Source organism: Sphingopyxis sp., from assembly GCF_036675685.1.
Lineage (GTDB): Bacteria > Pseudomonadota > Alphaproteobacteria > Sphingomonadales > Sphingomonadaceae > Sphingopyxis.
Window position 1 is genome coordinate 1 of sequence record NZ_JAKFEM010000008.1, and the last position, 57671, is coordinate 57671.

A 57671-nucleotide genomic window follows, 5' to 3' on the forward strand; every position below is an offset into this window, starting at 1 on the left:
CAGATGCCCGTCGCCATGATCTCGACCAGCACCTCGCCCGCCTTCGGCCCCTCAAGGTCGAGCTCGACAATCTCGAGCGGCTTCTTCGCTTCGAACGCAACGGCGGCGCGGGTCTTCATGGCAATCCTCCCTTTCATGCGTGGGCGATAATCAGCCATGTTCGCAAAGGCCTTTTTGCGAACATGGGAAATATATGTCGCTCGGGTAAGGCCGCGACGGGCGGCTTAATAGCGGGCCATCGCGCCGCATATCACGGCAGTTCGCCTCTCCAGCCGATCGACGCTTGCCCTCTCTCCTCGCCCTCAGAAAATTATAGGCAACGCATACCAAAATTTGTATGCAACACAAACAATGTTTTTGGGAGAATGGACACGCCATGTCGTCAAATCGCCATATTCTGACCCTTTCCTGCGATGACCGCCCCGGCCTGGTCGCGGGCGTCACCCGCATTCTGGCCGACAATGGCGGGAACATCGACGAATCGCAGCAGTTCAACGACGCCGAATCGCGCCGGTTCTTCATGCGCGTCGTCTTTTCGCTGGCCGAGGGCGCCGGTGCCGGACGCCTGCGCGCCGCCTTTGCCTATTTTGCCGAGGCCAATGCGCTGACCTGGACGCTCCGCGGCGCTGCCGACCGCCGCAAGGTGATGCTGATGGTGTCGAAGTTCGACCATTGCCTGGGCGACCTTCTCTATCGGCAGCGGATCGGCGAGTTGCCGATGGATGTCGTCGGCATCATCTGCAACCACCCGCGCGAGGCCCTGAAAATCTCGCTGATCGGCGACGCGCCGTTTCACCATCTGCCTGTCACCAAGGATACAAAAGCGCAGCAGGAGGCTGAGATCAAGGCGCTGGTCACCGAGACCGGAGCCGAACTGGTCGTCCTCGCGCGCTATATGCAGATCCTGTCGGACGATCTCGCCGCCTTCCTGTCGGGGCGCTGCATCAATATCCACCACAGCTTCCTGCCGGGCTTCAAGGGCGCCAAGCCCTATCATCAGGCGTTCGAGCGCGGGGTGAAGATGATCGGCGCGACCGGGCATTATGTCACCGCCGACCTCGACGAAGGGCCGATCATCCATCAGGACGTCGAGGCGATCAGCCATGCCGATTCGCCCGATGACCTGGTGCGCAAGGGCCGCGACATCGAACGCCGCGTCCTTGCCCGCGCCGTACATTATCACCTGGAGGACCGGGTGCTCCTCAACGGCGGCAAGACGGTCGTGTTCAGGGACTGACGCGCCCGGCGGCGGCGATCAGCGCCGCCGCCAGCTCGGCCGGCCGCGACAGATAGGGCGAATGGTCGGCGTCCAGCGTGACGATGTCCGCGCCCGGCACCAGTGCCTGCATCCGGCGCTGGCTGGCGATCGGGATCGTCCGGTCCGCGGTGCACTCGACATAGGTGCGCGGCAGCGACCCGAAGCGTTGCGCCGTCAGGCGCAGCGGCGCCGCGCGCGGGCCATGCGGTTCGGCGACCAGCCGCGCCATCGCCGCTGTGACGAGGTCGGGCGGCGAAAGTTGCGCGAACACTTCGCGCGCGCCGTCGGGATCGACAGCGGTCCCCGCCCCGCCATGCACCGGCGCGATAATCGCGTCGAAGGACGGGTTCGGCCCCTCCATCGCCTTGAACATTGCGCGCGATGTGCCATCAGGCAGCATCATCGCGCAGATATAGACGAGCGCATCGATCGCGTCGGGCGCCGTTTCGGCCGCTTGGCTGACAACCAGCCCGCCGCGGCTATGCCCCGCCAGTACGACCGGGCGTTGCATCGCGCCGCGGCACAGATCTGCCACGAAATCGGCCCATCCCTGCAGCGTCACCGCGCGCAGGGCGGCTTCGTCGCCGCCCATGCCGGGCAGGTCGGGCGCGATCACATCATGGCCCGCGCCTTCGAGGATTGCGCGCACCGGATCGAAGCACCAGCCACCGTGCCACGAGCCGTGGATCAGGACGAAGGTCGCCACGTTCAGGCGCCGGGATTGGCGATGACGACCTTGCCGAACAGCTCCGGCGACGCCTGCCAGGCATAGGCGGCGTGGGCGTCGGAAAAGTCGAACTGGCGGTCGATCACCGGCTTTACCCGGTGCCGGTCGATAAAGGCGTTGAGGTCGCGCGCCATTTGCGCCGATCCGACAAAGATGCCGCGCACGCTGGCGCCCTTGACCATCAGCGGCATCGGATTGGTATCGCCGTCCAGCGACAACACCCCGATCAACGCAATCTCGCCGCCAAAGCCCACCGCCTGCATCGATTGCGCCAGCGTCCCCGGCCCGCCGACCTCGACGACATGATCGACGCCGCCGCCGGCAAGCTCGGCGGCCTTTGCGCCCCAGTTCGCTTCGGTGCGGTAGTTGATGACCTCATCGGCGCCCAGCGCTCGCAGCCGGTCCAGCTTTGCATCGTTCGACGAGGTCGCGATGACCCGCGCGCCGGCCGCCTTGGCAAGGCGCAGCGCGAGCAACGACACCCCGCCGCTGCCGATCAACAAGACGCTATCGCCGGGGTTGAGTGGCCGAAGCCCGCAGAACAGCGCATTCCAGGCGGTGACGCCTGCGCAGGGCAAAGTCGCCGCTTCCTCGAACGACAGGCTGGTGGCCAGCGGCACCACGCCGCGCGCGGGCAGAACGACATAATCGGCCAGCATGCCCTTGGCGGGCGGCGCACCCAGAGCATCGCCCGTCGCGGGGGTCGGCCGCCCGTCGAGCCAGTCCTGGAAGAAGGTGCCGGCAACGCGGTCGCCGACCGCCAGCCCATCGACCCCGGTGCCCAGCGCCTCGATCGTCCCCACGCCATCGGACAGCGGCGTGCCCGCCCTCGCGACCGGTCCGCCGAAGTAGCGGCCCCTGGGAATCAGCTGGTCACGGAAGTTCAGCGAGCAGGCCCTGACCCGAATCAACACTTCGCCCGCCCCGGGTACGGGCTTGTCGGCCGCGATCATCCCGATCTGGTCCGGTTCGGTGCAACCAGCCGGAATCTGCCAGGCGCGCATGATCGATTCTCCCTGTTAGCGGGCGTGGCCGGTGAAGGTCCGCAGCGCCGGATTGGTGTGATCGGGCATCGCCAGCGCCGCAGCCACGCCATCGCGCGCGCTCATCCGATCGCGCCATTCGACCAGCCGCGGCGCGCGCTGCGCGATGTCGAGGTCGGGGAACATGCGTTCGACCATCATGCCGCAATGCGAATAGAAATTGATGTCGGCGAGCGTGAAATCATCCCCGGCGATCCACCGTGTTTCGCCAAGCTGCTTTTCGACCTTTTCGACCGCATAGACGATCTTGTCGGTGGCGTTCGCCAGATCGGCTTCGCTGAACCCCGAACGGGCGGTCAGCCATTTCTTGCGCTGATCGGGCAAAGGGATATTTTCCAGCAGCTTTTCGAACTCGCCGCTTTCGATGTTGCGGGCAATCACGCCGACCATGCGATGCCAGCCGTGCATCGAGACATGGTTCATCACATGTTCGTCGATGAACTTGTTCCAATATCGCATCCGCGCCGCACCGACCGGATCGCGCGGTCTGAGCGGGATGTCGGGAAACACGTCCTCCAGATATTCGTTGATGACCGTGGTGTGGGTGATGATCTGCCCATCGTGGTCGAGCACCGGAACCTGGCCTTCGGGATTGATTTTCACGAACCAGTCCGAATGCTGTTCGAACTTGTGGAGATCGACATAGACGCTTTCGAATTCCAGCCCTTTTTCCTTGAGCGGGATCATCGATTTCAGCGAATTGGCAACCGGTTCGGCGTGATAATAGCGAAGGGCCATGATGTTCCTGTCCTAGGGCAAAAGGGTGCCCAGCATACCGCCGTCGACGGCGATGGACTGGGCGGTGATGTGACTGGCGGCGTCCGACAGCAGGAAGCACGCCAGCTCGGCGACCTCCTCCGGCGAACCGATGCGTCCCTGGGGCACCGACGGTCCCAGCCTGTCGCGCAGCTCTTCCGCCGTCGCGTTGCTATCGAGCGATGCCAGCATCGGCGTTTCGATGAGGCCAGGGATCACGCAGTTGACCCGAACGCCATGCGGCGCGGCCTCGGCGGCGACGGCGCGGGCCAGGCCGAGCAGGCCGTGCTTCGAGGCGACATAGGCGGCGTTGCCCGGCATGCCGCGCTCGCTGGCGAGGCTGCCGGTGACGACGATCGCGCCGGAGCGCTGCTCGACCATCGCGGGGAGCACGCGTTTCATCGCCCAGAAGACGCTGGTCAGGTTGACGCGGATCACGTCGTCGAACAGTGTATCGGGGCACGCGGCGACGGGGCCGAACGCCCCTCCGGTCCCGGCATTGGCGAACAGTCCGTGGACCGGACCAAAGATGGCCTCTGCCGCATCGAAGGCGGCAGCGAGCGCCGCCGGATCGCCGACATCGGCCGCGAAATGCACCGCCTCCCCGCCCTTCGCCCGGATGCCGGCGGTAACGTCGGCCAGCTTGTCGGCGCCGCGCGCGACGAGCGACAGCCGCGCCCCCCGGCTCGCCAGCAGCAGCGCCGTAGCGCGCCCGATGCCCGTCGACGCCCCCGTCACGGCAATATGGCGGCCGCCAAAATCCATCAGGCGAGGCCCAGCAGCCGCGCCGCATTATCCTTCATGATGCCGGGCAGAACCTCTTCCTTGAAGCCGACCTGCAGCGCGGCGTCGATCCACTTTTGCGGGTGGATCAGTGGAAAATCGCTGCCGAACAGCATTTTCTTGCGGAGCTGCGTGTTGGCATATTGGATGATCTGCGGCGCGAAATATTTCGGCGACCAGCCCGACAGGTCGATGAACACATTATCCTTGTGCAGCGCCATCGACAGGCTTTCGTCGACCCACGGCCAGCTCGGATGCGCGAGGATGATCTTCATGTCGGGAAAATCGACCGCGACATCGTCGATCAGGATCGGTTGCCCCCATTTCAGCCGTACGCCGCCGCCGCCGCGCATCCCCGTCCCCATACCCGAATGGCCGGTGTGGAAGATCGCCGGCAGACCATATTCGGCGATCACCTCATAGATCGGATAGGCCATGCGATCGGCAGGATGCGCGTCCTGCATGATGCCGTGGAACTTGAATCCCTTGACGCCGGAATTCTCGATCAGATCGCGCGCCTCGCGCGCGCCCATTTTGCCCTTGTGCGGATCGATCGACGCAAAGGCCATGCAGATGTCGCTGTTTTTCGCGGCATAGTCGGCAATCTCGTAATTGGAGACGCGCTTTGCCCCGATGCCGCTCTCGCAATCGACCGTGAACAGACAGAAGGCAATCTGCTGTTCGCGGTAGATGTCGATGATTTCGGGGATCTTCGGGCGCTCGCGCGGCGCCTTGAAATAGGCCGATGCCGCGTCGAAATATTTGCCCATCACCGGGTCTTCGGGATCGTGACAGGACACTTCGGCGTGCACATGCACGTCGATCGCCCTGATTTTGCTGAGGTCGATCATGCTGCACTCTCGATTGCCATGCCCGGCGTGCGGGCGAGTTTATGGACCAGACCATTATACAGCGTGACACCCTTGTCGGCGCTGGTCGGCATGATCCGCGGGTTCGGCGTCGCGTCGATGACGCGCTGCTGCGCCTCGATCATCAGCCGGTCTTCGGTAAAAGCCTGGTCGGCCATACCCATCAACATGTCGCGTAGCGCGGCGTCGCCCTGATCGCGCCGCGGACCCCAGCTGTAGAAATAGCGCGCCGTCCGGTCGGTCAGCGGGGTGACCGCCTGGCTGGTGAAAGTGACACCCTCGCCGGTCAGCGCCCGGTCGGGCGCGGGGGCGTTCATCCCGCACGCTGCCGCGGTGCCTTCGGGATAGACCGCGCTCGACATCAGCAGGATGCCGGGGACCATGAAATCATACCATTGCCAGACATCGGCGTTGCCCTCGCCGCGACCCGACATACGCGGCTCGCCGACGATCCAGCGTTCAAAGCGCACCCCGCGGTCGAGCGGAACGACGCGCGGACGACTGCGCGCCCAGGTCTCGCTGGCGCCGAAGCTGTTGGCATGGACAAAACTGAGATGCGAGAAATCGCACAGATTGTCACAGATCAACCGCGCTTCCGCGGCATAGTCCATTTGTCCATGACCCAAGATCCAATCGGGATCTGACAATCCCACCGCCGACGGGATCAGCGCTTCGTCGGCTGCCGCGACATCGCCCATCCACACCCAGATCCAGTCGTGGCGATCGACCACCGGATAGGATCGGACCCGTGCCTGCGCCGGAACCAGATCCTGCCCCGGTATCTCGGCGACACGGCCGTCGGGATCGAACAGCAGGCCATGGTACATGCAGCGCAGACGCTCGCCCTCGCAGCGGCCCAGCGAGAGCGGCGCCAGCCGGTGGACACAGCGATCCTCCAGCGCGACCAGCCGGCCGCTTTCGCTGCGATAAAGGACGATCGGATCGCCCAGGATCGACAGGGCAAAGGGCTGCGCCGGACCGAGGTCGCGGCTCCACCCCGCCACATACCAGGCGTCCCGGACATAAGCCATCGGCGCTCTCCTGACCCGCCCCGCCTACAACTGGATGATGACCGACTTGGTTTCCAGATAAGCCTCGACACCCTGGCGACCCTGTTCGCGGCCGATGCCCGATTCCTTGTATCCGCCGAAGGGCAGCGCAGCGTCGATCACCGCGTGGCAATTGCCCCACACGGTGCCCGATTTGATCTTCGCCGCGAGCTTGTGCATCGTCGCCACATCCCTGGTCCACACGCCGGCGCCGAGGCCGAAACAGGTATCGTTCGCGGCCTTGGCGACTTCATCGAGATCGTCGAAGCGCTGCGCGACGACGACGGGGCCGAAAATTTCCTCGCGCACCACGCTCATTTGCGGGTTCACGTCGACCAGCACCGTCGGATTGACATAATAGCCGTCCGCGCTCGGCGCATCGCCGCCCATCGCGACGCTGGCGCCGTCGCGCTTGCCCGCCTCGATATAGCCCATCACGCGGTCGAACTGTTCCTTCGACACCAACGGCCCGGCATGCGCCTGCGGATCGAGCGACGGGCGCGGGGCCCAAAAGGGCGCAGTCGCGGCGACGCCCTCGATCACCTGATCGAAGATCGAACGGTGGGCGAACAGCCGCGACCCTGCAACGCAGACCTGGCCCGAGTTGAAGAAAATCGCCCCCGCGGCACCGGGCGCGACCTGCGCGACATCGACGTCGGGCATGATGACGACGGGCGACTTGCCGCCCAGTTCGAGCGTTACATGCTTCAGCGTGTCGGTGGCGTTGCGATTGATGAGCTTGCCGATCTCGGTCGATCCGGTGAAGGCGACCTTGTCGACGTCGGGATTCTTGACCATCCGGTCGCCCGCGGTGTGGCCATTGCCGGTGATGATGTTGACGACGCCGGCGGGGAAGCCCGCCTCCGCGACCAGATCGGCCAGCCGCAGCGCGGTGAGCGGCGTCTGTTCGGCGGGCTTGAGTACCAGCGTGCAACCGGCGGCGAGCGCGGGCGCGATCTTGAGGCACGCCATCAACAGCGGGAAGTTCCACGGCACGATCTGCGCGGCGACGCCGACCGGCTCGCGCAGCGTATAGCCGAACACCGCGCCCGTCGGCATCGTGTAGGGCTGGATGACCTCGCCATTCAGTTTCGACGCCCAGCCGGCCATGAAGCGCAGCTGGCTGATCGCGCCGGGCACGTCGACCGCCGCCGCCATCCCCTTGGGCTTGCCATTGTCGATCGCCTCGATCTCGGCGAATTCGTCGGCATGGGCTTCGAGCAGGTCGGCGAGGCGGTTGATGATCCGTTCGCGCTGCATCGGCGGCAGGCCGGTCCAGCGACCGTCGTCGAACGCGGTGCGCGCCGCCGCCACCGCGCGGTCGACATCCTTGTCGGAGGCATCGACGATGCGGCAGATTTCCTTGCCTGAAGAGGGATCCTCGACCGCGATGGTCGCGTCGTGCGACGAGGTAACCCATTCGTTGTTGATGAACAGTTTCGGCGAGCGCGACAGGAAGCTTTTCGCCGCCATCGAATAGGCCGCCTGCTGATAGTTGATGGGGGTCAGGTCGTTCACTTGTCTATCCTCTCTCATGGCGTCCGGCCGATCGGCAAGGGTTCCGAATCGATGGCGATTTAGTTTGTGTCACATACAAACATATCCGTGGCCCGGACGCAAGAATTGCGAGCTCGGCGCGGCCTAGGCCAGCATCTGCGGACCGGTGTTCTTCGCCTGCTCGATCTCTGCCGCGCGGTCGCGCTTGATCGGAATGTCGCGCCCCGCCTGCACGGCGGGGCGGTCGCCGACCAGCGTCAGCCAGCGCTGCAGATGATCGAAGCCGTCGATCGTCACGCCCGACCAGTCATAGCCCGAAACCCACGGCCACAGCGCCATGTCGGCGATCGAATAGTCGCCCGCGATATATTCATGGGCCGCAAGCTGCTTGTCCATGACGCCGAACAGCCGCGTCACTTCGCGCTGGTAACGGTCGATCGCCGGCTGGATCTTTTCGGGGAAGTAGCGAAGGAAGACATTGGCCTGGCCCATCATCGGGCCCACCGCCGACATCTGGAACATCAGCCACTGGACGACGCGGCTGCGCCCCTGGACGTCGGCGGGCAGGAACTGGCCCGTTTTTTCCGCCAGATACATCAGGATCGCGCCCGATTCGAACAGGGTAAAGCCGTCGTCGTCGAGCGCCGGAATCCGCCCGTTGGGGTTGATCGCGGTGTACCAGTCGGCCTTTTGCTCGTTGGTCGCAAAGTCGATCAGCTTCCAATCATAGGGCAGCCCCATTTCCTCGAGCGCGATCGAAACCTTCCAGCCATTGGGGGTTGCGGCAGTATAGAGAGTGATACCCATATTCGGTTCCGATCCTATTTAAGGCCCAATTTCTTGTCTTCATTGGCGCGATGGATGACATAGTGGCGGATCGCCTCGATCTGCTCGCGCGACAGGACATTGGCAAAGGACACCATGCCATTGTCCTTCAGCGCGCCGTCGTGGACGACGACCGCCCAGCCCTTGGCATCGCCGAGCAGGCCGCTGCGCCGAAGGTCCGGCAACACGCCGCCGCCATAGGCGGCATCGCCGTGGCAGACGCCGCAGAAGCGGCCGTAGCCGGCACTCCCCACCGCAATCTGTGCCGGCGTGCCGGTCACCGGCGGCGGATCGAGCGGCAACTGGCTGAGCGGCGGTTCGGGCGGCAGCTTGGCCTGCCCGCCCAGCTTGTAGACCAGCAGGCGCGAAATGTTGCGCACCGGCCCCGCGACTTCCGAAAGAATGCCAGGCGACAGCGCCCACGATCCGCCCCAACCCGCGAGCACCGCGACATATTGGTCGCTGCCGATACGATAGGTAACGGGCGCCGCCATGATCCCGGTCTGGACATCGGCGGACCACAGCCGCTTGCCGGTCGCGGCATCATAGGCCGCAAACTCCTTCGCGGCATTGCCCTGGAACACAAGCCCACCAGCGGTCGCCAGCACGCCGCCGTTCCACGGCCCCTTGAACGGGACGCGCCAGCGCTCCTTCTGCGCCACCGGATCCCAAGCGACCAGCGCCCCGGTCGTCGCGGCAAGCGCGGCGGCGCGGATCTTGGGGTCAGCGGGCATCGCCCCGGCCGCGAAGTCCATTCCGGTATTGAAGCCCTGCTTCGCGCTCTTCCACCCCGCCTCGGGGATATAAGGAAAGGCGCCCTGCTGGACCGGGATATAGACGAGACCCGTTTTGGGATCGAAGGCCATCGGTTGCCAATTGTGGGCGCCGCCCGGACCGGGCATCACGACGAAGGGCTTGCCCGTCCGGTCGATCCGCGCGTCGGGATTTTCGATCGGCCGCCCCGTCTTGAGGTCGATCCCGCTCGCCCAGTTGACCGGCGCATAGTTTTTCGCCGAGATCAGCTTGCCGGTCGCACGGTCGAGCACATAGAAAAAGCCATTCTTGGGCGCTTGCATCAGCACCTTTCGCGGTTTGCCCGCGATCGTCAGGTCGGCGAGCATGATATGCTGGGTCGCGGTGAAGTCCCAGGTCTCGCCCGGCGTCGTCTGGTAATGCCAGACATATTCGCCCGTTCCGGGACGCAGCGCGACGATCGACGAGAGATAGAGATTGTCGCCGCCGCCCGGCGAGCGATAGGCCTGGTTCCACGGGCTGCCGTTGCCGACGCCGATATAAAGCAGGTCGAGTTCGGGGTCATAGGCCATGGCGTCCCAGACGGTGCCGCCGCCGCCCAGGGCCCACCATTCGCCCTTCCACGTCGCCTCGGCCGCCTTCAAATGCGGCTCGCTGTTCTTGCCCGGCGCGTCGGGCACCGTGTAGAATCGCCAAAGCTCGTCGCCGTCGTCGACATCATAGGCGGCGACATAGCCGCGCACACCCATTTCGGCGCCGCCGTTGCCGATGATGACCTTGCCGTCGATAACGCGCGGTGCGCCGGTGATCGTATAGGGCTTCGACTGGTCGACGGTGACCTTCGACCAGACCTTCTTGCCGCTGTCGCGGTCGAGCGCGACGAGGCGCCCATCGAGCGTACCGAGATAGAGACGGTTGCCCCAGGCGGCGAGCCCGCGGTTGACGACGTCGCAGCACGCCTTGACCGCCGTTTCGCCCGGCACCTTGGGATCATATTCCCAAAGCAGCTTACCGGTCTGGCCGTCATAGGCCTTCACCCGCGACCAGGCCGTGGTGATATAGATCTTGCCGTCGATGACGATCGGCGTCGCTTCCTGCCCGCGCGCGCTGTCCATGTCGGCATACCAGGCGAGCCCGAGGTCAGCCACATTGGCGGTGCCGATCTGGTCGAGCGGCGAAAAGCGCTGCTCGTCATAGGTGCGCCCATAGGACAGCCAGTTGGCGCTGTCGGCGTCCGCTTCGACCAGGCGCGCCGCATCGATGCCCCCGGCTTCACCGGCATCGCCGCCGCCCGAACAGCCGGCAAGCGCCAGCAGGCACAGAAAGGCGCCCTTGCGAAACCCGATCCTGCCCATCCGCCGTCTCTCCCCGCCCATCCCGCTAGTTCACCATCCGCGCAACGTCGCCCCAATGGGCGCGGCGCAGCAGCTTCTTGTCCATTTTCCCCGCCGCGGTGCGCGGGATGGCATCGACGAATTCGACCGATTTGGGCGCCTTGACCCCGCCGAGCCGCGCCTTGGCATGCGCGATGATGGCATCGGCGGTGACGTCCCCGGCGACGACGACGGCATGAACCTGTTCGCCCCATTTTTCGTGCGGAATGCCGAACACCGCGCACTCGCGGATCTCGGGCAATTCGGTGATCGCCGCCTCGACCTCGGCGGTGAAGACGTTGAAGCCGCCCGACACCACCATGTCCTTCTTGCGGTCGACGATATAGAGGAAACCGTCATCATCGAACTTGCCGATGTCGCCGGTGTGGTGCCAGCCGAACTGGCGGATTTCCGCTGTCGCTTCGGGCATTTCGAAATAGCTGTCGGACACCAGCACGCCGCGCACGACGATTTCGTCCGCCGCACCCGTCGGCAGCAGGCGGCCGTCGTCGTCCATGATCGCGACCTTGATCGAGCGCGTTGGCCGCCCGCAACTCGCCAGCCGCTCGGGATGGTCGCCCGCCGCAGCTGCCGCGACGATTTCGGGCGGCAGCCAGGCGACGATCATCGGACATTCGACCTGGCCATAGGACTGGCACATGCACGGCCCGAATTTCTCGACCGCGATGCGCAGCTTTTCGGGCGAACAGGGCGAGCCGACAAGGATGAAGATGCGCAGCGACGCATAATCATGGGCGTCGACCTCGGGCGAGGCCAGGCATTGGTAAAGCGCGGTCGGCGGCAGATACATATGACTGACCCGGCGCTCTTCGATCGTGCGCAATACGCGGTCGGCGTCGAAGCCCGGCAGGATCACTTGCGTCGCCCCCAGACTGAGCGTCGCGAGCGCGATCGGACCCGCGGCATGGGTGATCGGCGCCGACACCAAAGCCACAGGATCATCGGTGCGTCCGCCCATCGCATCGGCGGCGGTCTCGATCATCGTCCCCCAACCGAGATTGGTGACATTCGCACCCTTCGACGGGCCGGTGGTGCCGCCGGTCGGGAAGATACCGACGCGTTCGAACATGTTGCCGAAGGCATCGGTCGCGGGCTCGACAAAATCGTCGGCGGCGGTGTCTCCGATGAATTCGGCGAGCGACGGATCATCGCCGAAGGCCTGGTCGATGCAAACCACGCGGGTCAACGCGGGGCAGAGCGCGCGCAGCTCCGTCACTTCGCCCGCGAGGCTCGAATGATAGAAGAGCCATTCGCAGCGGACATAGTTGAGATAGGCAGCGTTGGCGTCGATGGCGTTCCGCGTGTTGACAGGCACCCAGACGCCGTTGGCGCGCCAGATTGCCAGCAAAGCGATCATTAACTGAGCACTGTTCGGCGCATAGAGCGCAACGGGCTGCTGGCTGGCAAAGCCGTTCGCCTGCAACGCCGCGGCGATCTGTTCGGTCCGCCGTTTCGTTTCGGCAAAGCTGTACGCCTCGCCACTATCCGCGTCGATCAGCGCCGCGCGTGCCGGATCGCGGTCATGCCCGCGATCGAAATAGTCTATCGCGCGCATCGCCTATCCCCAGCGGTTGATTTCGGGACCGGGCGCCCAGCTTTTCCCGGGCTCGACGACCGATGCCAGCGCCAGCGTCCGCGAGACCGAGCGGCGGGTCCGGACCCGCCACAGCCAGCCCTGCGTCCGCGGCGCCCCGCCGAATGCTTCGGGCATCAGTTCCGTCATCCCCGCCAGCCAGGCATAGGTTTCAAGATCGGCGATCGAGAAATCGTCGATCAGCCATTCGCGGTCCGCCAGCCTGGCCTCGCAGCGTTCGACCGCCTGGACCACCTTGGCGCGACTGTCGGCGAGTTTGTCGCCGGCGAAATTTCCGTGCCGCACATCGTCCCAGCGCTCGCGCAGGTCCACGCTCCCGATCGATGCCGCACGCGCGGCATAGTCCGCGTCCGGCATCGCGCCCAATGCGTCGTGAAGATAGGCCTTGCAGCCCAGATAGGCAGCGGCGGGCGCCAGCCGCTCGATGATCTGGCGGCACCACATCATCATTTCCCAGCGCGCATAGGGATCGGCGGGCCGCAGCGCGGGACCGTCGCCCACATCGTCGAGGTAGCAGGCGATGAACAGGCTGTCCGACATCGCCTCGCCATCGACAACCAGCACCGGCCCCTCGCCTTCGACGCTCATATCGACCATGATGTTGCGCGGACATTCCGTCCCATGACGCCCCAGCCGCGCGAGGTCGATACGGACCAGATCGGCAACCAACCCCTTTTCTTCGAGCATGGCGAGCACCGTCAGCGACGGGCCATTGGGTTCGCCGTGATAAAGCGTCATCGTCATGCGGCCTGCTCCTGCTCGAGGATCGCAACGCGCTTGGCGAGATCGGTCTTGCCCATCGCCCAGCAAGCCTTGGTTGCGGGACGCGCATAAATCGCCCGCAGCCAGCGCATGATATGGGGGGTCAGCGTGTCGTTGGCATGGTCGGGCTGCGACAGCGGCAGCGCGAAGGCGAGGTTGAAGCCATTGATGTCGGCCAGGCTATAGTGATCGCTCGCGAGCCATTCGCGTTCGGACAGCGCCTGTTCCAGCATTCCGATCCCCAGCGCGATGCGGCGCTGCGATTCGGCCATTTCCTCTTCGCTGAACAGGCCATAGATCGCCTTGCGCCACGCGACGCGGCGTTCGGGAAGCGGGATGCGCTCGATCGCCGCTTCGAGCACCGCGGGATCTTTCTGCCGCGCCGCCGGCCCGACGAAGATGCTCCAGCCGAACATGCTGAAACTGGGCGCCAGCCACTGGTCCATGAACTTCATCCACCAGCGGATCCGCCACTGGTCGCGCGCATCGCCCGGCATCAGCGGCGGGCCGTCGAACGCCTCGTCGACATATTCCATGATCGCGGTCGATTCGGTCAGCACGCGCCCGTCGTGGATCATCGCCGGGATCGTGCCTTGCGGATTGATCGCCAGATAATCGGGCTGGTGCTGATCGAAATTGAGCAGGTCGAGATAGTGGCTGGCAAAGGGCACGCCCTTTTCCATGAGTGCCAGCATCGGTTTGCCCGAATTGGCGTTCGGCTCCCAGTGGTAGAGCGTGACGTCGGCCATATTACGACCTCTCCCATATCCTTGTTTTGTATGTCATACATACATTTTAGAAAAAGGAACGGTCAAGCGAAAAGCCAACGGATGTTAGCGAAGCGCACGCATCGCCCGCCATCCTGCGAAGGCGGGCGATGCAAAATTCGTCCGTTTACGCCAGGACCGGGGCCCCATCGAGCAGGATGGTCTTGGTCTCGACATAGCCGAGCAGCCCCTCGGGGCCGCCTTCGCGGCCGAGACCCGACTGTTTGAAGCCGCCGAACGGTAAACCGAAGTCCATGCGCAGCCCGTTCTGCCCGACGCCGCCGGTGCGGATGCGGCGCGCGATGCGATAGGCGGCGTCGGCGTCGTGGGTCAGCACCGACCCGTTGAGGCCGTAATGGCTGTCGTTGGCGATGCGGATCGCATCCTCTTCGTCGACACAAGGAATCAGGCTGAGCACGGGTCCGAAAATTTCCTCCTGCGCGATCCGGCTGTCGTTGCCGACATTGGCGAACAGCGTCGGTTCGATGAAATAGCCGCGATTGAGGTGGCTCGGACGCCCGCCGCCGGTAACGAGGTCGGCGGAGCGCTTGCCCTCCTCGATGTACATTTCGACGCGTTCGAGCTGGCGCTTCATCGCGAGCGGGCCGAGCTGCGTTGCGGGGTCGTCGGAATAGCCGATTACCACCTGGCGCATTTCGGCGGCGATGGCGTCGGCGAGTTCGTCGTGGCGCGATTGCGGCACGATCACCCGGCTCAGCATCGCGCACACCTGTCCGCTCATCAGCGTGATCGTGCCGGTCAGCATCTTCGCCGCCGCCTCGACCGGAAAATCGTCGCGCAGGATCGCCGCCGACTTGCCGCCCAGTTCGAGCGTGCAGCGTGCAATGCGTTCGCCGCACACGCTGGCGATGCGCTTGCCCGCCACGGTCGACCCGGTAAAGCTGACCTTGTCGACGCCGGGGTTGCAGACCAGATGGTCGCTCGCCTCGCGGTGTCCGCACACGAGGTTGACCACCCCGGCGGGAACGCCCGCCGCCTCGGCCGCCTCGGCGATGATACAGGCCTCGAGCGGGGTTTCGGGCGACGGCTTCATGATGACCGTGCAACCGGTGGCGAGCGCATAAGCGACCTTGTTGAGCATGATCCCATAGGGACCGTTCCACGGCGCGATCGCCGCGACCACACCCACCGGCTCATAAGCGATAAGCGCCGTATGCACCGCGTGCGAGGGCCGTTGTTCGACGAAGGCAAAATTTTCCGCCATCGCGATGATTCCATCGAGGGTCATCGTCGATCCCGCCGACATCGGCCCCGCAAAGCTCGCCAGCCCGCCCATCTGCAAGGTCCAGGCGCGCGCAATCTCGCCGTTGCGGGCGTGCAGGTGCGACGACATCGCCTGGAGGATAGCGACGCGTTCGGCGGGTGCCATGCGGCCCCAGGGACCATGGTCGAACGCATCGCGCGCCGCCGCCACCGCGGCATCCATATCGCTCTCGTCGGCCTCGGCGACGCTGCCGATCACCTGCTCGCTGTTGGGCGAGACGAGGTCGATCATGCGCCCCGAATGGGCCGCCACCCATTCGCCACCGATCCACAGCCGGTCGGTGTGGCGAATATTGATGCCTTCGGGGCTCATGCCTGATTCTCCTTGGTCCACACCCGGCCGGTGACCGGGTTGGGATAATGATAAGGGGGAATGAAAACGTCGGGGAAGGATCCATAGGCGACCGTCTGCGGTGCGTCGGGGATCATGCCGGGCAGCGGCGTCCCCATCGGCACCCCGCCGTGGCTCCATCCTTCGTTCCAGCGGACATAATAGGTCACGAAGCAGTGCAGCCTCGCGATCTTCCAGACGCCGTCCTCGACGACATAGGCGTTTTCATAGACCGCCTCGCCGCACAATTCCTCGCGCCCGACAAAGCCGACCTCCATGATCGCGCGCCACCGCCCACGCGCCGAGGCGCCGTCGGGCGCGACGGTGACCAGCGGCTGCAACTGCATATGGTTGAACACCGTGCCCTGTTCGAGCGGCGGCAGCGCGTGCAGATAGGCACGGATGCGGTCCTGACCGCGAAACTGCCCGCGCGCCGCGATCTCGAGCGTCGCGTCGCGCGCGAACAGGTCGGCCGCCTCGTCCCACTGCGCCTTGTCGACATAGTAGCCATAGGCGGTTTGCAGCCGCTGGATGTCGCGCTCGGCCTTGAGCAGCGCCAGTTCGGCGCGCAGGTCCGCGAGTTCCGCCACGCTCATGTCAAATCGCCCAGTTCGACGATCCGCCCCTCGGCCGCCGCGCGGTTCGCCGCACGGCGCAGCCGTTCGATGTGCAACCGGCCCTCGGGCGCCGCCTCGTCGGGCAGCGCCGCCAGCGAATCGCGATAGATGGCTTCGAAATCCTCGGCGAATTCGGGATGGGTCAGCACCAGTCCGCGATTGGCGACGACCCCCGCAAGCGTTTTGCGACCAACCTCGATCGGCTCCATCCCGAGGTCGAACGCCGTGCCAAACTGCGCGAGCGCCTCGCGATCAGGGGGCGCAAAACCCGATTCGGCAAAAGCGGCGGGACGCTTCAGCGCGGAGTCCCACGCATTGGTGCGCGTCAGCCCCGGGCACATCAATGTCACGCCGATATGATGGGGCGCCAGATTGTAACGCAGCGATTCGGTCAGTCCGCGCACCGCGAACTTGCTCGCAGTGTAGAGCCCCGCCTGCGGTCCCGGGAGAAAGGCCGCCATCGACGCGACGTTGACGATATGACCGCCCTCGCCATGCGCCTTGATGTGCGGCAGGAAGGACACCAGCCCGTTGACGACGCCGCCGAAATTGACCCCCATGATCCAGTCATAATCGTCGTGGCGCGCCTCGTCGGCGGGGCCGAACACGCTGACCCCGGCATTGTTGACCAGGATATGCACCTTGCCCGCCGCGGCAGCCGCGGCGGCAAATTCCGCGCGGTCGGTGACGTCGAGCTTCACGAAGCGCGGGGTCGCGAAACCCCGCCCGGCGAACCAGGTTTCGGCCGCCGCGCGATAGTCTTTGTTGCGATAGCTGAGAATGAGTTCGCACCCGGCCTCCGCAAAGGCTTGAGCGATGCCCAGTCCGATTCCCGACACGCCGCCCGTTATGAAGGCGGTCTTGCCCCTGACGTCCATCCCGATTTCCTCTCGCCACCATCGATAACATTTGTTAGCAAAGCATACAAATTGAAACAAGCAGCCAAGCGGGAGAGTGGAAGATGACCGATGTCGAGGCGCGCCTTTCGGCGCTGGAAAATCGCGTGGCCGAGCTCGAGGATGTGGGCGCCATCCGCCGTCTGCACCATGCCTATGGCTATTATATCGACTTCAATCGCGCCGACGATGTCGCCGAACTTTTTGCCGAGGACGGCGAGGTGATATTCCTGTCCGGTATCTATCGCGGCCGCGAGGGCGTCCGCCGCCTCTATGGCACCTGGTTCAAGAACTTCTTTCTCGCCCCCGGCGAGGAAGGGCCCGCCAATGGCTTCCTGCTCGATCATTTCCAGATGCAGGATGTCGTCACTGTCGCGGCCGACCGCCAGACCGCCAAAGGCCGGTTCCGGGCGATCCTGTTCGGCGGCAGCCACGAATCGCGCGAATACAAGCCCGATGGCCTGCCGTTGCAATTTTACGAGGCCGGCATCTATGAAAACGACTATGTCCGCGAGGACGGCTGCTGGAAGATCAAGCGGCTCGACTATATGATGCAGTGGCAAGCCGATTATGAAACCGGCTGGGCGCACACCATCGCCCATCTCCAGCCGCTGATGGAATGCTGGCCCGCCAACCCCATCGGCCCCGACTCGCTGCTTCCGGAAACCATGCGGCGCGAGACCTGGCCGCACCGCCAGGATGTGCCGATGCATTTCGCGCATCCCAAATTCGGCGCGGCGCTGGCGAGTTAGAACTGCGGGTTGGCCGTCGACCTCAGGCGCGCTTTACATGGTAGGAATCGGAAGGGGTCTCCCACTCGATCAGCCGCTGATCCATCCGCGACAGCGAATCGGCAGCCCGCGCAAGTTCCTGCTCGTCGAACTCGGCGAACAGGAAGTCGGCGACCGACCCCATGCGCCGCCGCATCGACACATATTTCTTTCGTCCCGTCGCGGTCAGCCGATAGGGTTTGCGGCGGCGGTTCGCCGAATTGTCGACCAATTCGATCAGGCCCATTTCCAACAGGCTGGCCAGCGCGCGGCTGATGTTCATCGGCTGCATCACCATCATCTCGGCGAGTTCATGTCCGGCCAGTTCGCCCTCGCCGCCGAGCATGAGCACGATGCGCAATTCGGTCACGCTGACCTCTTCCGCGTCGGCAACATCGTCGCGCATTGGCCGGCCGATGCGCGTCGCGACCTTGAGCAGGCTGACCAGCAGTTCCACTAACGCATCTCTTTCCATCAACATAACCATTTGCCGCGCATTGGATTGCCATAGCCGTTTCTCGCCACCCTTGTCACGCCCGGAAATCCGGGGCCGCGGCGCGAATTACTAACATTTGATTGTGTCTTGCCATCGGCCAGCATTGTATGCTTTACTAACAAAGTTAGGGACGAAGAATCCCGACGGATAAGGATGAGGGAGGAGAGGGCCGTGTTCAAAATTTCACACCATAATTCCGTGAGGAATCGCTGTCTTGCGACCAGTGTGGCGACTTTCGCCCTGATCGCCGCGACTCCGGCGCTTGCTCAACAAGCGCCGGACGCCGCCAGCGATCAGCCGACCGACAACGAAATCGTCGTCACCGCGCAGTTCCGCGAACAACGGCTGCAGGACACGCCGCTGGCGATTACCGCCGTATCGGGGGACACGCTGGAACAGCGCAGCGCAACCAATTTGAATGCGATCGCCGATTCGGCGCCGAGCGTCGTCCTGCGTCCCGCTTCGGCGGCGTTCGGTAACTCGATCACGGCGACAATCCGCGGTTTCGGCCAGATCGATTTCAACCCCGCCTATGAACCGGGCGTTGGCCTCTATATCGACGATGTCTATTATCCGCGCCTGACCGGCGCCAATTTCGACCTGATGGATGTCGAGCGGATCGAAGTGCTGCGCGGACCGCAGGGTACGCTCACGGGCCGCAACTCCGAAGGCGGCGCGATCAAGTTCATCTCGCGCAAGCCAACCGGCGAAGGCGGCGGCTATGTCTCGGCGACCTATGGCAGCCGGAACCGCATCAACCTGCGCGCCAGCGCCGACTTCACGATAGCCAAGGATCTGTTCGCGCGCTTGTCGGGCACCTTTGCCGACCAGGGCGGCTATGTCGATGTCATCGACTATGGCTGCGCGAACCCGACGAGCGGAGTTCCGGCGCTCGGTGGCGGCTCCAAGTGCAAGCAATATGAACTGGGCGACGTGGGGTACAAGGCGCTGCGCGGCATCCTGCGCTATAATCCGTCCGATAACGTCGATGTGATGATCAGCGCCGACTACACCAAGGATCGCCACAACAATGGCGCCGAAATCCTGCTGTACGGCAGCAACACCAACCCCAACGTCAGGACGATAAACGGCCTTCCGTTCGACAGCCGCTTCGTCTGCGGAAAATTCTGCAACTACACCACGCTCGGCCAGAATGCCGCGAGCTGGGTGGCGGGCGCCATCCCGCCGTTGCAGGGCTTCCCCGTCGCCGCGACGCGCGGCCAGCAGAGTTCGGACTATGAAGGCTGGGGCGTGTCGGGCAACATCGAACTGGGACTGAGCGACAGCATCCAGCTGACCTCGATCAGCGCCTATCGCGAATGGGACAGCCAATTCAGCATCGACGGCGACCTGTCGCCGGCCAATGTCGGTTTCGGCAACAATGATCTGTCGCACTGGTTCTGGAGCCAGGAACTGCGGCTGAACGCCGAAATCAGCGAACAGTTCAACATCACGCTCGGCGGCTATTATTCGGACGAAAAGACCACCTATTATACGCTGCAGGACATTCGCTACGTCGCGGTCTCGACCCCGGGCGGTCCGCTGCCGCTGTTTCCGCTCCAGTTCATCGGCGACGATCCGGTGCGGACCAAGTCCAAGGCGCTGTTCGGAACCGCCATCTATGAGCTGACCGACGATCTGACGATCACCGCCGGCGTTCGCTATACCGAAGATTCAAAGGATTATACCTTCTTCCGCTACAATCTGGATGGTTCCACGATCAATCCGTTCCTCGACGGTATCGGTGCCGCCTATGGCGCAGGCTATCAAGGCGCGGATACGCGCGATACCGATGGCGACGGCAACACCACCGAGATTGTAACCGCACTGACCGGCCGGACCGCCAGCTTCAGCGGCAGCCGTTGGGATTACCGGGTCTCGGCCGACTATCGCTTCTCGCCCGAAGTGCTGGCCTATGCCACGGTTTCCACCGGCTACAAGGCGGGTGGCGTCGGCCCCCGCCCCTTCAACGCGGCGCAGGCCATCGGCTTTGGGCCGGAAGAATTGACGTCGTTCGAGCTCGGGCTGAAGACCGACCTGTTCGACCGTATGGTGCGGTTGAACTCGGCGGTCTTCTATAATGATTTCAAAAACGCCCAGCTGACGTTGTTGTCCTGTCCCCAGTTCGGCGGCCCCGGCCCGTGCGCGCTGCCGCAGAATGCCGGCAACGCGAAGGTCAAGGGTTTCGAGGTCGAGTTCTTCGCGACGCCGACCGAAGGCCTCCAGATCGACGCCTCGCTGTCCTACATCGACTGGAAGTGGAAATGCGTCAATCCGGCGGTCGTCGGTCTGGCTTCCGGCGCCTGTTCGAGCGATCCGGCGGTCGTCGGCCGCTTGAGCAAGAATCCGCGCGGGCTGATGAAGTGGAAGTGGAATGCCGGCATCCAGTATCGCGCCGAACTGGGTAGCGCAGGCTCGCTGACCCCGCGCTTCGATGTGTCCTTCCAGGACGGCATCGCTGGCGGGGATCTTGCTCCCGCTGCCGGTTCGCCTTCGGCGCTCTTCGGACAGGTGGGAAGCTATACGCTGGCCAACGCCCGCCTGACCTGGCGCAATGCCGACGAGGATCTGGACATCAGCCTCGAGGTCACCAACCTGTTCGACAAATATTACTTCGTGTCCAAGTTCGACCTTACCGGCGCGGGCGCGGGCGCGATCAACGGCCAGCCCGGACGGCCGCGCGAATGGGCGCTGACGGTCAAGAAGAAATTCTGACCGAAACTCTCGACAAAAGGGGGAAAGGGCGGCTTTCGGGCCGCCCTTTTTTTGCGGTTGCGCCGCCACAAATCCATTGACGCGAAACGCGTTCCCCGACACAATGATAACAAATGTTATAATTAAATGGGAGACGGCAGGTGAAACTCACCTTACCGCCGCGGGTTTCGCCCGCGCAGTTCGACGCCGCGCTGAAGGCCTATGAAGGCGTGGTCGGCAAGCAATGGGTCCTGGCGACCGACGAGGACCGCGACGCCTATTCGGACATTTACGCCCCCGGCCCCGAAAGCGAATGGCCGCCGTCGGCCGCGGTTTCCCCGGCGACCACCGAGGAAATCCAGGCCATCGTCCGGCTGGCGAACCAGCACAAGACGCCGCTGTGGCCGGTCTCGCGCGGCAAGAATCTGGGCTATGGCACCGCGGCGCCGCGGATGCCGGGCTCGATCGTCCTCGACCTCAGCCGCATGATGAAGATCCACGAGCTCAACAGCGAGTTGGGCTATTGCGTGATCGAACCCGGGGTCAGCTTTTTCGACCTCTACGAGCATATCCAGCGCGAAAAGGCACCGCTGTGGATGTCGGTGCCCGGTAACGGCTGGGGCTCGGTGCTCGGCAATGCGCTCGACCATGGCGTCGGCTATACGCCTTATGGCCAGCACGCCCGCAACCTGTGCGGGCTCGAGGTCGTGATGCCCGATGGCGAACTGCTGCGCACCGGAATGGGCGGGCTCGACGGCGGCCACAGCTGGCATGTCTTCCCGCTGAGCTATGGCCCCGACTGGACGCATATGTTCACCCAGTCGAACATGGGCGTGGTCGCGAAAGCCGGCGTGTGGTTGCAGCCCGAACCCGAAGCGTCGTTGCAACTGACCTGGGACATAGCGGAGGCCGAGGACATCGGCTGGGTGGTCGACACGATCACTCCGCTCAAAACCGCCGGTGTCATCGAACAGAATGTCTTCATCCCGTCCTGGCTCGGCAAGATCGTGCTGATGGGCCAACGCAAGGATTTTTGGGACAAGGAAGGCGCGATCCCCGAATGGCGCGTCGAGGAACTGCTCAAGGAACATAAGCTGGGATATTGGCAGGTCCAGATCCGCTTCTATGGCGACGAGCGACTCAACCGGGCCCGCGCCGACATCGTCAAACAGGCCTTCAAAAGGCATCTCGACGCAGCGCCGCGCGAGGAAAAATGGAACCGCGGCGACCCGGTCAACCAATATGACGTTACGATGGGCATCCCGTCGGCGGTCGCGCTGCAGATGGGCGACTGGGTGGGCGGACGCGGCGCCCATATGGGATTTTCACCCGTGGTGCCGGCGACCTCGAAGCATGTGCTCGGCCAGCTCAAGCGCAGCCGCAAGATCATCGCCGATCACGACGTCGATTTCTATGCCAGCTTCACGATCGGCGGACGCTACGCCACCAATATCAACATGCTGATGTACGATCGCGACAAGCCCATACAGGTCGCCAACATCCGCAAGATGTTCGACGCGCTGATCAAGGGCACGGCCGAAGCCGGCTATGGCGAATATCGCACCCATCTGGGCTGGATGGACGCGGTCAGCGCGACCTATGACTTCAACGATGGCGCGCAGCGGCGATTCAACGAAATCGTCAAGGACGCGCTCGATCCCAATGGAATCATTGCCCCGGGCAAGCAAGGCGTCTGGCCATCGGCCTATCGGGACCAGCCGCAGGGAGGCCAGCCATGAAGAAGATCGCCCTGTTGCCGCTGCTGCTCCTCGCCGCCTGCAATTCTCCCGCGGATTCGGAGAAGGGAGCGGGCGGCCCACCGCAAGGCGGCGGCCCGCCCGCTCCCCCGCCCTACCAGATGCGCGCCGAGCTTCCGGCTGGCGACCGGCTCGCGGTGCAAAGCGATGGCGAAGCGCTCTTTTCGAACCGCTGCGGCGCCTGTCATCTCGCCGGTGGGATGGGAACCAACCTGCTGACCAAGCAACGCATCGCCGCGGGCGAACCGCCACAAAGCGGCTTGCTCGCCAATCGTACCGACCTGACCGCGGACTATGTGAAATCGGTGGTCCGGATGGGCAAGGTCGCAATGCCGCCGCTTTCGCGTACCGAAGTGACCGATAGCGAACTCGATGCCATCGCAGCCTATCTTGGAAAGGCCGGCAAATGATCCTGTCGCGCCGCAATCTCCTCGCGTCGGGAGCAGCTGCGGCCACCGTGGCCGCGGTCGGTGGATTGCGTTTTGCTGCCGGCGCGCCGCCGGCGCTGGTCGTTTATGACAGCCGCCACACCGACAGCCTGGCTTTCGCCCGGAGCATCGCCGCGCCGCGCATCGACATCGCGCGCGAGGACGCCAATTTCTGGCGGGCGGTGCGCAGCGTAGAGGTCGAGGGCACCGTCGTCGGGCTGACGGGGTGGAGCGACTGGGTGCTCGTGCGCGGGATGCTCGAGGAAAAGGGCAAGCGGCTGCGACGCGAGGCGCGGGCCGGCCGCCTTTTCCAATGGACCATGGGCTGAACCGACAAGACAGCTCGCAATCTGACGGTTTCCTGCCTCTTTGCGTTGACGTGCCACGCTCGATTTTGTATGTAATACATACTAATGGAGGATGGGATGCCGGCAAGGATTATCGATGGGCGGGCGCTGGCCAAGGCGATGCGCGGCGGCTTTGCCGACCGCGTCGCGGAACTCGGCCGACACGAGGTAACACCCGGGCTTGCGGTCCTGCTGGTCGGCGAAGATCCGGCGTCGGCGGTCTATGTCGGACGCAAGATCAAGGCGTGCGCCGCGGTCGGCATCCGCTCCTTTGCCGAACATCTGCCCGCATCGGTCAGCAATGCCGAACTGCTCGGCCGTATCGTCGAACTCAACGCCGATCCGCACGTCCATGGCATATTGGTCCAGCTGCCGCTGCCGCCACACATCGACATGGACCGGGTGCTCGAGACGATCTCCGCCGAAAAGGATGTCGATGGTTTCCATCTCTATAATGTCGGCGGCCTGGTTACCGGCAGCACGGTATTTTCGCCCTGCACGCCCTATGGCGTCGTCAAGCTGCTCGAGCATGAGGGGGTCGCGATCGAAGGGCAGAATGTCGTCGTCGTCGGCGCCAGCAACATTGTCGGCAAGCCGATGGCGCTGATGCTGATGGCGCGCGATGCGACGGTGTCGATCTGTCATGCGAAGACGCGCGACCTTGCCCAATATACGATCCTCGCAGACATCCTGGTTGTCGCGGCCGGGGTGCCCAATCTGATCGTGCCTCAGATGGTCAAGCAGGGCGCAGTGGTGATCGACGTCGGCATCAACCGCCTGCCCGACGGCCGCATTACCGGCGACGTCGATTTCGACGGCGTACGCCAGAAGGCGTCTGCGATCACGCCAGTTCCCGGCGGGGTCGGTCCAATGACGGTCACGATGCTGCTCGAAAATACCATCAAGTCCGCCGAGCGGACGTCGGCGCTGGCGGCCTAGCCCGAAGTCGCATCCAGCTCCGACAAAGCGCTCAGCACGGGCGCGTCGATACCGTTCCACGCCCCGCGGGTCGCACCGTCGGGGTCCAGTACGACCCGATCTTCGTAATTGAACACCAATGTCTTGCGTTGTTGCACATCATAAACGGGCCAATCGTCGCGTGGCGCGCCGGTTTTGGCGAAAGACGCCCAATGCGCTTTCATCCGGTCGGCCAACGCCTTGCGGCGACCGGTCAATCGGCCACCGCGTGCGATCGCCGCCAGCGCGCCGCGATACGGCCAGACAAAGGCGAGTTCGAGCGCGTGGGTCGCCCCGGCGATCGGGTGGGCATAATCGAAGCGATAGACGAAGGTGTCGGCCACGGCCGCGTGACGCTCGGCAAAATGCAACGTCGGCAGGCTGAAGTTCATATCCGACGCGAGATGGCGCCGCCCCGCCTTGTCCTTGCTATAGGCCGACAAAATCCGCGCGGCCTGCTCGGGCTCGAAACTGCGCGCGACAATCGCCTCCAGCCGCTCGCGGGAGACCGGCAGGACGTCTTTTGCCACCACATCGAACAGCCATATCTCATCGCGGTTGGCGCCCGCCATGACCGGGATCGGCGGGGTCGGCGCGGCGACCGCGGCATCCAAGCTGGCCGGGACCAGGTCGCCATCGAACCAGGGCGCCGCCGGAATGGCGTCGCGCACTTTGCGGAATGCGGCGCATTGCGCGTCCATCAGGCGTTTCAGATCGCATGTCCTCAGATCCTCCACCGTTACCGTACCGTGTCCCAACTCGGCCAGATACAGGTGAGCGAGCCGCTTGCTGGTCGCTTGGTCATGGACGAGATTCAGCCCCCCGCTCTGCAGGATCGCCCCTGCGAACAGGCCGTTCGCATCCGGGCTGTGCATCAACAAACAGACCGACATCGCGCCGGCGGATTCGCCCGCGATCGTCACGCGGGCGGGATCGCCGCCAAATCGCGCGATATTGTCGCGCACCCAGCGCAGCGCCGCAATCTGGTCGCGCAGTCCGAGATTGGAGGGAATGTCGCTGCCTTCCAGCACATCGCCAAAATTGACGAAGCCCAATATGCCTAGCCGGTAGTTGATCGAAACCACCACCAGATCGTGGTGTTCGGCGAATTCGAAACCTCGGGAAGAATCGCCCGCGCCGCCGACAAAGGCGCCGCCGTGGATCCAGACCAGGACCGGTCGCAATTCGCTGCGGACCCAGGCGGGCGCCCAGACGTTCAGATGCAGGCAGTTCTCGTCGAACCCCGGCGCCTTCATCTTGGTGGCCCGCACCGATCCGCCCATATTCTGCGGGCATTGGGCTGCAAAGCGATGGCAAGGCCGGGTGCCCGGCCACGGATCGGCCGGCCGCGGCGCTTCGAAGCGGCCGGCGCGGGCATAAGGAATCCCCAGCCAGGCGCGCGCGCCATCGACAAGGCCGCCCTCGACCGTCCCCGACGATGTTTCGATCACGAAACCGGATTCACTTCGATCCACGCGCATCTTGCCCGCCGTTCACGATCTGATGGAAGTAGACGAAAGACTCGCGCATTACATGGGCAGGCTCGGGCTGGGGGAAATGGCTGAGCTTGACGATCACCGTCCGGCTTTCGGGATGCACGTAAATAAACTGTCCGGCCAGCCCGACCGCGGCATAGGCACCCGGTTCGTCATCGAGCTGCCAGAACTGGAAGCCATAGCCGCCGCGCAGCCCGAGCGCATTGTCGTCGGGAAACGGAAGCATTTTCGTCGCCTGGCGCATCCATCCCGCAGGCAGGATGCGCCGGTCACCGCGCATCCCGTCGTTCAGCATCAACAGCCCCAGCCGTCCGAAATCGCGCAGCCGCGCATTAAACCCCATCCCGGTCAGTTCACGGCCGGCACCCGGCGGGCCGTCGGCGATCCAGAAGCCGTCGCCCTCCATCCCGGCCGGCTCCCACAGGTTGGCAGTCGTGAATTCGGCGACCGGCTGCTTGGTCGCCCTTTCGAGAATCCAGCCGAGCACCGCCGTGTCGAGCGTCGCATAGTTGAACCGGCTGCCCGGCGCCGCAGCGCGGCCGATCGCCCGCGCGCGGTCGGCAAAGCGTTCCTTGTTGAGGACGATGGCATTCATATGGATCAGCGCCGCCATGCTGGGCTTGTCGCCGAAATCATAGCGTTCCTCATAATCGACGCCCGAGCGCATTTGCAGCAGTTCGCGGATCGTCACATCGCCATAGGCACCCGCCTTCAGTGCGGGCACATAGTCGCCCGCCCGGTCGTCGAGCGAGCGGATCTGCCCTTTCTCGAGCGCGATGCCGATCAGCAGCGACGTGATCGATTTCGCTATCGAAAAGGAGATGAAACGATCGGCCTCGGTTGACCGGTTGCGGTAATCTTCGAAGACGATCTTGCCATCACGGATCACCAGAAAGGCGTTCGTGTAGGTGCGTGCCGCGAAGTCGGCGTAGGTGCGGCGCTGGCCGCCGAAGACATAGCCGGGCGGCGTAAATCCCTCCCCGCGCGGCAGCTCCCACACCGGCCCGGCCCGCGACACGGGGCGCGTTTCGAACATCTGCGCCGAATTGCGGAAGGTGAAGGCATTGATGTCGGCGTCGAGCCAGTGCTGCCGCATCGTTACCACCGGATCGGGCGGTGTCGTCTCAGCCGCTGCGGGCTGACCATGTGCCGGTGCAACAAGCATCTGCCCGACGGCGAGCAGGAACAGGGCGCGGCGCATCATTGCGGCATCCGCACCACGGGCTTGATCACCCGCCCGCTTTCGCCCGCGTCGATCGCCTCGGCAATATCGGCGAAGTCGAAATATTCGACCAGCCGGTCGAAAGGAAAACGGCCCGCCCGATAATGCGCGATCAGCCGCGGGATGAATTCGGCAGGATCGGCGCTACCCTCCACCACGCCCCGGACGACGCGGCCGCCGCTCATCGCAAAGGTGGCGTCAATCTCGACAGCCTGGCCCGGCACATAGGCGCCGACCAGTGCCAGCTCGCCGCGCGGTGCCAGCGCCGGAAGCGCCGCATTGCAGACCGCGGTCAAACCGGTGGTGTCGATGATATAGTCGAAACCCGCCGGACACCCCGCCGCGGCGGCATGGTCCGCGACGCTGGCGGCGGCAGCGTCGAAGCCGTGCGTCGCGCCCAGCGTCTGCGCTATGCCGACCCGCGACAGGTTCAGGTCGAGCGCGGCGATCGTCGTCGCCCCGGCGATCGCGGCCGCCATCACTGCCGACAGCCCGACCGCGCCGACCCCGATCACCGCGACGCTGGTCCCGGGCCGGACGCGCAGCGCGTTCAGCACGGCGCCGGCGCCGGTCTGGATCCCGCATCCGAGCGGACCGAGCAGCTCAAGCGGCAGATCCTTGTCGACCTTCACCGCATTGCTGGCGGGGACCACGGCATGGGTTGCAAAGCTCGACTGGCCGAACACATGGCTGTGGATCGCCCGGCCATCGGTATCGACCAACGACGTGCTGCCGTCGGGACGCTGCCCCAGAAAGTTCAGCGGGAACCAGTTGTGGCAATAGGCCGGCTGCATGTCGTCGCAGGACACGCAGGCGCCGCAATGGGCGAAGCTGAGCACGACATGATCGCCGACATCGAGGTGCGAAACCGCGCTGCCGAGCGCCAGCACAACGCCGGCGCCCTCATGTCCCAGCACCACCGGCTGCGGCACGGGCAACAGCCCGTCGCGCATCACCATGTCGGTGTGGCAGACCCCGACCGCGCATATTGCCACCAAAATCTCATGCGGCAACGGATCGCCGATCGTCACCGGTTCGATCGATGGGTCGCCGCCGACCGTCCGCTGGACGGCGGCCATCGCAGCCATGGGCATCGGATCGCCTCCTCTTTTTGCAGGCGGCCGGGCCAGGGGATCGTGCGTCCCCTGACCCGGCCCAATCGGGATCAGAAGCTGAAACCGAGCTTCGCATACCATTCGCGCGGGCGGTTGAAGGTGCCGAAGATGCCCCCCGCCGCCAGGTTGGCGCCGCCGCTGGTATAATAGCGTTTGTCGGTCAGATTGGTCGCGCCAAGGGTCAGCGACCAATGGTCGCCCGGTTCATTGTAGGTGATCGCCGCATTGACCATGTCATAGGACGATCGCCGGGTCGCCAGCGTCCGGGCAATGTCGTTCCACAGCGCGCTACTATGCGTCCAGTCGGCGAGGAAAACCAGCGAGCCGCCGTTGCCCAGCTTTGCCTCGTACCGCGGGCTGAAGTTGAATTTGAAGTCGGGGGTCTTGGGCAGCGGCGCGCCGACGAAAATGCCCGCCTGCACCCCGGGGATCGGGCCGGCATTGACCAGCGCGGCGGTATCGAGCCGGGTGAACCGGGCGTCGATATAGCCCATCGAGGCATTGAGCGTCAGCCCGTCGACCGGCACCGCGACAACCTCCAGCTCCAGCCCCTTGATCCGCGCGTCGCCGGCGTTGTCGATCGTCGGCGAGGTGCCGATCTGGATGTTCAATTGCAGCCCGCGATAGGCGGTCGTGAACGCCGCAGCGTTGATCTGGAGGCGGCGGTCGAGCCATGTCGATTTGACCCCGACTTCCCAGGTCGTCGCCTTTTCCTCGTCGAAATCGGGCGCCAGCGCCCCCTGCGGGTTCGTCAGGCGCGTCGTCCAGCCGCCGGTCTTGTAGCCCTTCGACCAGCTGCCATAGATCATGACATCCTCGCCGGGATGGAGCTGCAGACCCAGTTTCGGCGAGAAATTGCTGAAAGATTTGCGATTGACGCCGGGCACGTAAACCTGGGTCGGCGCCGACGGATCGGGGAAGCTCAAGGCCGCGAAACAGGGCGGGCCGCCCGCGGCGACCGGCGGCGCGAGCGGAAAATCGCCAAAGGGGCGGATATTGCCGGCGGCGTCCGAACAGCCGAACAATTTATAGTTGAAGCCGTTGAGATCCTGCTGGCCGCCTTCAAACAGCTTGCGCTCCTTGGTGTAGCGAGCGCCGACGGTGATCCCGACCCATTCCACGGGGCGGAAATCGACCTGGCCGAAGAAGGCATAGTTCTTGGTGTCGAACCGGTTCGGTCCGTCAACCTGCAACAGCCCTTCGGCAAAGGACACATAGTCGTGCAGATCGCCCTTTTCCTGGAAATAATAGGCGCCGAGCACATAGTTGAGCCGGTCGTCGAGTGCTTGCCCGAGCAGCTGCAATTCCTGGCTGAACTGCCACTGGTTCTGCTCGAAGCTCAGTTCGAGCATCGACAGCGGCGATCCGTCGAGATCGCTCCCCGATTTCCAGCCGCTCTTGCGATAGCCGGTGATCGACTTGATGGTCAGGCCGCCGCTCACCTCATAGGCAAGTGTGCCCGCAAGCCCCCACGCCGTCAGCTTCGAGAAGCTCGGCCCGGTGGCATAGCTGCGGTCGGGGTCGGCGAGCAGGAAACGGTTGTCCCACGGAATGCGGTCGTTCGTCGGATCGCCATCGACGTTGACGCTGGCCAGCGGGCTCAGTCGACGGTCGGGCAGGAACTGCGTCCCGCGCACCCCGCAGAGCGCCTGCGCGCCGCGCGCTGCGATTTCCGCTCCCGTCGAGCCGATGCAGAAATTATAGAGGCCCGAAAAGAGAAAACCCGTCGCGCCGGTCGGATCGAACGCCGTCCCGGGAAGCACGAAGGATCCGGCGAAATTGCCGGGCACGTTGGCGGCGGCGACCAGCTTGGTCGCCTGCGCCGATGAATCCTGGCGCGAATAATCGCCGGTAAAGGTGACGGTAAAGGCACCGCCGTCGTCCCATTTCAGCTTGCCGCGCAAGCTGAAGCTGTTTTCGCCGCCTTCGCGCGACGCCGTTTCATAATCGGCATGGTTGAAGTTGAGGTAGGTGTCGGAGTTCGACGCAAACTGCGCGCCGGCGCCCGTATAGGGCAGCCGTTTCAGGAACCCCTGCCGATTGGTCACGGCAAAGGTGAGCGACGACGACAGCGATTCGGACAGCGGCACATCGACTGTTCCGCGCGCCTTCAGCAGGTTATAGCTGCCAGTCGTCACGTCGCCGACGAAGCGGAACTCCTTGCCGGGATCATGGGTGACGATCGAGATCGCGCCGCCGATCGTATTGCGGCCGAACAGGGTTCCCTGCGGTCCCTTCAGCACCTCGATCCGTTCGACGTCGGGCAGATCCTGGTTCGCGCCGACGGTGCGCGCCAGATAGATGCCGTCGAGATAGATGCCGACGCCCGGATCGATGTTGAACGCGAAATCGTCCGACCCGATGCCGCGGATCGTCGCCGACAGCACCGACGCCGAACCCGAAAAGGGCGTGCCGCCGTCGAGGTTGACGTTGGGAGCGAGCCCGGACAGCCCCGTGACGCTGGTGATCGCCCGTTCCTGAAGCGCATCGCCCCCGAAAGCCGAAATGGCGATCGGCACGTCCTGGACATTCTGGGAGCGCTTCTGTGCGGTCACCACGATTTCGGCAACGCCGCCCTGGCCCTCTTCGGCGGGCACCGCCTCTTGTGCGAAGGCAGGCACGGTCGCCATCGCCATCGACAGGACCGCAAGGCTTGCGCGGTGCAGGAACTGATAGGTCACAATACTCTCCCCATTTATGTCATTTATCGCGGCGACCTTAGGGTGCAGCGACGCCGGCTGGCTTTGACAAACGCGAATAAGTGTTGGACTTTTGCGCAGCCGCTCAGTGGCGCTGGCGATATTCCGTCGGCGACAGGCCGAACTGGTCGTGAAAGCGACGGGAAAAATAGGCGCTGTCGGTAAAGCCCACCGAAAAGGCGATCTGCGTCACCGACATGGCGGGTTCCATCGCCAGACGCTGCGCCGCGCGTGCCAGACGGCGCGAGGAGATATAACCCACGGTCGTCGTCCCCGCTTCCGCCACCGCCGACTGAAGCGTGCGCAACGAAACCCCGAGTTCGCTCGCCAGCGATGTCGGCGACAGGTCCGGATCGGCGAGCCGCGCTTCGACCACGCCCTTCATGCGTTCGAACAGCAGGTTCCGCGCAAAGGGCACCGATTGTTGCTGGGGATGCAAGCTGGTTGCCAACATTTCGACCAGCACCGAGGCATAGGATTGCCCCATCGATTCATCGAAGTTGGACGCCCCTTCGCGCCACAGCGACAGGAAGAAATTGTGCAGCAAGCGCGTCGTCGCCTGCTTGCCCGAAATGGTCGTAGCGATCATGTCGTCGAGATTGTCGACCCGCGATGCGAGCATCGACCGGTTCATTTCGACGACCAATATCTGATGATCGCGGCCGACGTCGAAACGATAGGAATCGTCGTCGCTGCAGAGCACCATGTCGCCGGCCTTGAGTTCGGCTACCCTCCCGCGCTGGGTTAGCTGGCATTCGCCCGAATGGAGCAAGTGTGCGACGATCTTTTGCTCGTTGGCACCGCGCCCGGCGTTGCGCCGCCGGCTGACCACCGCCGCCGCCGATTGCGGCCAGATCATCGTCATGTCGCCGAGTTGCCAGCGCGCCATCTGGGCATGAAAATGCGGCTGCAACGGATCGACGACCAGCCCGCCATAGGTTCCGTCCAGCAACTGGTTCCAAAATTCCAGGCGGTCGCCCATATCGAGCCCGCGCGTCGAAAAACGCTCGATCACCTCGCACCCTCCCTCGTCGCCCGTATCCGGGCCGCAGGTCTTCGCGCCTGCCGATGGCGTACATGGTAGTATGTGTTACATATTAATTCAAGCGGCACGGCGCTGGTCGTTCTGCGGGCCGCAAGCCTCTGTCCGCAATGGAGTTTCAGGGTTTGGCAAGGCGCGCTGTCCTGTCACAGCTCGACGCAGCCGCCATCGACATAAAGGTCGATTCCGTTGATAAAGACGGCGTCGCTGCTTGCTAGGAAGAGCGCGGCCCGCGCCACTTCCTCGGACGTCCCCATGCGCCCGATCGGCACCGCTGCCGACAGCATCGCGCGCATATCGGCGACCTCCTGTTCGGACGCCCCGCGCTTGAAGATTTCGGTATCGGTCGGCCCCGGCGAAATCATGTTGACGCGGATCCGCCGCGGCAGGAGTTCTTTCGCCAAGATGCGGGCGACCGCGCGCAGCCCGGCCTTGGCGGCAGCGTAAGCGACGTTGCCCGATAGCGCCATGACCGACCCGATCGAGCCGGTGATGACGATATTGCCGCCATCGCGCATCAAAGGCAGCGCCGCCTGGATCGCGAAAAACGCGCCGCGCAGATTGACGTCATGGATGCCGTCCCAAAATTCCTCGGTCACGTCAGGGACAGCCGCGAAGCCGCCGACCCCGGCATTGACGAACAAGATGTCCATGGCGCCGAGCCCTTCGCCTGCCGCGGCCACCGCCACGGCGCTGTCGACGACGACGCTCATGTCGCTGCACAGCGTCAGCGCACCCAGTTCGTCGGCGACCGCCTGCAGGCTGGCGGGGTTGCGGCCGGTGATCGCGAGCCGTGCGCCCTCGGCATGGAAAAGCCGCGCCGCCGCCAGTCCGATCCCGGCGCTGCCGCCGAGGATCAGCACCGTCTGCCCGTCGAAACGCATCGTCAGAACATCCCGTTTTCATTGGCGGATTTTTCGGGCACCGGCTGCACGACATCCCAATGTTCGACGACCTTGCACCCCTCGACCCGGAGGATGTCGATCACCGCGATGCCGCGATCGTCGGGCGCGAACTGGCCATGGGCGTGGACGGCAACCAGGTCGCCGTCGGCGACGATCCGCTTGATCGAATAGCGGATCGCCGGATTGCCCGCCATGAAGGGTTCCAGAAAGGCGATCGCCGCATCGCGGCCGGTCGCCGCCATCGGATTATGCTGGATATAACCCGGATCGACCCATGTTTCGAACGCCTGGCGCGGCCGCTTGTCGATATAGAGCCGGGTCATGAAGCGCGTCACCACCTCTTTGGGCGACAAGGCGCACGCCGCCTCGCCGGTCGCCGCCGCCGCCGCCGCCGCCGCCGCCGCGGGGGTCGCCATCGATGCCAGCAAGGCGCCGCACAACAGGGGTAAATATCGCATCACTGGTTCCTTGTTCAAAACATGCCGTGGGGATTCGGATTGTGCGCGGGGATTTCCTGGATCACGTCCCAATGCTCGACGATTTCGCCAGCCTCGCAGCGGAAGATGTCGACCACCGCCAGCCCGGGATCGTCCGGCCAGCGTTCGACATGGACATGGACCATCACCAGATCGCCGTCGGCCATCGTGCGGTGGATCGTCTGCCGCGCGTCGGGGCTTTCGATGCGGACCCTCGCCAGAAACGCTTTCAAGGCGTCCAGTCCCGGCTCGGCGAGCGAACTATGCTGCACATAATGCTGCGGCAAGTGCCGGTCGACCGCATCGGGGTCCATCGCGATCAGAACCTCGCGGTACATCGCGAGCACGCGATCGAGATTGGCTTGCTCTTCGGCAGCACGCACCATGGCGATCCCACTCCCCAACTCTCTTATTGTAACATTTGTTAGTTTATGCAAGATCGCGAAAAGAGCAAGAGCCGGGATGAGGGTGAGGATGGATCGCGACAATCTATATGCCGTGCTGGACGATTATCTGGCCGCCCTGTCGGCTCGCAATGCAGCGGCGGCGCCATGGGCTTCGGGAACGAAAACGTCTGAAAACAATGTGATGCTGGAGCCCGGCGATGGCCTGTGGGGTACGATAGATCGGCTGGGCGACTATCGGTTGCGCTTTGCCGATACGCGCACCGGCGAGGTCGGCTATTTCGGGATCACCCATGAAGGCCGCGAAGAATCGGGCTTTACGCTGCGCCTGAAGGTCAACGCTGCAGGCGAAATCGAGGAGGCCGAGTCGGTCGTCGTGCGCCAGTCGGACTATGGCATCAAATTCGAAAACCCCCGCTATTGGGACAAGCCGATCCTGAACGCCGACGCCGCGGTGCCGACGCCGCGCGACGCGATGATCGCGCTGTCGGATGGCTATTTTTCGACGCTGCAACAAAATGACGGGACGATCCGCACCAAGTTCCACCCCGACTGCAACCGCGTCGAAAACGGCGTGCAGACGACCCGCAACCCCGACTTCGCCAAGATCGTCCCCGTCGCCGGGCTCGGTTGCGAAGAACAGTTCCGGATGGGCAATTACCGTTACGACGACCGGCTGCGCGCGCGGCGCTATCCGCTGGTCGACGAGGAGCGCGGGCTGGTGCTCGCCTATGCCTTCATCGATCATTGCGGGCGGCTGGCCGAATATCAGCTGACCGACGGGCGCACGGTCCAGTCGCCGGTCCGCTATCCGCACAGCTTTTACATCGCCGAATTGTTCAAGATCGACGATGGCATGATCTGCCAGATCGAGGCCAATTTCATCACCGTTCCCTATCATATGAAAAGCCCATGGAATAACCAGTGATGCGCAAACTGATCCTGATCCTCGCGCTCGCGCTTGCGGGCTGTTCCTCGGCCGATCCGATTGGGGCGGCGGGCGACGACTGGACGACCCCCGGCGGCGACGTCGGCAAATCGCACCATTCGGCGCTGACCGACATCGCTGCGTCGAACGTCGGCGAGCTGGGGCTCGCATGGCAAGCCGAGCTCGGCACCAACCGAGTGCTCGAGGCGACGCCCGTCGTGGTCGACGGCGTGATGTACACCAGCGGTCCCGCCGGCCGCGCCTATGCCTTCGACGCGGCGACGGGCAAGCCGCTGTGGAGCTTCGAGCCCGAGATCGACATGCAGGTCAACCGCACCGTGTGCTGCGACATGGCGAACCGCGGCGTCGCGGTCGCGCGCGGCAAAGTGTTCGTCGCCGCGCTCGATGCCAGGCTTTATGCGCTCGATGCGAAGACCGGCCGGATCGTCTGGCAGGCCGACACCGTCGACGACAAACAGCGCGGCATCAACTCCACCGGCGCGCCCGAAGTGGCGGGCAATGTCGTGGTCATCGGCAATGGCGGCGCCGAATATGACGTGCGCGGCTATGTCAGCGCCTATGACCTCGATAGCGGCAAGCTCGCGTGGCGATTCCACACCGTTCCGCGCGACCCGAAACTGGGGCCGCAGGACCATCCCGACCTCGAGGCGGCGGTCAAGACCTGGGATCCCGACAGCCGCTGGGACATCGGCGGCGGCGGCACGCCGTGGGACGCGATCAACTATGATCCCGACACCGGCTATGTCATCGTCGGCACCGGCAACGGCGGGCCCTATCACACCGCGCGGCGCAGCCCGAAAGGTGGCGACCAATTATATCTGGCCTCGCTCGTCGCGCTCGATGCGAAGACCGGGCGGGTCAAATGGCATTACCAGCAGACGCCGGGCGACGACTGGGATTTCACTTCGACCCAGCCGATGATCCTGACGCGGATGACCATCGAAGGCGAAGAACGCCCGGTCATCCTCCACGCGCCCAAGAACGGCTTTCTCTATATTATCGATCGCCGCGACGGAAAGCTGCTGCGCGCCAATCCGATCGTCCGCACCAACTGGACCAAGGGGATCGACCCGAAAACCGGCAGGCCCATTCCCAACCCCGATGCCGCCAATTATGCGGCGGCGCCCAAGATCGTCTTTCCGGGTACGCCCGGCGCGCGCAACTGGCATCCGGGGAGCTATGATCCCGGGGCGGGCCTATATTACGCCCCGGTCCTCGACATCGGAAATCTGCTGTTCATGACGCCGGGCAAGAAGCCGCTGGCGCGCAAGATGCTGAACAATGATGCGGCGCTGATTTTCAGCCCCGACATCGAGGCCGCGCTGCCCACCCTACCCCCCGCAATCGCGACCGCGGTCAAGGCGCTGCCCGCCTATGCCGAGGTGCAGCGTCAGCCGTTCATCTCCGAACTGCGCGCGATCGACCCGCTGACCGGCAAGACGGTGTGGGCGAAACCGATGGGCGGATGGCAGGACCGCGGCGGCACTTTGTCCACCGCATCAGGTTTGCTGTTTCAGGGCAATATCGCAGGTCAGCTGCGCGTCTTCGATGCCAGGACAGGCAAGCTGCTCAGGAGCATCGAGACCGGGTCGAGCATCCTCGCCGCGCCGATGACCTATCGCGTCGGCGGGGTGCAATATGTTGCGGTGATGGCGGCGTGGGGCGGCGGCGGTTTTCCTTATGTCCCACGCTATTCGGCGGCGTATCAACGCGGCAATCTGGGCCGCATCCTGGTGTTCAAGCTTGGCGGCGGGCCGGTGCCCATCCCGCCCGCGCTGCCCCCGCTGGAGGTTGCGTCCGAAGCCCCGCCGCAGCTGCCCGGGGCGACCCCCGAAACGGTCGCGCGCGGCCGCAGCTTGTTCTTCGCCAATTGCGCGATGTGCCATGCCAATCAGCACCGGTCGATCACCCCCGACCTGCGCCGGATGCAGCCGGGCACGCATCAGGCGTTTCGCCAGATCGTACTCGAAGGATTGCTGTTGCCGAACGGCATGCCGCGCTGGGACGACCGGCTGTCGCCTGCCGACGCCGATGCGATCCACGCCTATCTGATCGACGCGCAGGCAAAGACGCGCAAGGACGAACTGGAAAAGCAGAAACGCGGCATCGCACTCGACGCGCCGAGCCTGGCGATCCTGTCGAGCTATTGAACCTCCGTCCGGGCGCCTGTCAGCGAAGGCGCGCGTCGGCGATGTCGGCGCCTTCGCGCAGCGCGGCCAGCTTTTTCCAGGTCACCGCCGGATCGATCTTGCCATAACCGGCAAAGGTACCGAAGCCGCAATCGGTCGAGGCGATCACGCGATCTTTCCCGACGATGCCGGCAAAGCGTTCGATGCGCTGTGCGATCAGTTCAGGGTGCTCGACATAGTTGGAACAGGTGTCGATCAGCCCCGGCGCCAGGCGCTTGTCGTCGGGGATGCGCGCGTCGGCCCAGATTTTCCATTCATGCTCGTGGCGCGGATTGGCCGCCTCGAACAAGATGGTCGCCGGACGCGCCGCCAGGACGATGTCGATCACGCGCTCGAGCGGAATGTCGTGATCGTGCGGTCCCTCGTAATTGCCCCAGCAGATGTGCATCCGCAGCTGTTCGGGCGGGATATTCGCGGTGGCGGCGTTCAATGCCTCGACATTGGCGGCGGCGATGCGGAGAAATTCGTCCTCGCTCGCATCCTGATATCCGGTGTGCCTCGACATGGCGAGGTCGGGGCAGTCGAGCTGCAATTGAAAACCCGCCGCCGCGATCGCTTCATATTCGGGCCGCATCGCAGCGACGAGATCGGCCAGATAGGCGTCGTGGCTCGGATAATATTGGTTGGGCTGGAACGCGGTGATGAGCCCCGGCGAGGCGGCGTTCATGAAGGCCTTGACCGGCTTGTCCGCGAGAGCTCCGCGAAACCGCCGAATATCGTCGTGACAGGGGGCAAGGTCGACCAGCTTCACCGGGCCGATGCAGGCGGCGCGAACAAATTCCTGGTCGCCCATCACCATCGCCAGCTTCTTGCGAAACTCGGGCAAGGGGGCAAGGTCGAGCGCCGGCTTGCGCGGCACATCGCCGCCGAAGCCCGACAGGCGCTCGGTCATATAGGTCGAATAGCCGACCTTGCCGAGTTCGCCGTCGCTGACGATCGACACCCCGGCCGCGATCTGCCGGTCGACCGCGGTCGCGACCGCGTCCTGAACCACCGCATCGAATTCCGCCGCGTCATAAGCGTCGCCATGATCGCGCGCGAGCAACAGCGGCACCAGTTGATCGCCGCGCGGCAGGCTGCCCACATGGGTCGTCTCGATCATCGCCGCCTCTCCTATTTTGTATGTGTCACATACAATCTCTGTTGACATTTTTTATATGCGTCACTTACAATCTATGCCACATAGTTTGGCAAGCCCGAATCTTGCCGAGAATGATATGGGAGAGCGATCGATGACCAAATCCCTCGAGGCCAGGCTGGCCGGCGCCGGCAATCTGGTCGACATGCTGCGCAATCAGCAAGTCGGCCCCAATGTCTATCCGGGCGTACCCGCAGAATTTTCGAACTGGCGCAGCGAACAGCGCGCCTGGGCGCAAAGCTGCGTGTTATTCAACCAGAGCTATCACATGGCCGAATTGATGGTCGAAGGCCCCGATGCCTTTGCCTTTCTGAACGGGCTCGGCATCAACAGCTTCAAGGGATTTGTCCCCGACCGCGCCAAGCAGTTCGTGCCGGTCAGCCACGACGGCTATGTCATCGGCGACGTTATCCTTTTCTACCTTGCCGAGAACAGGTTCAACCTCGTCGGGCGGGCACCGACGCTCAACTGGTTGATGTTCCAAGGCGAAACCGGGGGGCACGACGTCACCCTGACCTATGACGAGCGCACTGCGGCGCGCCCCGACCCCGAAAACCGCCGTCATTATCGCTATCAAGTTCAGGGGCCCAATTCGGCCAAGGTGATCGCCGATGCGACCGGCGCCCCCGCCCCCGACCTCAAATTCTTTCACATGTGCCGGATGACGATCGGCGGCAAACAGGTCCATGCGCTGCGCCACGGCATGGCCGGCCAGCCGGGCTATGAGCTGATGGGGCCGTGGGAGGACCGCGACGCCGTCCATGCCGCGCTGGTCGATGCCGGCAAGGCGCACGGCATGGCGCTGGTCGGTGGGCGCACCTATTCGTCGAACACGCTGGAATCGGGCTGGATCCCCTCCCCGCTTCCGGCCGTCTATACCGGCGAGGCGATGAAGCCCTATCGCGAATGGCTGACAGATCGCCATTACGAAGCCAATTGCTCGGTCGGCGGCAGCTTCGTCCCCGACAGCGTCGAGGGCTATTATCTGAGCCCCTGGGATCTGGGTTATGGTCCGTTCGTCAAGTTCGACCACGACTTCATCGGCCGCGCAGCGCTGGAAAAAATGGCTGCCGGACCGCACCGCAAGAAGGTGACGCTGGCACTCGACAATGCGTCGGTCACCGACGCGATCTATACCCAGTTCGAAAAGGACGGCCTGCGCGCCAAATATATGGAATTCCCCAGCGCGGTCTATTCGATGCACCCGTTCGACCGGGTCGAAGTCGATGGCAAGCTGATCGGTCTGTCGACCTGGGTCGGTTACAGCGCCAACGAAGGGCGGATGCTGACGCTGGCGATGGTCGATGAAGCCTTTGCCGAGCCCGGCACCGAGGTCGACTTCATCTGGGGCGAACCCGACGGCGGCACGACCAAGCCGACGGTCGAGCCGCATCGTCAGGTGACGATCAAGGCGATCGTGTCGCCTGCTCCCTATTCGGAGGTCGCGCGCACCGTTTACGCCGAAAGCTGGCGCACCAAAGCAGCCTGAATATTGGAAAACAAGGCGGCCAGCCGAGACGATAATGACGGCCGCCAGCATAGGGAGAGACGAAAATGACCGAACTTGCCGCCCTGGCCGCGCGCGTCGACCGGCTGGAACATGAACTGGCGATCCAGCAGGACATCCACCAGATCCGCCGGGTCCAGTACAGCTACGGCTTTTTCATCGACAAATCGCAATATAATGAGGTCGTCGATCTGTTCTCCGAAGACGGCGACGTCTGGTTTCTGGGCGGAATCTACAAGGGAAAAGCGGGGGTTCGCCGCCTCTACATCGAACGCTTCCAGACGCAGTTCACCCAGGGGCACAACGGCCCGCGCTATGGCTGGCTGCTCGATCATCCGCAGCTGCAGATGGTGATCGACGTCGCCGACGACCGCAGCACCGCCAGGGTGCGCGGCCGTTCGATGATGCAGGCGGGGCTGCACGACAGCGCCGAAGGCCAGCCGCGCGCCTGGTGGGAAGGCGGCATCTACGAGAACGACTATGTCCGCGAGGACGGCGTGTGGAAGATCAAGGCGCTGCGCTATTTCCCCTTCTGGCACGGCAGCTTCGCCGACGGCTGGCAAAAGACGCCGATCGACTTCATTCCGATGGCAACCACCTGTTTTCCGACCGATCCGCTCGGCCCCGACGAACTGATCACCCCGGCGCCGCGGCTGTGGCCCGCGACCGATGTGGTGGAATTCCGCTATCCGCACCCGGTCACCGGCGCGCCGATCGTCAGCGACAACAGCCGCGCCCGTGAAGGCTTCAAGGACTAGCGGAATATGGACCCGGTCGCCCGCATCGTGGCCGAGCGCGCCTGCGAACGGCTCGTGCTCGACTATGCCGCGTTCAACGATGCGGGCGACTGGGAAGCCGTCGCCGCCCTCTATATCGAAGACGGCCGGATGAGCCGTCCGACGGCGCCCGATGACTTCATCACCGGCCGCGAGGCCATCCTTGCCGCCTTCCGCGCGCGGCCGCCGCGCACCACGCGCCACATCTGCGCGAATATGCGCGTCACGCTCATGGGCGACGACGAAGCGCGGGTGGAAAGCCAGATTCTCCTGTTCACGGGATCCGGCCAACCGCCGCTGGTCGGCAGTTACAGCGACCTTTGCCGGGGCACCGCCGATGGGTGGCGCTTTGCCGAACGGCGCGGCAGCCTGGATTTTCCGGCATGACGGGGAGAGGATGATGATTGTATCGGCCGAACTCTTGGCGTGGATCGACTATCTGCAGCCGAGCTCACGGATCAATCGCCGCTTCTGGGCACCCGGCGCCGAACTCAACACCGGAACCTATGCGCCGCACGAGGTGGCGGTACGCAACGCCCGCCTCGCCGGTCCCTTCACGCTCGACGAACATGGCTTTGCGCTGGATAGCTTCCCCACGGCGATAACCGATTGGGAAGCGAATTACGGCGCAGACAGCCCCTATGCGCGCGAAATTTGCGCCATCGCAGCGGCGATGAGCGGTGCCGATCTGGTTGTGCCGATGGGCGGAATGACCCGCTCGTCTGGGCTGACCGGCGCGCATGTCCAGCCGCCCGCGGCGGAAGCGCATGTCGATTTCACCGAACGCTCCGCCCACAAGCTGGCCGAACGTATTTACACCGCCCGGCGGCCGGACGGTGCGGGCTATGACCGCTTCATCTGCTTCTCGATCTGGCGCGCGCTGTCGCCGCCGCCGCAGGACATGCCGCTGGCACTGTGCGACGGCCGGTCGGTGCGCGACGACGAAGGCACCCACAACACCAAGGTCGACGTTGACGAACTGCCGACCGGCGACGCGATCTTCGCCGACGTCCCCGGCGAAGAGGATATGCTGGCGGCAACCATCTTCCACTATTCGCCCGACCATCGCTGGTGGTATTTTCCCGATATGACCGTCGACGAGGTGATCTTCATCAAATTCTACGATTCCGATCACAGTCTGGCGTGGCGGACGCCGCACACCGCGTTTCGCGATGCCAGCCGCCCCGACGCCATCGAGCGCCGCAGCATGGAATTTCGCGGTGTCGCCTTTTTCACCAGGGATTGACCGATGACCTTTTCGACGATCGACAAGCCGCATCTGGAATTCGCCTTCGAATGCCGGCTGATGTTCACCCGCGTCTTTGCGGTTCCCGGCATCCATCTTGGCGGCTTTCGTTCGGCGGTGCTCGTCGATGAAGGCAGTTTCGAAGGCCCGCGCATCCGCGGCCGGGCGATCCCCAATTCGGGCGGCGACTATGCCCATTTTCGCGACGACGATACCGCCGTCTTCGACGCGCGCTACCTGCTGGAGGTCGATGACGGCACGATCATCTATATGCAGAACAAGGGGTTTTTGTGGGGCCGCAAGCCCGACGCGATGGCGCGACTGCGCGCCTGGGCGTTCGAGGGGGGACCGCCGGTCGCGCATGAGGATTATTATCTGCGCGGCCAGCCAACTTTCGAAACCCCGAAGGGCAAGCACGACTGGCTGACCCGCCACGTGTTCGTCGGCGTCGGCGAACGCAAACCCGACGGCAATCTGCTTCGCTACTACGCCCTCACCTGACCCGCCGCCATGCGCCCCGCGCATTGGCCGGCAGCGCGCACCGCATTGTATGCGGGGCAATAATAGCGATCGTTATTAGCTATACCTTATAGCAGTTGGCGACATCCGATTTCCCACGCGCCAGCCCCCTGTCTAGCTGGGATGCTGCAACAATCGAATGAGCACCGCACCGTTTCGGCTTCGGATGCTCGTCGGCCGACAGGGAGAGAGACGATGACAAAGCAAGGCAATGCGCCCATCCGCGCCATTTTGCTGGGCACGGCTTCGGGGCTGCTGGCGCTGGCCGCGCCGGCCCAGGCGCAAGAAGCGGAAACGGAAGCGAAGGAAGCGGCCGACTCCGGCGAGATCGTGGTCACGGCACAGAAGCGCGAGCAGTCGCTGTCCGACGTCTCGCTCTCGGTTTCCGCCGTCGGCGGCGACCAGTTGGCGAACTCCCAGACGGCAGGCATCGAATCGCTTCAAAATCTGGTGCCGAGCATCAGTTTCGGCAACGACTTCAACTTCGCCAAATTGTTCATTCGCGGCATCGGCCTGTCCAGTTCGCTGCCGGGCGTCGACCCGTCGGTCGCACTGCATGTCGATGGCGCCGTTGTCTCGCTCGCCCAGGCGCAGCTCGGATCGATGTTCGACCTCGAACGGGTCGAGGTTTTGCGCGGCCCGCAGGGTACGCTCTACGGCCGCAACGCGACCGGCGGCGCGGTCAATCTGATCACCGCCAAGCCGACCGACGAGCTCGAAGCCTATGTCCGCCTCACCGTCGGCGGCGACGATCTCAACCTCGTGGGAGAAGCCGCGGTCGGCGGCCCGCTGACCGACAATATTCGCGGCCGCATCGCCTTCCGCGCCGTCAAGCGCGACGGCTATGGCATCAACGAGCTGACCGGCAACGACATCGATAATGCCAACCAGTTCTCGACGCGCGCGCATCTGGAATTTCTGCCGTCAGAAACTGTATCGATCCTGCTGACCGGCGAATATCACAGCGAGGACGATCGTTCGCTCGCAATCAAGTTTCGCGAAGTCTCCTTTCCCGGCGTGCTGACCGACGGCAACCCGGCGAATGACGGGCTGAGCGCGCTCGGCCAGCGCACCAATGCCGACGGCAGCCAGGCATCCTTTTCCAGCAATCCGCGCAATCTTCGGACCAACTTCGACCCGATCAACGATCGCAAGCAATGGGCGCTGACCGGCACGATCGCGGTCGAAGCAAGCGACGCGGTCACGCTGAAGTCGTTGACCAGCTACCGCGATTTCGAGGCGATCTTCTTTCATGATTTCGACATGTCTTCCTATGTCGGCTACCCGCTCGCGCAGACCAACGCCCTGCGGACGAGCGCCAATCATTGGCAGCCGGTGTTCCAGAAGCAATTTTCGCAGGAATTGCAGGCCAATATCGACACCGACAATTTCAACGGCGTCTTCGGCCTCTTTTACCTCGACGAGCAGATCAACGTCGAAAATCACATCGGTTTCGACGTCCTGACCAACACCGATCCGTTCCGCGTCCAGTTCGACGGCCAGCTCGACGTCAAGACATGGGCCGCCTTTGCCAATCTGACCTATAGCCTGTCGGAGCAGTTCGCGATCAAGGCCGGCGCCCGCTACAGCTGGGAAAAGCGCCGGCTGCGTAACAACAGCGGGGTTGGCACCGCGGCGACGGGCTTTGTGCTCGATCCGCTGCAATGGGACGTCAGCAAGTCGTGGGACGATTTTTCGCCGTCGCTCGGCGTCGAATTCCGGCCGTCCGACCAGTTGCTGATCTATGGCAACTGGTCGCGCGGCTTCAAGAGCGGCACGGCCGAGATCGGTTCGACGCGGCGCTTGTCGCCGACGCAGGCCGAACCCTTCGTCGACCCTGAAAAGGTCGAAGCGTTCGAAGTCGGTGCGAAATATGACGGCGACACGATCAACATCAATCTCGCGACCTTTTTCCAGCGGCTGAAGAACGGGCATTTCTCACTGACCCGCCCGATCCCCACGCCGCCCTTTTTTGTCAGCGAACTCAAAAACGCCGCGCAGTCCGAGGCCTATGGTGTCGAACTCGAACTGCTGTGGCGCATCACGCCAGCCTTCAGGCTGCAGGGTTCTGCAGCCTACCTCCATTCCGAATTCACCAACTTCTTTTCGAGGGATCCGCTCAACCCCGCGCTGTTTGGCCCGGGCGGCGCCGCAGTTCCGGATTCGGACCTGTCGGGCAACAAAACGCGCATGTCGCCCAAATGGAGCCTCAACCTCAATCCGACCTATGAAGTCGTGCTGGGCAACGGCGGCAGCCTGACCTTCGGCGGCAATTTCGCCTATCGCAGCAAGCAATATCATACCGAGTTCAATGACGATCGACTGGCACAGGACGGCTATGTGATGCTCGACGCCAATATTCTGTATGAGGCACCAGACGGCAAGTTCACAACCAACCTTTGGGTCAAGAACATCACCGACGAATTCGTTTATGCCGGCAGCTTCTCGATCTCGACCAGCCGGGCGATCGGCGGCACGCTGATGCCGCCGCGGACCTATGGTGTCACGCTGGGATACAAATTTTAGGACCGGTGGGCCCGGCCCGCTTGGGGTGTCGGGCCTACGCTTTCCGGGCGCTGCCGGCATCTGTGAACAGCGGCGCGAGGGCGCATTCCGCCCTGGTGATCTTGCCGTCGTCGATCGTGTAAAGAATGAACTGGCGCAGTTCCTGGACTTCGCCTTTCATGATCGGGAAAAACTGGTCGAGCCCCTCCGCCGCCAGCGCCGCGGCGTCGAGATCGCGATAGGCTTCGAGCCGGACGATGGCGTCGACGGCGGTCAGGGTATCGCTCGCAGCGAAATTACGCACGTTGACGCTTTCGGTCACATAGCTGTGCAGAAAGCCGTAGAATTTCTTGAGCGCCGCGCGACTGTCGATGCTGACGCCAAAAAATTCCATCCGGATCGGTTCGCGATAGAAATCCGCAACCGCGTCATAATCGCGCGCGTTGAACGCGGCGATATAGCGGTCGTAGTCAGCGCGGTTCATCGTCCGCCGCCGCGCAGCATATCGGCGTTTTCCTCGATCAACTGGCGCACGCTGCGCGGCTTGCGGCCGGTCAGCCGCTCGACATCGTCGGTACAGATGTCGAGAAAGCCCTCGCGGATCGCCCGTTCGAAACTGACCATGTCGTCGCTGTTCCACGGGAGGCCGGCGACGCTCTGGTCGTCGACGGGTTCGCGCGGGATCCCCATCGCATCGAACATCGCATACATGCCGTCGTCGTCGGTTTCGACCAGTTCGATCGAGCAGCCCAATATGTCGTTCAGCATCGCCGCAACCTCGGCGAAATTCTCGCGGTTCGGGCCGGTGATCCGATAGGCCTTGCTCTCGTGCCCCGGCGTCGTGAGCACCGCGACCGCGCTGTCGACGCAATCCTCGCGCCAGACCATCGCCTCGCGCGCGCCATTCGTGCTCGTGAGCCATGTCCCCGACGCGATAAAGCCGGGCGCCGCGTTGAGGATCATCGCATCGGCATAATGGGCATCGCGCAGCATCGTCCACGCCATGCCGCTGGCCTCGATCAGCCGTTCGGTTTCGCGGTGATCGACGGTGACGATGGCGGGATTGGTCTCATCGATATTGACGAAGCTGGTATAGGCGATGTGCCCGACCCCGGCGGCGGCGGCGGCGGCGATCGCCGCCTTGTGCTGCACGACACGCGCGCCGACGCGGGTGCCGGAGATCAGCAGCATCTTGTCCGCGCCGCGCACCGCCGCAGCCAGTGAAGCGGGCTGGTCGAAGTCGCCGAAACGAACATCGCATCCCTGCGCGGTGCGGCCGGCGAGCTTGTCGGGACTACGCGTAATCAGGATCAGGTCGGACGCGCGGCCCATCGCCACCAGCTTGTCGGTCGCCAGCCGCCCATATTGGCCCGACGCCCCGGTGATGACGATCTTGCTCATGCAGCGGCCTCCAATTGGGCGGCACTCACCCACCAGCCATGCACCTGCGGCCGCAGCCGATGCGGGATATGCACCCGCGCGACCGGCCCGGCGGCGACATTGCCGGCATCGACGATCCAGCATTCATGCGCGAAATCGTCGGGTCCGATCTGGCGATCGACGACCGCGACCAGCCAGCCCTCGCGACCCGCCTCCGCCGCCGGTACATGCACCGGCTCGTTGATGCTGTGCGCCGGGGGCAGCGCGAGCGCCTGCGGCGGACCGCCCGCGAAATCGAGCCGCAGCAGCATATTGAACATCGCCCCGACCGGTCCGCCGGCGACCGGCGGTCCACGCATTTCGGGGTTCATCGTCAGCATCCAGCCATGGTCATAGTATCGCCCCTGGCGCGCGGCGGGGATGATCGGAAAATCGCCCGGTGGCCCGATGACGGTCTCGGCCACTTCATCGGGGCCGCCCGCATAATTCACCGTCCAGCGCGCCAGCCGGCCGTTCAGTTCCCATTGCTGGAGCGCAATGCCCGATGCTTCGCGGATGAAGGGAAAGGCGTTCGAATCCGACAGGCACTGGTCGAAATGAATCTGGCCCTGCCCGTCCTCGAACGCGCCCATCATATGATAACAGGAGACCCCCTTCGGGCCCCTGAACCAGCGCAGCTCGGACACCTCACCATAACGCGGCATGACACCAAGCCAGCTATCGACATCCGGATGATGGACCCAATGGTCGCCCCCGGCCTTCAGCCGGTCGAGGTCGCAGCTAGTCGGATAGATCGGGAACAGCACGTAATTTTCGGTGATCGCAAAATCGTGCATCATCGAACAATAGGGTGCGTCGAACCACAGCTCGCGCGTCAGATTGCCGTCGCTGTCGACGATGAAATAGGCGAGCTTGGTCGATGCCAGCCCGTCGGCCTCATAACCGAACATGAACAGCTCGCCGCTTTCGGGATCGATCCGCGCATGGGCGGTGACCGTCTGCGATTTCAGCTTGCCCCCGAAATCATAGGAGCCGAGCGTCTCCAGACTGTGCGGATCGACGCGATAGGGCCGCCCGTCCTCCTTGGCGAGCAACAGCCGGCCAGCGTGCCAGATCGGTGTCGTGTTGGCGACAGTGCGGTCGAGCCCCGCGGCGCCGGGCTTGTCGGTAAAGGGATTGCGATATTTTCCGAACAGCGCTTCGCCCGCCGCGGCCTCGGCACGATGCCGCTCGGTCTCGACATAACGGATCGAGAAGCTTGCCTTGCCGTCCGCAAAGCGGATCGCCGAAATCATGCCGTCGCCCGACAGGATCGCGCCCGCATCCTCCATGAACGGCGGAAAGGCGGGATCGGGGACGGCGCGGAAAAAGCAGCCCTCGACCTCGGCCGGAACTTCGCCTTCGATCACCAGATCGGCAAGGTCATATTCTTCGCCCAGCGGTCGGTTCAAACCGACATAATTCGGATGTTGCGGGAATCCGGTCATCACCCTCTCCATTCATAACAATTGTTATCGTTCTGCCGGAAAGGAGATCGGGATGCAAGCGCCGTCAGGCGTACCAATAGGCGACCGCGCGCATCTCGATGCTCGCGCGGGGATGGCAATCGGCGGGGGCGAGCGGGTTGTCGAAGGCGACGTGCGGGACGGGATTCATGGCCTGCGAATCGCTGGTCTTGAAGATGATCGCCTCGTCGCGCGTCATCTCGGGAAACCAGTGCCAGCGGTGGGCGGGACTGGCCGCGAGCAGCCAGCTTTCAAAGCCCCATTCGGGCTTGCCCGGTTCGTCGAACAGCGCATCGGCGATCATCAGGTCGTCGGCAGCGACGCTGGTCGCGTCGCACAGCGCCAGCGGGACATCCTGCGGCGCCCCGGAAAAGCTGCGCCAGACATTATACTGGGCATAGCGGCGCAGCGACTTGCCGTCGGGGACGCTCCGCGCGGCAAGGCCCGCGGCGGTGTCCGCCGTGACATCGACATGCGCGAAGCGCGCCGGCATCGAATTGTTGAGCCGGCCCGCCTGCCGCGATTTCTCGCCAAAGCGCAGGATGCCGGGGCCCGTGACGAACACCGCGTCGGCGCCGGTCTGGCCGAGCAGCAGCTCGACAATTTCGGCGGGGTGCTGCGCGGCCACTGCGTCGCGGTCCTCGAAACTCGCAACATCGCTGCGATGCGCGACGAGGCAAAATCCTTCGCGATCGAGCGATGTCGGTGCGTCGCGGCCGCTGGAAATCATACGGTCCTGCCCGTCGATGACGACCGTGTCGCGTGCATGGTCGTTGGCGTAATAGCGCTGGCGAAAATCGGTCCGCGCGGCGTAATTGATGACCGCTTTCATGGATAATCCTCCGTGTCGATGGTTGGGCGCACGGCGTCGGGATAGCGATGCCCCGACACCGTCTGCTGGTTCACCAGCGCGTCGATTTCCGCCGCGACCTCAGCGGGGATATGCCAGTCCCGCCGGGCAAAATTTTCCTCGAGATGCGCGAGCTGCGCGGTGCCCGGAATGGCGTGGACATGATCGCCCCGCGCCCGCACCCACGCCAGACAAAGCTGCGCCGGGGTGACCGCCTGCTCTTCTGCCAACCGGTCGAAGCCATCGACCAGCCGCAAATTGCACGGCCAGTTTTCGCCGTCGAAGCGCGGCATCCTGCGCCGCAGGTCGGTTTCGGTCAGCGTCTGCGGATCGCGCAACCCACCTGCGAACACCCCGCGCGCAAGCGGTGAAAAAGCAACGAACGCGATGCCCAGCTCGCGGCACGTATCGAGCACGCCGAGTTCCGGGTTGCGGGTCCACGGCGAATATTCGGTCTGCACGGCGGCGAGCGGATGGACCGCATGCGCGGCGCGGACATGCGCCGCCGACCATTCGGATACGCCGATGCCGCCGATCTTTCCGGCAGTCACCAGATCCGCCATCGCCCCGATCATCTCGGCGACCGGCACCTTCGGGTCGAAGCGGTGGAGATAGTAAAGATCGACATGGTCGGTCTGCAGCCGCCGCAGCGAAGCGTCGATCGCCGGCCGGATCGCGTCCGGCGAACAATCGACGCCGCGGCGTGCGCCGTCGACGACGATCCCCATCTTGGTTGCGAGAAAAAATTCGTGGCGCCGACGCGCCAGCGCCTTGCCGATCAATTCCTCATTATGGCCGGCGCCATAGATATTGGCGGTGTCGAGATGGTCATGGCCAAGGTCGAGTGCCCGGTGAAGCAGCGCCATCGCGTCGGCTTCGGACGGCGGGGTGCCATAGGCCCAACTGAGCGACATGCAGCCAAGGCCGACCGACTGGACCGTCCGGCCACCCAGCGTCCGCGCGCTCACAGTGGCAACCCGACGTAATTTTCGGCAATCGCCGTCTGCGCCGCGCGCGATGAGGCGATATAGTCGAGCTCGGCCATCTGCATCTGTCGTTCGAACGGGCCGTCGTCGGGGAAGCGGTGCATAAGCTTGGTCAGCGACCAGCTGAACCGTTCGGCTTTCCACACCCGCGCCAGCGCCTTCGCCGAATAACCGCCGACGCCGTCATGGTCGCCGCGGCGAAAATGGCGGGCGAGCGCGTCGGACAGGTAGGACACGTCGGATGCGGCAAGATTGAGCCCCTTGGCGCCCGTCGGCGGCACGATATGCGCCGCATCGCCGGCGAGGAACAGGCTGCCATATCGCATCGGTTCGAACACATAAGAGCGCAGCGGCGCAATACTCTTTTCGATCGCCGGGCCGCGCGTGATGCGCGCCGCAGCGTCGGGGCCGAGACGGATCGCCAACTCGTCCCACAGCCGGTCGTCGGACCAGTCCTCGACCTTTTCGGTCAGCGGCACATCGATATAATAGCGGCTACGCGATTTCGATCGCATCGACGCGAGCGCGAAACCGCGCGCATGATTGGCGTAGATCAATTCGTCGTGGCAAGGCGGGACGTCGGCCAATATGCCCAGCCAGCCGAACGGATAGACGCGCTCATATTCGCGCGCCGCCGACGCGGGGATCGCGCGGCGCGAGGGGCCGTGATAACCGTCGCAGCCGACGATGAAGCGCGCATCGATCCGCCGTTCGCCGCCATCCCTGGTAAAGCTGATATACGGTGCGTCGCCGTCGATGGCGTGGAGCGCGACACCCTCTGCTTCATAGATGATTTCCAGCCCACGAGCGGGGGCGGCCTCCATCAGGTCGCGGGTCACTTCGGTCTGGCCATAGACGGTGACATGCTTGCCGGTGAGGCCGAAGGTGTCGATGCGGATCAATCGTTCGCCGTCGGCAAGGCAAAACCCCTCTTCGAGCAGGCCCTCGCGGCGAAGCCGCTCGTCGATCCCCAGCCGTTCGAGGAGGTCGGTCGTCGTCCGTTCGAGGACGCCGGCACGGATACGGCCGAGCACATAATCGGCCGACGCCCGTTCGACGATGACGCAATCCACCCCCTCGGCGCGCAGCAAGTGGCCGAGCAGCAGTCCGGCTGGGCCGGCACCGATAATGGCAACCTGCGTCTTCACCGATCAGAACTGTTGCTCGAGATCGTGCAGCACTTTGTAGCAGGGCAGCACCTGCGCGACCGAGCTGTTCGGTTCGCGCCCCTCGCGGATCGCGGCAATGAATTCGCGGTCCTGCAATTCGATGCCGTTCATGCTGACATCGACGTGGCTGACGTCGATCACTTCCTCCTTGCCGGTCACCAGATCGTCGTAGCGCGCGAGATAGGTGGCGGTGTCGCCGATATAGCGGAAGAAGGTGCCGAGCGGCCCGTCGTTGTTGAAGCTCAGCGACAGGGTGCAGATCGCGCCCGACGCGGCCTTCAGCTGGATCGACATGTCCATCGCGATGCCGAGATCGGGATGATGTGGCCCCTCGATCGCATTGGCCTTGACGATCGGCCCCGCCTGCCAGGCGAACAGGTCGACGGTATGCGCGGCATGGTGCCACAGCAGATGGTCGGTCCAGCTGCGCGCCTCACCCTTGGCGTTCATATTCTTGCGGCGGAAGAAATAGGTCTGGACATCCATCTGCTGGATATTGAACTCGCCCGCCACGATCCTGTTGTGGACATATTGGTGCGACGGGTTGAACCGCCGCGTATGGCCGACCATGCAGACGAGCCCGGTTTCCTGCTGTTTTGTCAGCACCGCCTCGGCATCGGCCCAGCTGTCGGCCAGCGGGATTTCGACCTGGACATGCTTGCCCGCGTCCATGCAGGCGATCGCCTGCGCCGCGTGCATCTGGGTCGGGGTGCACAGGATCACCGCATCGACATCGTCGCGCGCCAACGCATCCGCCAGTTCGGTCGAACTGTGCCGTGCGCCATATTTTGCGGCGACTGCGGCCGCCTGTTCGGCGGTGCGGCTGATGATCGAGACGATCTCCACCCCGTCGATCAGCTTCAGTCCGTCGAGATGTTTCTCGCCAAAGGCGCCGGCACCGGCAAGGGCAATCCGCATGTCATTCTCCATTATCGCGCCGGCGACCGCCGCGCCGTTCGGCTTCAGAGTTTTTCGGCGGGTTCCAGGACGATATGGCCGATCGCCGTGTTGCTGCACGGGATATGATAATGGCGATGCAGGCAGCGGGTCTTCGCTCCCAGCGCGCCGCGCATCACCAGCCACATCACCATCTCGATGCCCTCGCTGCCCGTTTCGCGCAGATATTCGATGTGCGGGATATGCCGCGCCGCGTCGCTGTCACCGACCAGCGCGTCGAGAAACCGATTGTCCCATTCGCGATTGAGCAGCCCGGCGCGCGGGCCCTGCAACTGGTGGCTCATACCCCCGGTGCCCCAGATCTGGACGTTCAGATCTTCCGGGAAACTTTCGACCGCGCGGGCGATCGCCTCACCCAGCGCCCAGCAGCGGTTGCCCGACGGCACCGGATAGGTGACGACATTGACCGCGAGCGGCACGACTTTCACCGGCCATTTGTCGGGGGTGCCGAACATCATCGACAAGGGCACGGTCAGGCCGTGATCGACGTCCATCTCGTTGATGATCGTCATGTCGAAATCATCGAGGATCAGGCTTTGTGCGATGTGCCAGGCGAGGTCGGCGTGGCCCTCGACATCGGGAACCTGTCGCGGTCCCCAACCTTCGTCGGCGGACTTGTAGCGTTCGCCGCAACCGATCGCGAAAGTCGGGATGATCTTCATGTCGAAGGCGGAGGCATGGTCGTTATAGACGAGGATCACGACATCGGGCTTGGCCGTGTTGCGCTCCCATTCGCGGGTCCATTCATAGCCCGCAAAGATCGGACCGAAATAATCGTCCCCGGTCTTCCCCTGATCGACCGCTACACCCAGCAGCGGCACATGGCTGGAGCCGACACCGGCGGTTAAACGTGCCATTTCAATCTGCTCCTTTTTTGCCGGCGGCCCGGTTGGCCTTGATCGAGCGGTTGCCTTCGACCGAACGCCCGCCCTTCAGCATCATCTCGCGATATTCGGGAAAGCTCATATCGGTCATCGTCGACACCGCCTCGGCAAAGCTCAGCCCATCGGTCGAAAAGACCTTGGCGAGGAAATAGACATTGCCGCCAAGATCGAGGCAGCGATTATAATCGCGTGCCAATATCGCGGCCTTCTGCTCGTCAGACATCGGCCATTCTTCAAGATAGGCGCGCTCATCGGCCTTCCAGCGCTCGCGATTTTCGGGCGTCATCAGGCTCATCGCGAACTGGTTCAGCCAATATCCGCGGCGCGCGCGCGCTGCAGTGAACACACGCGTGCCCGGAATATCGTCCAGTTCCGCGAGATAGTCGTGGATATTCTGCGTCACCGGCCCTGCTCCTTCAACCGCGCGTCGAGCCGCGGGAAAACCCGGCGTGCATTGCCTTCGAAAATCATGTGGCGTGCGTCGTCTTCGATATCGAGCGCATCGACATAGCGCTTGGTGTCGTCGAAATAATGGCCCGTCGTCGGATCGATACCGCGCACCGCACCGACCATTTCCGACCCGAACAGGATATTCTTGTTGTCGATGACATCGGCCAGAAGGTCGATCCCGGGCTGGTGATAGACACAGGTGTCGAAGAAGATGTTGTTCATCAGATGCGCGTCGAGCCCGGGCTTTTTCAGCATGTCGGCGAGCCCGCGGTAGCGCCCCCAATGATAGGGAACCGCACCGCCGCCGTGTGGAATGATGAAGCGCAATGTCGGGAAATCGCCGAACAGATCGCCTTCGAGCAGCTGCATGAAGGCGATGGTATCGGCGGCGATATAATAGCCGCCGGTCGCGTGCATCGCCGGATTGCAGCTGCCCGAGACATGGATCATCGCCGGGACGTCGAGCTCGACCATCTTCTCGTAAAAGGGATACCAGCTACGGTCGGTGAGCGGCGGATGGGTGAAATAGCCGCCGCCGGGATCGGGGTTGAGGTTGCAGCCGATAAAGCCCAGTTCGACGACGCAACGCTCGAGCTCGGCGATGCTCGCGCTCATATCGGCCTTGGGCGATTGCGGCAGCATGCACACCCCGGCAAAGGTTTCGGGAAACAGATCGACGACGCGCGCGATCAGATTGTTGCAGCGATACGCCCATTCGGTCGCGACGCCCTCGTCGCCGACATGCGGCGCCATCGCAGAGGCGCGCGGCGAAAAGATCGTCATGTCGGCGCCGCGTTCCTTGATCAGGCGCAGCTGGTTGGCCTCGATCGTCTCGCGGATCTCGGCGTCGGAAATCGCGGGATAGGGCGGCGGCGCGACGCCCGCCTTATATGCCGCCTTCTGCTCCTCGCGCCAGGCGTCGTGGGCCGTGGGCAGCACCGTATAATGCCCATGACAATCGATAATCATTGTCCTGCGTTCCTCACCTTCGCCAACTTGGCTTCAAGTCCTGCGGGGGGGGCGGCGATGCCAAGCCCACCAAGCTGCGCCTGACGCGCCACCGTCCCGCGCGTCATCAGCGGCTCGATACCGAGCGCCGCCAGCGTCTTGACCACTTCCGCCATCTCGGCGGCCCGCCGCCCGCCATGGACGAGCATCCGGTCGATCCGGTAGTCCGCCCCGGTCGCCCAGTCGCCCTCGAAGCTGCCCAGCACCTCGTCGGTCACACCGGCGCACTCGCAGGCGATCAGGCATTCGGCGGTCAGCGCCTCGACGCCCTTGACCATCACCGAGCGCAGCATCTTGATCGTCGAGGCGCGCCCGACATCGTCGCCTACGATCCGCAGATTGGTGAAACCGAGCGCGGCCAATACCGCCCCTCCCGTTTCGGCGTCCGGCCCCGACAGCAGCAAGGGCGTCGCCAGCCGCGACGGATTGACCGGCGCCATCACCGCCACATCGATATAGACCGCGCCCGCCGCGCCGATCGCTGCAGCCGCCGCGCGCTTGGTGCCGGGGGCGACCGAATTCATGTCGAAGAAAAAGGTGCCGGGCGCGATCAGCGCCGCAGCATCCTGCGCGACCGACAACGCGTTATCGGCGGTTACGACGCTGATGACAGAGGGCGTTCCGGCCAGCGCGTCGGCAAGCGAAGCACATCCTCGTACCGCGGCCGCGTCGAAGTCGACCGGGCGAATGTCAAAGGCGCGTGCGTCGTCCTCCCAGCCCGCCGCGCGGGCAAAGGTCGAACCAGCCTCTCCAAAGCCGATCAGGGTCAGCGTCTGCGTCATTGCCTTCATCGTGCCGACCCGGCGGCGGCGCGACCAATCGGAAGCAAGGGCATCCTATAAGTTTTAGCTAATTTTTTTGCCTATCCCGCAATCCGCGCCGCCGATTCCAGATGGCGCAGGAAGGACGCCTGCATCGCCGTCGGCCGCCACATTGCGCGGTGTGTCACGCCGATGTCGCGCACAAAGTCGGCAGGCAGTTCGGCCACGACCTCCAGCCAGCCGGCCTCCAGCTCGACCGCCACCTGATCGGGCGACAGGAGCGTCAGGAAATCGCTGTCGATCATGATCTGGCGGATCATCATGACCGAACCGCAGGCGATCGGAACCGCGGGGTGCGCGATGCCCGCCGCGTCGAAAAGCCGCGCCCATTGCGCGCGCAGCGGCGTGCCCACCTCGGGAACGATCCAGGAATATTCTGCCAGCAAGGGCAAGAGCGCCCCCCAGTCCCGGGTCGCCGCCGCTTCCAGCACCGGATGTCCGGGCCGGCCCAGAACGACCGGATGATCGCTGAACAGCGAATGCTGGTCGAGTTCGTCGCCGGGCGCCAGTGCGCGCAGCGCGCCAATCATCACATCGATCGACCCGTCGCGCAGCGGCTCGACCAGCTCGTGCCACGCGCCTTCCATTACGCTGATCCGCGCATCGGGATATTCGCGATAGAAAGCCGCAATCGCCGCTGGCAGGACGCGGGCACGCGACAATGGCATCGCGCCGATCGCGATCCGTCCCGTTTCGGCGCCCTTCAGCGCCTCGATTTCGGCGAACCCCGCCGCGAATTCGGAGCGCGCCAGACGAAAGGCACGCAGCGTCTTGCGTCCGCTGTCGGTAAAGGCAAGGCCGCGCCCCCGCCGTTCGACCATGCTGCGCCGCAGGACGAGCGCGAGATCGCCAACCGCGCGGTGCAGCGACGGCTGGGATAATCCGGTGAGCGCGGCGGCGGCGGCATAGCTGCCCGCCTCGCCCAGTGCGAGCAACGCCCGCAGCTGCGTCATCGTCACCCGATTGCTGCCGACATAGGCGAGCGCGGCATCGATGCGCGCGGACAATTGCCGCGCCGCAGCGGTCGGCTCCATCCCGTCGGGCCGCCGCTCGAACAGCGGCAGGCCGAGCAGCTTTTCGAGCCGCACCACCGCCTGGGTGATCGCCGGCTGGGTGATGCTGACCGCCTGCGCGGCCGACGAGACGCTGCCCAGTCGCGTGACGGCGGACAGCGCCCGCAGATGCCGAAGATTGAGCTGCCAGAGCATAGGAGCGATGAATTAGCATGACCTTATACCGGTTTCAAACTTCCGAATGTCTTTTGCGGGACGGGTTTCCTAGACACGTCCGATCAGCTGTCCCCGATGACGGGGCTTGCTTCGGGAGAGGCCTATGAGCGGTATCGTCGTCCAGAATATCGAACGCGCCGAAGCAGGTGTCATCGCGGCGCTCGAACGTTGCGGCGTGTCGACAGTGCACGAGGCGCAGGGGCGAACGGGGCTGCTCGCCAGCTATATGCGCCCGATCTATGCGGGTGCGCGTATTGCGGGCAGCGCGGTCACCATTTCGGCCCCGCCCGGCGACAACTGGATGGTGCATGTCGCGATCGAACAGCTGCAGGCTGGCGACATATTGGTCATCGCTCCAACCAGTCCTTGCGAGGACGGTTATTTCGGCGACCTGCTCGCGACCTCGGCGCAGGCGCGCGGCTGCAAGGGGCTGGTCATCAACGCCGGCATTCGCGACGTGCGCGACCTTACCGACATGCAGTTCCCCGTCTGGTCGAAGGCGGTGTTTGCGCAGGGGACCATCAAGGCGTCGCTGGGCTCGGTGAACGTCCCTGTCGTCTGCGCCGGCGCGCCGATCGCCGCGGGCGACGTGATCGTTGCCGATGACGACGGCGTCGTCGTCGTGCCGCGCGAAAAAGCCGCCGAGGTGGCGAAAGCTGCCGAAGCCCGCGAAGCGAACGAGGCCGACAAGCGCGCGCGCCTTGCCGCCGGCGAACTGGGTCTCGACATGTACAGGATGCGCGAGAAGCTTGCCGAAATGGGGCTTCGATATGTCTGACCGGCCCCTTCAGCAAAAGCGGGCACCGGTTTTGCGCCCGGAAGGGGCCGCGACATGACGGCCATCCGCTGCATGTGGATGCGCGGCGGAACGTCGAAGGGCGGCTATTTCCTGAAGGACGACCTGCCGGCCGATGCTGCGGCGCGCGACGCGTTGCTGCTGCGCATCATGGGCTCGCCCGACCCGGTGCAGATCGACGGCATGGGGGGCGCCGACCCGCTGACCAGCAAGGTTGCGACGATAGCCAGATCGGCGCGCGCGGGAGTCGACGTCGACTATCTTTTCCTGCAGGTTTTCGTCGACCAGGCGATTGTCAGCGACGCGCAGAATTGCGGCAATATTCTTGCCGGTGTCGGCCCTTTCTCGATCGAGCGCGGCCTCGTTGCCGCGACCGGCGACGAAACGCGCGTCACCATCTTCATGGAAAATACCGGGCAGGTTGCGGTCGCGACGGTCGCGACGCCCGGCGGGCGGGTGACCTATGACGGCACGGCGCGGATCGACGGGGTGCCCGGTGCCCACGCGCCGGTCCCGATCGAATTCCGCGACACGGCGGGGTCGTCATGCGGCGCGCTGCTGCCCACCGGGCGGGCGGTCGAGACGGTCGATGGCGTCCCCGTCACGCTGATCGACAATGGCATGCCCTGCGTCGTGATGAAGGCGACCGACGTTGGCATCACCGGCTATGAGGACCGCGAAAGCCTCGACGCCAATGCCGCGCTGAAGGCGCGGATCGAAGCGATCCGGCTCGCGGTCGGCGAACGCATGAATCTGGGCGATGTGCGCGAGAAATCGGTGCCGAAGATGATGCT

General features: G+C 64.2%; 54 protein-coding genes and 1 pseudogene (1 of these 55 running past the window's edge). 17 read left to right on the forward strand and 38 right to left on the reverse strand.

Annotated elements, in window-relative coordinates:
* Positions 1-119 (reverse strand): annotated as a pseudogene (locus tag V6M50_RS04385) (S-(hydroxymethyl)glutathione dehydrogenase); the annotation flags it as partial.
* A 257-nt stretch (positions 120-376) separates the two neighbouring features.
* Here V6M50_RS04385 and purU point away from each other — a divergent pair.
* The gene (purU, locus tag V6M50_RS04390; RefSeq protein WP_332817330.1) at positions 377-1237 is read left to right on the forward strand and encodes a formyltetrahydrofolate deformylase; all 861 of its coding nucleotides are present in this window, start codon (positions 377-379) and stop codon (positions 1235-1237) included.
* On the opposite strand, the gene V6M50_RS04395 is transcribed toward purU, so the two are convergent.
* The 15 genes from V6M50_RS04395 to V6M50_RS04465 all read right to left on the reverse strand — a co-directional run bounded on the left by V6M50_RS04395 (position 1227) and on the right by V6M50_RS04465 (position 17187).
* Positions 1227-1964 (reverse strand): alpha/beta fold hydrolase, encoded by a 738-nt coding sequence (locus V6M50_RS04395; RefSeq protein ID WP_332817331.1) that lies wholly within the window; start codon positions 1962-1964, stop codon positions 1227-1229. The two genes, purU and V6M50_RS04395, sit on opposite strands and share 11 nt — an antisense overlap.
* A gap of 2 nt (positions 1965-1966) precedes the next feature.
* Entirely contained in the window at positions 1967-2989 is a 1023-nt protein-coding gene (locus V6M50_RS04400) for a zinc-dependent alcohol dehydrogenase family protein (RefSeq protein ID WP_332817332.1), read from the reverse strand.
* 15 nt (positions 2990-3004) lie between these two features.
* A complete protein-coding gene (locus tag V6M50_RS04405; protein WP_332817333.1) occupies positions 3005-3766 on the reverse strand; it encodes a glutathione S-transferase family protein in 762 nt (253 codons plus the stop codon).
* 12 nt (positions 3767-3778) lie between these two features.
* On the reverse strand, positions 3779-4549 hold the full coding sequence (locus tag V6M50_RS04410; protein ID WP_332817334.1) for an SDR family NAD(P)-dependent oxidoreductase: 771 nt from the start codon (positions 4547-4549) through the stop codon (positions 3779-3781).
* Positions 4549-5418 (reverse strand): amidohydrolase family protein, encoded by an 870-nt coding sequence (locus V6M50_RS04415; protein ID WP_332817335.1) that lies wholly within the window; start codon positions 5416-5418, stop codon positions 4549-4551. Before V6M50_RS04415 ends, V6M50_RS04410 begins: the two co-directional genes overlap by 1 nt.
* Entirely contained in the window at positions 5415-6467 is a 1053-nt protein-coding gene (locus V6M50_RS04420; RefSeq protein WP_332817336.1) for an aromatic ring-hydroxylating dioxygenase subunit alpha, read from the reverse strand. The genes V6M50_RS04415 and V6M50_RS04420 overlap by 4 nt, the downstream gene beginning before the upstream one ends.
* Before the next feature lie 24 nt (positions 6468-6491).
* Complete coding sequence (locus V6M50_RS04425) at positions 6492-8003, reverse strand: aldehyde dehydrogenase family protein (protein ID WP_332817337.1); 1512 nt, start codon at positions 8001-8003, stop codon at positions 6492-6494.
* A 123-nt stretch (positions 8004-8126) separates the two neighbouring features.
* Complete coding sequence (locus tag V6M50_RS04430) at positions 8127-8789, reverse strand: glutathione S-transferase family protein (protein ID WP_332817338.1); 663 nt, start codon at positions 8787-8789, stop codon at positions 8127-8129.
* A gap of 14 nt (positions 8790-8803) precedes the next feature.
* Positions 8804-10915, reverse strand: a complete 2112-nt coding sequence (locus V6M50_RS04435) for a PQQ-dependent dehydrogenase, methanol/ethanol family (RefSeq protein WP_332817339.1) — start codon at positions 10913-10915, stop codon at positions 8804-8806.
* A 25-nt stretch (positions 10916-10940) separates the two neighbouring features.
* Positions 10941-12509: a class I adenylate-forming enzyme family protein gene (locus V6M50_RS04440; protein ID WP_332817340.1), complete on the reverse strand. Its 1569-nt coding sequence runs from the start codon at positions 12507-12509 to the stop codon at positions 10941-10943.
* 3 nt (positions 12510-12512) lie between these two features.
* Complete coding sequence (locus V6M50_RS04445) at positions 12513-13292, reverse strand: glutathione S-transferase family protein (RefSeq protein ID WP_332817341.1); 780 nt, start codon at positions 13290-13292, stop codon at positions 12513-12515.
* On the reverse strand, positions 13289-14059 hold the full coding sequence (locus V6M50_RS04450) for a glutathione S-transferase family protein (RefSeq protein ID WP_332817342.1): 771 nt from the start codon (positions 14057-14059) through the stop codon (positions 13289-13291). The genes V6M50_RS04445 and V6M50_RS04450 overlap by 4 nt, the downstream gene beginning before the upstream one ends.
* Before the next feature lie 145 nt (positions 14060-14204).
* The gene (locus V6M50_RS04455; RefSeq protein WP_332817343.1) at positions 14205-15674 is read right to left on the reverse strand and encodes an aldehyde dehydrogenase; all 1470 of its coding nucleotides are present in this window, start codon (positions 15672-15674) and stop codon (positions 14205-14207) included.
* Positions 15671-16288 (reverse strand): nuclear transport factor 2 family protein, encoded by a 618-nt coding sequence (locus tag V6M50_RS04460; RefSeq protein WP_332817344.1) that lies wholly within the window; start codon positions 16286-16288, stop codon positions 15671-15673. The genes V6M50_RS04455 and V6M50_RS04460 overlap by 4 nt, the downstream gene beginning before the upstream one ends.
* A complete protein-coding gene (locus tag V6M50_RS04465) occupies positions 16285-17187 on the reverse strand; it encodes an SDR family NAD(P)-dependent oxidoreductase (RefSeq protein WP_332817345.1) in 903 nt (300 codons plus the stop codon). Before V6M50_RS04465 ends, V6M50_RS04460 begins: the two co-directional genes overlap by 4 nt.
* An 83-nt stretch (positions 17188-17270) precedes the next feature.
* Here V6M50_RS04465 and V6M50_RS04470 point away from each other — a divergent pair, with 83 nt between their 5' ends.
* On the forward strand, positions 17271-17957 hold the full coding sequence (locus V6M50_RS04470; protein WP_332817346.1) for a nuclear transport factor 2 family protein: 687 nt from the start codon (positions 17271-17273) through the stop codon (positions 17955-17957).
* A gap of 22 nt (positions 17958-17979) precedes the next feature.
* On the opposite strand, the gene V6M50_RS04475 is transcribed toward V6M50_RS04470, so the two are convergent.
* Positions 17980-18432, reverse strand: a complete 453-nt coding sequence (locus V6M50_RS04475; RefSeq protein WP_332817347.1) for a MarR family winged helix-turn-helix transcriptional regulator — start codon at positions 18430-18432, stop codon at positions 17980-17982.
* Positions 18433-18696: 264 nt separating this feature from the next.
* On the opposite strand from V6M50_RS04475, the gene V6M50_RS04480 reads away from it, so the two are divergent.
* The 5 genes from V6M50_RS04480 to folD all read left to right on the forward strand — a co-directional run bounded on the left by V6M50_RS04480 (position 18697) and on the right by folD (position 24636).
* Positions 18697-21186 carry a TonB-dependent receptor gene (locus V6M50_RS04480; RefSeq protein WP_332817348.1) on the forward strand — a complete coding sequence of 830 codons (2490 nt, stop codon included), beginning with the start codon at positions 18697-18699 and terminating at the stop codon, positions 21184-21186.
* A gap of 140 nt (positions 21187-21326) precedes the next feature.
* Entirely contained in the window at positions 21327-22904 is a 1578-nt protein-coding gene (locus V6M50_RS04485; RefSeq protein ID WP_332817349.1) for an FAD-binding oxidoreductase, read from the forward strand.
* The gene (locus V6M50_RS04490) at positions 22901-23332 is read left to right on the forward strand and encodes a c-type cytochrome (RefSeq protein ID WP_332817350.1); all 432 of its coding nucleotides are present in this window, start codon (positions 22901-22903) and stop codon (positions 23330-23332) included. Before V6M50_RS04485 ends, V6M50_RS04490 begins: the two co-directional genes overlap by 4 nt.
* A complete protein-coding gene (locus V6M50_RS04495; protein WP_332817351.1) occupies positions 23329-23679 on the forward strand; it encodes a hypothetical protein in 351 nt (116 codons plus the stop codon). Before V6M50_RS04490 ends, V6M50_RS04495 begins: the two co-directional genes overlap by 4 nt.
* Before the next feature lie 96 nt (positions 23680-23775).
* Positions 23776-24636, forward strand: a complete 861-nt coding sequence (folD, locus tag V6M50_RS04500) for a bifunctional methylenetetrahydrofolate dehydrogenase/methenyltetrahydrofolate cyclohydrolase FolD (protein WP_332817352.1) — start codon at positions 23776-23778, stop codon at positions 24634-24636.
* Here the strand turns inward: folD and V6M50_RS04505 are convergent.
* The 8 genes from V6M50_RS04505 to V6M50_RS04540 form a co-directional block, all read right to left on the reverse strand.
* Positions 24633-26105: a carboxylesterase/lipase family protein gene (locus V6M50_RS04505; protein ID WP_332817353.1), complete on the reverse strand. Its 1473-nt coding sequence runs from the start codon at positions 26103-26105 to the stop codon at positions 24633-24635. The two genes, folD and V6M50_RS04505, sit on opposite strands and share 4 nt — an antisense overlap.
* A 10-nt stretch (positions 26106-26115) precedes the next feature.
* A complete protein-coding gene (locus V6M50_RS04510; RefSeq protein ID WP_332817354.1) occupies positions 26116-27354 on the reverse strand; it encodes a serine hydrolase domain-containing protein in 1239 nt (412 codons plus the stop codon).
* Entirely contained in the window at positions 27351-28466 is a 1116-nt protein-coding gene (locus tag V6M50_RS04515; protein ID WP_332817355.1) for an NAD(P)-dependent alcohol dehydrogenase, read from the reverse strand. Before V6M50_RS04515 ends, V6M50_RS04510 begins: the two co-directional genes overlap by 4 nt.
* Before the next feature lie 71 nt (positions 28467-28537).
* A complete protein-coding gene (locus V6M50_RS04520; protein WP_332817387.1) occupies positions 28538-31123 on the reverse strand; it encodes a TonB-dependent receptor in 2586 nt (861 codons plus the stop codon).
* A gap of 148 nt (positions 31124-31271) precedes the next feature.
* Positions 31272-32201, reverse strand: a complete 930-nt coding sequence (locus V6M50_RS04525; protein WP_332817356.1) for a helix-turn-helix domain-containing protein — start codon at positions 32199-32201, stop codon at positions 31272-31274.
* A gap of 173 nt (positions 32202-32374) precedes the next feature.
* Entirely contained in the window at positions 32375-33112 is a 738-nt protein-coding gene (locus V6M50_RS04530) for an SDR family oxidoreductase (RefSeq protein WP_332817357.1), read from the reverse strand.
* A gap of 2 nt (positions 33113-33114) precedes the next feature.
* On the reverse strand, positions 33115-33591 hold the full coding sequence (locus V6M50_RS04535) for a nuclear transport factor 2 family protein (protein ID WP_332817358.1): 477 nt from the start codon (positions 33589-33591) through the stop codon (positions 33115-33117).
* 14 nt (positions 33592-33605) lie between these two features.
* Complete coding sequence (locus V6M50_RS04540; RefSeq protein WP_332817359.1) at positions 33606-33995, reverse strand: nuclear transport factor 2 family protein; 390 nt, start codon at positions 33993-33995, stop codon at positions 33606-33608.
* An 88-nt stretch (positions 33996-34083) separates the two neighbouring features.
* Here V6M50_RS04540 and V6M50_RS04545 point away from each other — a divergent pair, with 88 nt between their 5' ends.
* Together V6M50_RS04545 and V6M50_RS04550 are read left to right on the forward strand one after the other, a co-directional pair.
* Positions 34084-34941, forward strand: a complete 858-nt coding sequence (locus V6M50_RS04545) for a hypothetical protein (RefSeq protein WP_332817360.1) — start codon at positions 34084-34086, stop codon at positions 34939-34941.
* Positions 34941-37112, forward strand: coding sequence for a PQQ-dependent dehydrogenase, methanol/ethanol family (locus tag V6M50_RS04550; RefSeq protein ID WP_332817361.1), 2172 nt, complete (start codon positions 34941-34943; stop codon positions 37110-37112). Before V6M50_RS04545 ends, V6M50_RS04550 begins: the two co-directional genes overlap by 1 nt.
* A 19-nt stretch (positions 37113-37131) precedes the next feature.
* Here the strand turns inward: V6M50_RS04550 and V6M50_RS04555 are convergent, their stop codons facing one another.
* Positions 37132-38253, reverse strand: coding sequence for a cobalamin-independent methionine synthase II family protein (locus tag V6M50_RS04555; RefSeq protein ID WP_332817362.1), 1122 nt, complete (start codon positions 38251-38253; stop codon positions 37132-37134).
* 130 nt (positions 38254-38383) lie between these two features.
* Here V6M50_RS04555 and desA point away from each other — a divergent pair, with 130 nt between their 5' ends.
* From desA to V6M50_RS04585, 6 genes are all read left to right on the forward strand, one after another.
* Positions 38384-39778 carry a syringate O-demethylase gene (gene desA / locus V6M50_RS04560; RefSeq protein WP_332817363.1) on the forward strand — a complete coding sequence of 465 codons (1395 nt, stop codon included), beginning with the start codon at positions 38384-38386 and terminating at the stop codon, positions 39776-39778.
* Positions 39779-39843: 65 nt separating this feature from the next.
* Positions 39844-40554: a nuclear transport factor 2 family protein gene (locus V6M50_RS04565; RefSeq protein WP_332817364.1), complete on the forward strand. Its 711-nt coding sequence runs from the start codon at positions 39844-39846 to the stop codon at positions 40552-40554.
* A gap of 6 nt (positions 40555-40560) precedes the next feature.
* Positions 40561-40959 (forward strand): nuclear transport factor 2 family protein, encoded by a 399-nt coding sequence (locus tag V6M50_RS04570; RefSeq protein ID WP_332817365.1) that lies wholly within the window; start codon positions 40561-40563, stop codon positions 40957-40959.
* 10 nt (positions 40960-40969) lie between these two features.
* Complete coding sequence (locus tag V6M50_RS04575; protein WP_332817366.1) at positions 40970-41818, forward strand: CmcJ/NvfI family oxidoreductase; 849 nt, start codon at positions 40970-40972, stop codon at positions 41816-41818.
* Between the two features lie 3 nt (positions 41819-41821).
* A complete protein-coding gene (locus V6M50_RS04580) occupies positions 41822-42319 on the forward strand; it encodes a DUF3237 domain-containing protein (RefSeq protein WP_332817367.1) in 498 nt (165 codons plus the stop codon).
* Positions 42320-42532: 213 nt separating this feature from the next.
* Positions 42533-44863, forward strand: coding sequence for a TonB-dependent receptor (locus tag V6M50_RS04585; RefSeq protein WP_332817368.1), 2331 nt, complete (start codon positions 42533-42535; stop codon positions 44861-44863).
* Between the two features lie 34 nt (positions 44864-44897).
* On the opposite strand, the gene V6M50_RS04590 is transcribed toward V6M50_RS04585, so the two are convergent.
* The 12 genes from V6M50_RS04590 to V6M50_RS04645 all read right to left on the reverse strand — a co-directional run bounded on the left by V6M50_RS04590 (position 44898) and on the right by V6M50_RS04645 (position 56060).
* The gene (locus V6M50_RS04590; protein WP_332817369.1) at positions 44898-45326 is read right to left on the reverse strand and encodes a nuclear transport factor 2 family protein; all 429 of its coding nucleotides are present in this window, start codon (positions 45324-45326) and stop codon (positions 44898-44900) included.
* A complete protein-coding gene (locus V6M50_RS04595; protein ID WP_332817370.1) occupies positions 45323-46243 on the reverse strand; it encodes an NAD(P)H-binding protein in 921 nt (306 codons plus the stop codon). Before V6M50_RS04595 ends, V6M50_RS04590 begins: the two co-directional genes overlap by 4 nt.
* Complete coding sequence (locus tag V6M50_RS04600; RefSeq protein ID WP_332817371.1) at positions 46240-47709, reverse strand: carotenoid oxygenase family protein; 1470 nt, start codon at positions 47707-47709, stop codon at positions 46240-46242. The genes V6M50_RS04595 and V6M50_RS04600 overlap by 4 nt, the downstream gene beginning before the upstream one ends.
* Before the next feature lie 64 nt (positions 47710-47773).
* Entirely contained in the window at positions 47774-48559 is a 786-nt protein-coding gene (locus tag V6M50_RS04605; protein ID WP_332817372.1) for a CmcJ/NvfI family oxidoreductase, read from the reverse strand.
* A complete protein-coding gene (locus tag V6M50_RS04610) occupies positions 48556-49545 on the reverse strand; it encodes an aldo/keto reductase (protein ID WP_332817373.1) in 990 nt (329 codons plus the stop codon). Before V6M50_RS04610 ends, V6M50_RS04605 begins: the two co-directional genes overlap by 4 nt.
* Complete coding sequence (gene pobA / locus V6M50_RS04615) at positions 49542-50711, reverse strand: 4-hydroxybenzoate 3-monooxygenase (RefSeq protein WP_332817374.1); 1170 nt, start codon at positions 50709-50711, stop codon at positions 49542-49544. Before pobA ends, V6M50_RS04610 begins: the two co-directional genes overlap by 4 nt.
* A gap of 3 nt (positions 50712-50714) precedes the next feature.
* The gene (locus V6M50_RS04620; RefSeq protein WP_332817375.1) at positions 50715-51650 is read right to left on the reverse strand and encodes a Gfo/Idh/MocA family oxidoreductase; all 936 of its coding nucleotides are present in this window, start codon (positions 51648-51650) and stop codon (positions 50715-50717) included.
* A gap of 44 nt (positions 51651-51694) precedes the next feature.
* Positions 51695-52546 (reverse strand): class III extradiol dioxygenase subunit beta, encoded by an 852-nt coding sequence (locus V6M50_RS04625; RefSeq protein ID WP_332817376.1) that lies wholly within the window; start codon positions 52544-52546, stop codon positions 51695-51697.
* A 1-nt stretch (position 52547) separates the two neighbouring features.
* Positions 52548-52976: a protocatechuate 4,5-dioxygenase subunit alpha gene (ligA, locus tag V6M50_RS04630; protein ID WP_332817377.1), complete on the reverse strand. Its 429-nt coding sequence runs from the start codon at positions 52974-52976 to the stop codon at positions 52548-52550.
* On the reverse strand, positions 52973-53992 hold the full coding sequence (locus V6M50_RS04635; protein ID WP_332817378.1) for an amidohydrolase family protein: 1020 nt from the start codon (positions 53990-53992) through the stop codon (positions 52973-52975). Before V6M50_RS04635 ends, ligA begins: the two co-directional genes overlap by 4 nt.
* The gene (locus V6M50_RS04640) at positions 53989-54813 is read right to left on the reverse strand and encodes an NAD(P)-dependent oxidoreductase (RefSeq protein WP_332817388.1); all 825 of its coding nucleotides are present in this window, start codon (positions 54811-54813) and stop codon (positions 53989-53991) included. The genes V6M50_RS04635 and V6M50_RS04640 overlap by 4 nt, the downstream gene beginning before the upstream one ends.
* A gap of 80 nt (positions 54814-54893) precedes the next feature.
* The gene (locus V6M50_RS04645) at positions 54894-56060 is read right to left on the reverse strand and encodes a LysR substrate-binding domain-containing protein (protein WP_332817379.1); all 1167 of its coding nucleotides are present in this window, start codon (positions 56058-56060) and stop codon (positions 54894-54896) included.
* A 124-nt stretch (positions 56061-56184) separates the two neighbouring features.
* On the opposite strand from V6M50_RS04645, the gene ligK reads away from it, so the two are divergent.
* Together ligK and V6M50_RS04655 are read left to right on the forward strand one after the other, a co-directional pair.
* Positions 56185-56859, forward strand: a complete 675-nt coding sequence (gene ligK, locus V6M50_RS04650) for a 4-carboxy-4-hydroxy-2-oxoadipate aldolase/oxaloacetate decarboxylase (protein WP_332817380.1) — start codon at positions 56185-56187, stop codon at positions 56857-56859.
* Positions 56860-56913: 54 nt separating this feature from the next.
* Positions 56914-57671, forward strand: partial view of a 4-oxalomesaconate tautomerase gene (locus V6M50_RS04655; RefSeq protein ID WP_332817381.1) — the 5' portion only. The gene runs 295 nt beyond the window's last position; the window shows 758 of its 1053 coding nt (coding positions 1-758); it begins with the start codon at positions 56914-56916; its stop codon lies beyond the right edge, outside the window.

Coding starts and splice junctions, on each gene's coding strand:
- purU (WP_332817330.1), top strand. CDS start 377: ATGTCGTCAAATCGCCATATTCTGACCCTTTCCTGCGATGACCGCCCC.
- V6M50_RS04400 (WP_332817332.1), bottom strand. CDS start 2,989: ATGCGCGCCTGGCAGATTCCGGCTGGTTGCACCGAACCGGACCAGATC.
- V6M50_RS04405 (WP_332817333.1), bottom strand. CDS start 3,766: ATGGCCCTTCGCTATTATCACGCCGAACCGGTTGCCAATTCGCTGAAA.
- V6M50_RS04410 (WP_332817334.1), bottom strand. CDS start 4,549: ATGGATTTTGGCGGCCGCCATATTGCCGTGACGGGGGCGTCGACGGGC.
- V6M50_RS04415 (WP_332817335.1), bottom strand. CDS start 5,418: ATGATCGACCTCAGCAAAATCAGGGCGATCGACGTGCATGTGCACGCC.
- V6M50_RS04420 (WP_332817336.1), bottom strand. CDS start 6,467: ATGGCTTATGTCCGGGACGCCTGGTATGTGGCGGGGTGGAGCCGCGAC.
- V6M50_RS04430 (WP_332817338.1), bottom strand. CDS start 8,789: ATGGGTATCACTCTCTATACTGCCGCAACCCCCAATGGCTGGAAGGTT.
- V6M50_RS04435 (WP_332817339.1), bottom strand. CDS start 10,915: ATGGGCAGGATCGGGTTTCGCAAGGGCGCCTTTCTGTGCCTGCTGGCG.
- V6M50_RS04440 (WP_332817340.1), bottom strand. CDS start 12,509: ATGCGCGCGATAGACTATTTCGATCGCGGGCATGACCGCGATCCGGCA.
- V6M50_RS04445 (WP_332817341.1), bottom strand. CDS start 13,292: ATGACGATGACGCTTTATCACGGCGAACCCAATGGCCCGTCGCTGACG.
- V6M50_RS04450 (WP_332817342.1), bottom strand. CDS start 14,059: ATGGCCGACGTCACGCTCTACCACTGGGAGCCGAACGCCAATTCGGGC.
- V6M50_RS04455 (WP_332817343.1), bottom strand. CDS start 15,674: ATGAGCCCCGAAGGCATCAATATTCGCCACACCGACCGGCTGTGGATC.
- V6M50_RS04460 (WP_332817344.1), bottom strand. CDS start 16,288: ATGAGCGTGGCGGAACTCGCGGACCTGCGCGCCGAACTGGCGCTGCTC.
- V6M50_RS04465 (WP_332817345.1), bottom strand. CDS start 17,187: ATGGACGTCAGGGGCAAGACCGCCTTCATAACGGGCGGCGTGTCGGGA.
- V6M50_RS04470 (WP_332817346.1), top strand. CDS start 17,271: ATGACCGATGTCGAGGCGCGCCTTTCGGCGCTGGAAAATCGCGTGGCC.
- V6M50_RS04490 (WP_332817350.1), top strand. CDS start 22,901: ATGAAGAAGATCGCCCTGTTGCCGCTGCTGCTCCTCGCCGCCTGCAAT.
- V6M50_RS04495 (WP_332817351.1), top strand. CDS start 23,329: ATGATCCTGTCGCGCCGCAATCTCCTCGCGTCGGGAGCAGCTGCGGCC.
- folD (WP_332817352.1), top strand. CDS start 23,776: ATGCCGGCAAGGATTATCGATGGGCGGGCGCTGGCCAAGGCGATGCGC.
- V6M50_RS04510 (WP_332817354.1), bottom strand. CDS start 27,354: ATGATGCGCCGCGCCCTGTTCCTGCTCGCCGTCGGGCAGATGCTTGTT.
- V6M50_RS04515 (WP_332817355.1), bottom strand. CDS start 28,466: ATGCCCATGGCTGCGATGGCCGCCGTCCAGCGGACGGTCGGCGGCGAC.
- V6M50_RS04520 (WP_332817387.1), bottom strand. CDS start 31,123: ATGGCGATGGCGACCGTGCCTGCCTTCGCACAAGAGGCGGTGCCCGCC.
- V6M50_RS04530 (WP_332817357.1), bottom strand. CDS start 33,112: ATGCGTTTCGACGGGCAGACGGTGCTGATCCTCGGCGGCAGCGCCGGG.
- V6M50_RS04535 (WP_332817358.1), bottom strand. CDS start 33,591: ATGCGATATTTACCCCTGTTGTGCGGCGCCTTGCTGGCATCGATGGCG.
- V6M50_RS04540 (WP_332817359.1), bottom strand. CDS start 33,995: ATGGTGCGTGCTGCCGAAGAGCAAGCCAATCTCGATCGCGTGCTCGCG.
- V6M50_RS04545 (WP_332817360.1), top strand. CDS start 34,084: ATGGATCGCGACAATCTATATGCCGTGCTGGACGATTATCTGGCCGCC.
- V6M50_RS04550 (WP_332817361.1), top strand. CDS start 34,941: ATGCGCAAACTGATCCTGATCCTCGCGCTCGCGCTTGCGGGCTGTTCC.
- V6M50_RS04555 (WP_332817362.1), bottom strand. CDS start 38,253: ATGATCGAGACGACCCATGTGGGCAGCCTGCCGCGCGGCGATCAACTG.
- desA (WP_332817363.1), top strand. CDS start 38,384: ATGACCAAATCCCTCGAGGCCAGGCTGGCCGGCGCCGGCAATCTGGTC.
- V6M50_RS04565 (WP_332817364.1), top strand. CDS start 39,844: ATGACCGAACTTGCCGCCCTGGCCGCGCGCGTCGACCGGCTGGAACAT.
- V6M50_RS04570 (WP_332817365.1), top strand. CDS start 40,561: ATGGACCCGGTCGCCCGCATCGTGGCCGAGCGCGCCTGCGAACGGCTC.
- V6M50_RS04575 (WP_332817366.1), top strand. CDS start 40,970: ATGATGATTGTATCGGCCGAACTCTTGGCGTGGATCGACTATCTGCAG.
- V6M50_RS04580 (WP_332817367.1), top strand. CDS start 41,822: ATGACCTTTTCGACGATCGACAAGCCGCATCTGGAATTCGCCTTCGAA.
- V6M50_RS04585 (WP_332817368.1), top strand. CDS start 42,533: ATGACAAAGCAAGGCAATGCGCCCATCCGCGCCATTTTGCTGGGCACG.
- V6M50_RS04590 (WP_332817369.1), bottom strand. CDS start 45,326: ATGAACCGCGCTGACTACGACCGCTATATCGCCGCGTTCAACGCGCGC.
- V6M50_RS04595 (WP_332817370.1), bottom strand. CDS start 46,243: ATGAGCAAGATCGTCATCACCGGGGCGTCGGGCCAATATGGGCGGCTG.
- V6M50_RS04600 (WP_332817371.1), bottom strand. CDS start 47,709: ATGACCGGATTCCCGCAACATCCGAATTATGTCGGTTTGAACCGACCG.
- V6M50_RS04605 (WP_332817372.1), bottom strand. CDS start 48,559: ATGAAAGCGGTCATCAATTACGCCGCGCGGACCGATTTTCGCCAGCGC.
- V6M50_RS04620 (WP_332817375.1), bottom strand. CDS start 51,650: ATGCGGATTGCCCTTGCCGGTGCCGGCGCCTTTGGCGAGAAACATCTC.
- V6M50_RS04625 (WP_332817376.1), bottom strand. CDS start 52,546: ATGGCACGTTTAACCGCCGGTGTCGGCTCCAGCCATGTGCCGCTGCTG.
- V6M50_RS04635 (WP_332817378.1), bottom strand. CDS start 53,992: ATGATTATCGATTGTCATGGGCATTATACGGTGCTGCCCACGGCCCAC.
- V6M50_RS04640 (WP_332817388.1), bottom strand. CDS start 54,813: ATGACGCAGACGCTGACCCTGATCGGCTTTGGAGAGGCTGGTTCGACC.
- V6M50_RS04645 (WP_332817379.1), bottom strand. CDS start 56,060: ATGCTCTGGCAGCTCAATCTTCGGCATCTGCGGGCGCTGTCCGCCGTC.
- ligK (WP_332817380.1), top strand. CDS start 56,185: ATGAGCGGTATCGTCGTCCAGAATATCGAACGCGCCGAAGCAGGTGTC.